A 55859-nucleotide genomic window follows, 5' to 3' on the forward strand; every position below is an offset into this window, starting at 1 on the left:
CGAGTGACGCCTGCGGGGCGATGGCCGCGCATGGACCCTGAAACAAGTTCAGGGTGACGAGCATATGGCCTCATATCGGCGGCAACCCCGCCAGCACCTTGTCGAGCGTCATCGGAAACTCCCGCACCCTGACCCCGCACGCATTGTACACCGCATTGGTCACCGCCGCGCCGGCGCCGGAGATGGTCAGTTCGCCCAGACCTTTCGCCCCGACCGGATTGGCATGATGGTCCAGATCCTCGATGAAATGCACGTCGAGATGCGGCACATCCGCATGTACCGGCACATGATATTCGCCGAGATCATGGTTCACGAAATGGCCATGGCGCCGGTCGAGCTCGGCACCTTCCATCAGCGCATAGCCGATGCCCCAGATCATCCCGCCGATCGCCTGGCTGCGCGCCGTCTTGGCGTTGAGGATTCGTCCCGCCTCGAACACGCCGAGCATTCGCCGCACCCGCACGGCGCCGGTGACGGCATTGACCGCGACTTCGGCGAACTGAGCGCCGTGCGCCGCCTGGCTATAGGTGCGCGCATTCCTGCCCTGGCTGATCTTGCCTGTCGCCACCAGCGGCGTAGTGCCGACCAACTCGTCCAGCGCCACGCGGCGGTTGCCCGCGATAGCGTGGCCGTCCTTCAGCGTCATGTTCTCCGGCGTCGTGCCCATGCGCTCCGCCAGTTCGGCGACCAGATCCTCGCACGCCAGCGCCACCGACGATCCAGCACTGGCCGCGCCGAACGATCCGCCCGATCCGGCGCCCGGCGGCAGATCGGTATCACCCAGCTTCACGTCGACGCACCGGATCGGTAACCCAAGCGACTCTCCCGCGATCTGCGCGAGGATGGTGTAGGTGCCGGTGCCGATATCGGTCATGTCGGTCTCGACCGTCGCGCGCCCGTCGGTGCCGAGCGTCACCCGCGCCTGCGAATCGACCAGCAGGTTGATCCGCACCGCCGACGCCATGCCCATGCCGATCAGCCATTCGCCGTCGCGCACTGATCCGGGCGTCGGCCGCCTGCGTGCCCAGCCGAACATCGCCGCCCCCCGGTCGAGGCATTCGACCAGCCGCCGGGTCGAGAAGGGCTGGCCTGTCGTCGGATCGGCCGCGGGTTCGTTGAGCTTGCGGAAATCGACCGGATCGCGGCCGAGCTGTTCGGCCAGCTCGTCCATTGCCGTTTCCAGCGCGAGCATGCCGACCGCCTCGCCCGGTGCGCGCACCGCGCCGGCCTGGACCATGTCGAGCGTCACGACCTTGTGGCTGAACTGCCTGACGGGCGCAGCGTAAAGCGGGATGGTGCCAAGCGCGACCGGCTCCATGAAGCCGCCGTCCGGGCCCTGGCTCACCACGCTGTCATGCCCGATCGCGGTCAGCCTGCCATTCTCGTCGGCGGCGAGCCGGATGCGCTGGTGCGTGTCGGTGCGGCGATAGACATTGTGGAAGAGTTGCGCCCGCGCCATCGCGATCTTGACCGGACGGCCGATCCGCCGTGCCGCGATTGCCGCCATCACCGCCTCCGGCCCGAGCAGCTTCCCGCCGAACCCGCCGCCGATATAGGGCGAGACGATCCGGACGTTCCGGGCCTCGATGCCCACTGCCGCTGCGAGGATCTGCTTCGCCGCGTGCAGGATCTGCAGGCTTGAATAGAGGGTTAGCTTCTCGCCTTCCCACACCGCGATGGAAGCGTGGGGCTCCATCGCTGCATGCACCTGGTTGGGCGTCGAATAGAGCTGGTCGATGCTCGCGGCCGCTCCTGCCATCGCCGCATCGATGTCGCCGATCGTCAGGTCCTGAAGGCGCGAATCCTTCGGCGGTCCGCTCGCTTCGGCGACATCGGCCATCGTGTCGAACCGTCCCGGCTCGGGCTCGACCGTCACCCGCACCGCGCGCGCCGCATCCCGCGCCGCCTCGAAGCTGGTCGCGACGGCGGCGCCGAGAACCTGGTCCCAATGATCGATCTCGCCATTGCCGCTATGCGCCGGCGAGAAACCCGCCGCCTGGCGCGCGACGCGCTGATCGTCGACGATGATGTCGATCACGCCGGGCAGCGCGCGTGCGGTCTCGATATCGAAGCCGGTCACCTTGCCCTTCGCCGCGGGCGCGGTGATCAGATACCCATAGGCGACATTCTCGATCTGGTGCTCATAGCCATAGGTCGCGGCACCCGTGACCTTGAGCACGCCGTCGACCCGGTCGAGGCCCTTGCCCAGCACATCCTGCACGCCACGATCGAGCGCGAGGCCGGGATGATCGGCGTCCATGCGGTATTCGGTCATGCCGCCTCTCCGGTCAGGTCGCGCAGGCACGCGATCAGCACGCGGCGGGTGAGCGGGATCTTGAAGTCGTTCGACCCGAAGCCCCTGGCATCCGCCAGCAGGGCATCCGCCGCCGCCTCGAATACGGCGGTGGAAGGCGTCTTGCCCACCAGGGCCGCTTCGACCGCCGGGTCGCGCCAGGGCATCGGTGCGAGCCCGCCAAAGGCGAGGGCCGCTGACGCGATCCTGCCGTTTTCGACCGCGACGATCCCGGCGACCGACACCAGGGCGAAGGCATAGGAGGCCCGGTCGCGCACCTTGCGGTAGAGCTGCGTGCCGGCGGGGGGCGGGGGCAGGTCGATATGAGTGATCAGTTCGCCCGGCTCGATCATGGTTTCGATATGCGGGGTGTCGCCGGGCAGGCGGTAGAAATCCCCGATCGCGATCCGCCGCCGGTCACCATCCGGTTTGAGCGTCACGATCGTTGCGTCAAGCGCGCGCATCGCCACCGCCATGTCGCTCGGATGAGTCGCGATGCACTGGTCGCTCGTGCCGAGCACGGCGAGGATACGGTTGAACCCGCCGATCGCCGCGCAGCCCGAACCCGGCACGCGCTTGTTGCACGGCATGGCGGTGTCGTAGAAATAATAGCAGCGCGTCCGCTGGAGCAGGTTGCCCCCGGTCGACGCCTTGTTGCGCAACTGCCCCGATGCGCCGGCGAGAAGGGCGCGGCTCAGCACCGGATAGTCCTTGATGATGCGTGCATCGGCGGCAAGATCGCTGTTCGGCACCAGCGCGCCGATCGTCAGCCCGCCATCGGCCCGCTCCTCGACCCGTGCCAGGTCGAGCCGGCTGATATCGACCAGCCTCTCCGGCGTCTCGATCTGCAATTTCATCAGGTCGAGCAGGTTGGTCCCGCCGGCGATGAAGCGTCCGCCGGCGACGACGGCTGATTCCGGGCTGTCGGCTTTCACATAATCGAACGTTTTCATGCCTCAGCCACTTCACGGGCAGCGGGTGAAAGCGCCGCAACTTCGGCGATTGCGTCCACGATGTTCGGGTAGGCCGAGCAGCGACACAGATTGCCGCTCATCCGCTCCGATATCTCGATGTCGGTCAACTCGATATCGTCGAGCGACCCGCTGACATGGCTTGGCCATCCTTTCGCTACCTCGTCGAGCATGCCGACCGCCGAGCAGATCTGGCCCGGCGTGCAATAGCCGCACTGGAATCCGTCATGCTTCACGAAGGCGGCCTGGAGCGGGTGAAGATTGTCGGCGCTGCCAAGCCCTTCGATCGTCAAGATGTCATCATCCTGATGCATCACCGCCAGCGTGAGGCACGAATTGATCCGCCGCCCGTTCACCAGGACGGTGCATGCGCCGCACTGGCCATGGTCGCATCCCTTCTTGGTGCCGGTCAGGCCGAGATGCTCGCGCAGCAGATCGAGCAGGGATGCGCGGATATCGGGCTCGGCCTCGCGGGGCTCGCCGTTGATTGTGAAGTGCATGGGGTCGCCCCTCCTGGCTGACTGGGGTAACGCGTTTGGGAAGGATCGTTTCCGGTAATGGATAGCATAGTGAAACTTTTTCGTCTGTCGTTGCGCAAGCGAAATCTCGTCGGTGCGTTGCTGGCGCTGGCGCCCGGCGCCGCGATCGGGCAGACCGCACCGGTGACACCGCCTTCGCCTCCGCTGTCCCCCGTGATCGTGATCGCGCACCGCGGCGTCAGCGGCCTGCGTCCGGAACACACGCTTGCCTCGTACGAACTTGCCATCGAGCAGGGCGCTGACTTTATCGAGCCCGATCTGGTGCCGACCAAGGACGGCGTGCTGGTCGCCCGGCACGAGAACGACATCACCGAGACGACCGATGTCGCGAAGCACACTGAATTCGCCGCGCGCAAGACGACCAAGGTGATCGACGGCGAGAAGCACACCGGCTGGTTCACCGAGGATTTCACGCTGGTCGAGCTGAAGACGCTGCGCGCGAAAGAGCGCCTGCCGATGCTCCGCCCCGACAACGCACAATATGACGGCCAGTTCGAGGTGCCGACCCTGGCCGAGATCATCGCGCTGGCGAAGAAGCATTCGGTCGGTGGCCGGATCGTCGGTATCTATCCGGAGACCAAGCACCCGACCTATTTCGCCTCGATCGGCCTGCCGCTCGAGAAAAGGCTCGTTGCGCAACTCAAGGCAGCGGGCTGGCACGACGCGAGCGCGCCGGTCTTCATCCAGTCGTTCGAGGTGAACAACCTGAAGGCGCTGCACAAGCTGACCGGTATCCGCCTGATCCAGCTGATGGACGCGAACGGGGCGCCGGCCGACAATGCCGCGCCAAGCTATGCCGCGATGGCGACGCCGGAGGGGCTGAAAGCGGTCGCCGCCTATGCGTGGGGCATCGGCCCCAACAAGGACATGATCATCAAGGGCGATGCCGCGCCGTCGACGCTGGTGGCCGACGCCCATGCGGCGGCCCTGCGTCTCCACCCCTGGACCTTCCGCGCGGAGAATTTCTTCCTGCCGCCGTCGATGCGCGTCGGCATCAATCCGCGCGCGCATGGCCGTCTTTCGGACGATATTCGCCGCTATCTGGCGCTCGGCATCGATGGCTTCTTCACCGATTTCACGGCGATCGGCGTCGAAGCGCGGGGCACCCGAGTCAATTGAGAAGAGACGATCGATGCGCAAGATCCTGATTCCCGTCGCTCTGGCGCTGCCGCTTCTCGGCGGCGGCTGCCTGGTCAAGACGGCGGCCAATGTCGTCACCCTGCCGGTCAAGGCGGCGGGCCAGACCGTCGACTGGGCGACGACCAGCCAGGACGAGGCGGACCGCAACGCCGGCCGCAAGCTGCGCAAGGAAGACCAGAAGCGCGCGAAGGAAGAGCGCAAGGCGCGACGCGAACAGGCGCGGCAGGAGCAGGCGCAGCAGGACCAGCGCTGAGACCGGCGCCCGCGTTTTCCGGAATAGACGCCTGAGACTTGACCTCGCGCACCACGTGCGCGGCGTATCCGCTTGACTTGCCATCACCGGCAGATACCTTCCCTCCCGGTCGCAGCGGTCGGGAGTACGCGGCGTAACCGGGCCATAATCCGGAAAGTTTGCCGACCGTGTCACATACTCACCCGTGCCGTATCGCGTTCTCCCTCGTCACCGCCCTTGTTGTCGCATCCGGTGCCCATGCCGAGCTTGGCGGCACGGTATCGGGCGTGAAGTCGGACAGCGCGCGCATGGCCGCGCAGATGGCCTCGGTGACGATCGGCAACTATTCCCGTCACGACCTGACCCGCGCCAATGGCGGGGCCGTGCATGAATTCACCAACGCCAATGGCCAGGTTTTCGCGATAACCTGGTCGGGGCCGGGCAAGCCCGATCTGCGTGCGCTGCTCGGCCGCTATTTCACGACATTCCAGGCGGCCGGCGGCGCGACCGGCCGGGCCATGCATTCGCTGCGCCGTCCTCAGCAGGTCAACCAGGCCGACCTGCAAATCCAGACCGGGGGACATATGGGCTGGTTCAGCGGCGTCGCCTTCATCCCCTCGCTCGCGCCGGCAGGTTTCTCGCCCGGCGACCTGCCGCAAGAACCATGATCGCGGCCCGATCTTTCCTTGCGCTGATCGCCGCCCTGGCCCTGACGGGATGTGGCGGTTCCGATTCGTCGACCCCGGTCGCCATGGTGACGCCGGCACCGACCCCAACGCCTGCCCCGACCCCTACACCCACGCCCGCCGCTACCGCGAACATGGCGACCGTCACGCTCGATGCGGGCCCCGCCGCGCTCGGCGTCGGTTCCAACGCATACACCGCGTTCAACGAACCCTATGTGACGGTCACCATCTGCGCGCCGGGGTCGACCAGCAATTGCCAGACGATCGACCATATCATCCTCGACACCGGATCGGTCGGGCTGCGGATCATCAAGCCGGTGCTCAACGCGAGCCTCCTGTCAGCCTTGCCGACCGAAACCGATGGCGCCAGCAATCCGGTCGGTGAATGCTATCAATACGTCAATTCCTATGCCTTCGGTTCGGTGCGCACCGCGGATTTCTCGATCGCGGGGGAGAAGGTCGCCAACATGCCCTTCCAGGCGATCGGAGATTCCGGCAGCTTCGCCGCCGTGCCGTCGACTTGTTCGGCGGGCGGCGGAAGCGCGGTCACGACGGTGCAGGATTTCGGCGCCAACGGGATCATCGGTGTCGGCACGACCACCACTGACTGCGGCGCCTATTGCACAAGCGCGGGGGGATCGTCGGCGGCGATCTATTATGATTGTCCGACCGGCGGATGCAGCACGATCATCGGCCGTGCGTCCAATGCGGCGGCGCCGTTCGAGCAACTGCCCAACCCGGTGGCTGCCTTCCCGGTCGACAATAACGGCACCATTCTCGCCCTGCCGTCGGTGCCGCAGGCCGGGCTGGCGAGGCTGACCGGCACGGTGACCTTCGGCATCGGCACCCAGGCCGACAATATACTGACCGCCGCGACCATCCTGCCGGTGACGACCACGTTGAGCCGGCTCGGGCCGGGCGTGCTCACCGCCACCTACAACGGCAAGCAACTGACCCAGAGTTTCCTCGATAGCGGCAGCAACGACTATTACTTCATCGATACGACGCTCAATCCCTGCACCGACAAAAGCCTGATCGCCTTCTATTGCCCGGCTTCGCCGACGCCACTGTCACCGATGCTGACCGGAACCAACGGAACGACCGCAAGCGGCATGTTCACCCTGTACAGCCCGCTCAGCGTCGCCGGCTCCTCGACCGTGGCGCCTGGGCTTGGAGTGAACCCGACACTCGTCACGCCCCCGCTGCCGTTCGCCAACAGCTTCGACTTCGGCATGCCCTTCTTCTTCGGCCGTACGGTCTATACCGCGATCGAGGGTCGTCCGGCGGGCGGGGTGCAGGGACCTTATTTCGCCTTCTGACGGGTGACGGCCGTTTGGCTGGGATTCCGAGAGGTGCGCAGTCAAATGCGTCATGCCGGACCTGTTCCGGCATCCGTCGGCCCGCAGGAATCGAAACTCGTTGGCACGCGGCACGGTGGACCCCGGAACAGGTCCGAGGTGACGATCTAAGCAAGATGAATCTGCCTCTATTCGCCGCCCAGCACCGCCGCGACCGCCAGCAGCACTTCGGGCCGCACCTGCACGCCGATATGGCTGCTCCGCACGCGGATGTGCCGGCATCCCGGCTCGCGGCAGATCGCGCCGTTGACCAGCCCGTCGCTCGCGCTCCAGATCGCCGTCGCGGGGACGGGCAGGGGTCGCGCCACTTCGGCCGCCAGCGCTTTCACCCGGGGATCGTCGATCCGCTCGCCCGTCAGCCATTCGAACGCGCGCCACACATTGGTCGCGCGCGGGCTGCCGGCGAAGGGCGAGCTGACCGTGATCACCTCGCGCACCAGATCGGGCAGGCGGTGCGCCGCCATCCGCGCCATGATCCCGCCCAGGCTGACCCCGATCAGCGTGACCTTCTCGCCCGTCTCGTCATGGATCTCGCTGATTCGCTCGAACAGCTTCTCGCCCTCTGGCCCGATCGCGCGCGTGCCGAAATTGCGGCCAAGGCCCCAGCCATAGGCGCGGTAGCCAAGCCGGTTGAGATAGCCGCGCATCGCGAAGTTCGACCGATCGGCATTGACCAGCCCGGGCAAGATCAGGATCGGACGCCCGTCGCCCCGCGGTGCGGCGGCGAGCTTGCGCCGGCCCCAGAGGAACTGCCCCAGACCCAGCGCGCCGCGCGGAAGCTCCATCGCCCAGAGCAGCAGGGAAGGGGCCTTCGCCTCGGCCATCATTCGAACCATCCAAGCACCGTCACGGGAAAGGGCGTCCAGGCCCCGACCCGCACGCCGGCATGGCGGAGTGCATCGCCAGTCCAGGCGTTGCAGGTCCGAACCGCGCTGTAACGGCCCCGCGCCTCGTAAAAGGCGTCATAGCTGGCATAGCCGAACTGGTGGCCTGGCCGCTGCCCGTTGTCGGTCCGGAAGCTGGCACGGATGAAGGCTGCAAGGCGGCGATACTCCTCGGGGCGCAGTATCACGCTGCGTATGTCGCCCTCATCATCGGCGTTAACGCGCGGCTCGGGCACATGGTCGACATGCATCACGGTGCGGTCGCTACCCATCGCCGCGCCAAGGATGGTCAGCGGCTTCACATCGGCCCAGGTCGGCGTTTCGAGATAGAAGGTCCGCTCGCCCCAGCCGATCGAGACATGGCTGTACCTGGCATAGCGCGGATCGCGCAGGTCTTCGGCACGAAGCAGGTCGCGCCAGTCCTCGCCCCCGCCGACCATCGGCACGACGATGCCGGTGTGGATGCCGTTGCTCTCGATATAGATTCGCACGCCCGTTTCAGGCTGAGTCCAGCCGGGATTGGACGGGATCGCCCCGCCGACCATGCCCGCCGCGCCATAAGCAAGGAGGATCGCGACCAGCGCGGCGACGGCCGCGCCCAGCAGCCTTGCGCCGTTCCGCAACGGGTGGATTTTCGGCGGCATCGCGAGTGTGATATGGTATTTCAATGACGGACGAAACGCATGTTCTCGACTGCCCGCCCGAGGGCGCGTCTCCCGACTGGACGATTCCGCAGGACTGGTCGCACTATACGCCTGGGGAACATGCGGTGTGGGACACGCTGTTCGACCGCCAGGCAAAGCTGCTCCCGGGCCGTGCGTCGGAGGCCTATCTTCGCGGTCTCGACGTGCTCAAGCTCTCCAAACCGGGCATCCCCGATTTCGAGGAACTGTCCGAGCGATTGATGGGCCTGACCGGCTGGCAGGTGGTCGCGGTGCCCGGCCTGGTGCCCGACGACGTGTTTTTCGACCATATGGCCAACCGGCGTTTCGTCGCGGGCAATTTCATCCGCAGGCCCGACCAGCTCGATTATCTGCAGGAGCCGGACGTCTTTCACGACGTGTTCGGCCATGTGCCGATGCTCGCCGATCCGGTGTTCGCGGATTATCTTGAGGCCTATGGCCGCGGCGGCCAGCGCGCGCTCGAACTCGGGGCGCTCAAGCATCTTGCCCGGCTTTACTGGTACACGGTCGAATTCGGCCTGATCGCCCAGCCCGAGGGACTGCGCATCTATGGTTCGGGGATCGTCTCCAGCTTCGCCGAAAGCCGCTTCGCGCTTGACGATCCAAGCCCCAACCGGATCGCCTTCGACCTGAAGCGGGTGATGCGGACAGACTATCGGATCGACGATTTCCAGCAGAATTATTTCGTGATCCAGAGCTTCGACGACCTGCTTCGGCTGACGGTGGAGACCGATTTCGCGCCGCTCTATGCCGAAATCATGGCGCAGCCGGATGTGCCGGTGGCGGAGATATTGCCCGGGGATGTGGTGCTGACTCATGGCACGCAGGATTACGCGCGGGGGAAGGCGGCCCGCTAAATTCCTCTCTGTTCCGGGGAGGAATAAATTACCAGCTTCCGAAACCCGGGGTCTCAGCTTCCTTGCCGCTGTTCCGCACCGGCCTTCTCCACCCGAGGCGGTGCCGCTTGCGCAGCCTCAGCGTCGGCCAGTCGCCGATCTGCGTGCGTCCGGCGAGGAACAGACCTTCGCGCCGATAGGCCCGGGCTACGGCCGCCGCCTGGGTGTCGAGCAGCCCCGCCAGCACCAGCGCCCCGCCCGGTTCGAGCGCGGCGCCGATCGCCGGGGCCAGGGCGATCAGCGGACCCGCCAGGATATTTGCGACGATCAGGTCATAGGGTGCGCGTCGTGCGATGAGCGGATGGTCAACGCCGGAAGCGACGGCAAGCGCGAGTTGCCCCATGCCGTGCCCGAGCGCGATGTCGTTCAAATCGGCATTGTCTGCCGTCACCTCGATCGAGGCCGGGTCGATGTCGGACGCCGTGGCATAGGCCCGTGGCCAGAGGTGCATCGCGGCGAAAGCGAGCAGCCCCGTTCCCGTGCCCACATCGATGACATTGCGGAACATCGCGCCGCGCTGCTTCAACCCGTCGAGCGTCATCAGGCAGCCGCTGGTCGTCTGGTGCTGCCCGGTGCCGAACGCGCGGCTCGCCTCGATCCGGAACGCACGGGTGCCGGGCGGCACCGTGCCGCGATTGGCCTCGGTATGGATATAGAAGCGGCCGGCACGGACCGGCTCGATGCCGGCCTGGCTCAGCGTGACCCAGTCCTGCTCGACCACGCGCTCGGGCTTCGCCTTGCTCGCCGCGCCGCTTGGCACCAGCGCGCGCACGACCGCAACGGTCGCGGCATCGGGCTTGCCGTCGAAAAAGGCGTCGAGCCGCCAGCTGTCGGGATCGTCCTCCACCTCCTCGCTGGTCAGCAACACCGGCGCGGGATCAAGCGCCGCCAGCGCCGGTGACTCGAAATCGATCGCCTCTGCTTCGTCGCGGGTGCAGGGCAAGGTGAGCTTCCAGCTCTCGGCCATCAGGTTTCTCCGTTCGTACGGAGCGCCAAGCAGAAGAACCGGGTTTCGACAAGCGCCGCCGCCCCGAAGAGCGGCGGCGTGAAGCATCTATGCCCTGAGCGCTTCGGCGATGGTCTCGGCAAGAGGCGTGGTCGGCCGTCCGATCAGTCGTGCCAGCTCGTGCGATTCGTCGAACAGCGCATCATGCGCCGCCGCTGAGTCCGAATCCGCCAGCAGCGCGGCCAGTCCCTCGGGCAGGCCGGCACCGAGAAGCGCCGCGCGATAGTCGGCCTCGGGCATGTCGACATAGGGAATCGTACGCCCGGCCTGGCGGGAGAGTTCGGCGGCGAAGCCGGCCAGCGTGTAGGACGTATCGCCCGCCAGTTCGTGCACGACGCGGGGCCCGGTATCGTCGATCAGCGCGGCCGCCGCCGCCACGGCATAATCGGCGCGGGCCGCGCTCGAGATGCGCCCGTTGCCCGCACTGCCGATCAGGGCACCGTGCTGGAGCGCGGACGGGATCGAGGCGGTGTAATTCTCCGTGTACCAGCCGTTGCGCAACAGGGTGAAGGGCAGGCCGCTCGCCGCGACCAGTGCCTCGGTCCGGCGGTGCTCCTCGGCGAGACCGAGCGCTGAGACATCGGCGTGGAGCACACTGGTATAGGCGATGCGCTCGACGCCAGCGCGCCGCGCCGCGTCGATCACCTTGCCATGCTGGGCGACTCGCGCGCCGAGCGCATTGGACGAGATCAGCAACACGCGTGCCGCGCCCGCCAACGCGGCGTCGAGCGTCTCGGGCCGGTCATAGTCACCCTCGCGGATGGCGACGCCTTCGGGAAAGAGCCTGGCGGCACGGGCGGGGTCACGGACGATCGCCGCCACGGCGGCTGGTCCGGCGCGTTCGGCAAGCGCGGCGACGACATGTCGGCCGAGCTGTCCGCTCGCGCCGGTAACGAAGAAACGGGGGGTGGTGCTCATGATCGGTTCCAGTCTCGGTTTGTTGACTAGGTCTCAGATAGAGACCATAAGCCATGCCCGTAAGACGGCACTTTCCCGTACCCTGGTTACCTGGAGGATACCATGCAAGACCCCGATCCGGCACCGCATGCCGCGCTCGGCGCCAAGTTCGAGAGCTGGGTCGCGATGGGGTTCGACGACACGCGCTGCCCGGTGCGCAACCTGCTCGACCAGATCGGGGATCGCTGGTCGATGCTGCTTCTCTCGGCGCTGGCGGCCGGGCCGAAGCGTTTCAGCGCGCTTGCCCGAGCCGTGCCCGACATCTCGAAGCGGATGCTCACCCAGACGCTGCGCACGCTCGAGACCGACGGCTTCGTCCACCGCGACGTTCAGCCGACGGTGCCGCCGAGCGTCACCTATTCGCTGACGCCGCTCGGTCGGAGCTTCGCCGCGCCACTGCTCGGGCTGGTCGAATGGGCCGAGGCGAATTTCGCGACGGTGCTTGAGGCCCGTGGACGGATGGCACGGGCGGCATAAGCTATTCGGCGTTCAGCGCGCGACGTTGAAGGCCGAATACCGATCGTCAGCGGACGTAGCTTGCCCCGTTCACGTCGATCACGCCGCCGGTCATCGATGGCGGCGCGTCGAGCGCCAGGAAGCGCGCTGCCTCGGCCACTTCCTCCGGCATCGCGACCCGGCCGAGCGGGATGTCGGCGAGCAGCTTGTCGCCGCCCCGGCTTGCCAGATATTCCTCCGCCATGCCGGTCATGGTGAAGCCCGGGCACACCGCGAAGGCGAGGATGCCCTGGGCGGCATAGCCACGCGCGATCGACTTGGTCATCGCGACCATGCCGGCCTTGGAGGCGGCGTAGTGCCAGTGCGCCGGTGAATCGCCGCGATAGGCGGCGCGGCTGGCGATGTTGACGATCCTGCCGCCGGACTCGCGTTCCTGCCAGTGGCGCACCGCGAGCCGGCAGAGCTCGGCCGACGCGGTCAGGTTGATGCGCATCGTGCGCTCCCAGTCGGCGACCCACGCGTCATGCGGTCGGTCGACCGGGTTCGCCTCGAACACGCCGGCATTGTTGATCAGGACGTCGACCCGCCCCTCGAACAGCTCGAGCGCCGAATCCCACAATGCCTGTGGGGCTGCCGGATCGGCGAAGTCGGCGGGAATGCCGCTCGCCGTGCCCTGGCCGATAAGATGGATGCCGGGGCGGGCAAGCGCGACGGCAATCGCCGCCCCGATCCCGCGGCTGCTGCCGGTGAGGAGGATGTTGGTCATGGCGCGCGCCTTAGCCGCCGCCGCCGTGCGCCGTCACCCCTGCTCGCATCGGGGGAAGCAAGAATCGTATCGACTATGCTCGCGGGGGCGTCGGCCGGCCTATTGCTGCCTGCCACGGCGGGCGACCCGCTCGACTGCATCGGCCACGGTTCTGTACAAGGCCGGCGGCAGATCATGACCCATGCCACTGACCAGCATGAATTCGGCCCCCGGAATTGACGATGCCGTATCCGCGCCGCAGGCTGGAAGGATCAGCGGGTCGTCTGCCCCGTGCACCACCAGCGTCGGCGCGGTGATGGTGGCCAGCCGCGTCCGGCGGTCGCCGGTGACGGCGATCGCGGCGATCTGTCGCCCGAAGCCGCCAGGATCATGGGCCCGCCGCAGTTCCTCGAGAACCAGCGCGCGCTGGGTCTCCTCGTCGAACGGATAGCCGCTACCGGCGATGCGCCGCGCAAAAGCCAGGCCGTGGGCCAGGAATCCTGCCTCGTCGGCGAAGGGGTCCGGCGCGCGTGTCGTCATCATCGCCATGACATCCGGCGCGGCCGGCGGAAGGGAGGGGTTGCCCGAACCGGACATGATGGAGGTAAGCGACAGGACCCGATCCGGATGCTCGCTTGCGACGATCTGCGCGATCATGCCGCCCATCGACCTGCCGACGACATGGGCCCGGTCAATCGACAGCGCATCGAGCAGGCCGATGGCGTCGCCGGCCATGTCGTGGAGGGTATAGGGCACGTCAGGCCGCTGACCGGCCATGAGCATGGCGGCGAGCGTGCCGAAATCCGGAATCGACCGATCGGCGAAATGAGTCGAACAGCCCGCGTCGCGATTGTCGAAGCGGATCACGCGATAGCCCCGCGCCGCCAGATCCAGGCAGAACGGGATTGTCCAGCGGATCATCTGAGTCCCGAGCCCGGCGATCAGCAGGATCGCCTCGGCATCGTCGTCACCGAAACTCTCATAGGCCAGATCGATGCCATTGGCCTTCAGCAAGTTCATGGTCGTTTTCCATTTGCGCCGGTTCGCCGCGTGGCGGCTGGAGGCCGGTACACACGAAACCTTGTGCAGCGCCACCTAGATCGGCCTCCTGTGGCCGCGCGTGATCTTCCGGGGCGAAAAACAGGCAGGCGCATATCGGGGCTTTGTGATCGCCCGGCTTTTTTCTAGGGTCCGGCGCATGCGGAGAGGTTGCGCGACGCGGATCATGATCATGGCGGCCGCCGTTCTTGCGCTGTCGGGCTGTGCCGGCGGCAATTTTCGGCCCGTCGCCGATCTGCCGGTCAAGATCGGGCAACCCTATCAGGTGCGGGGGACGACCTATGTGCCGGCTGTCGATCCCTTCTATGACATGCTCGGCTATGCGAGCTGGTACGGACATGAGTCGGGGGATCGCACCGCCAATGGCGAACGCTTCCGCCCCGATTGGGTGACCGCTGCCCATACGACCCTGCCACTGCCCACCTATGTCGAGGTGACGTCGCTCGATACCGGACGGCGGATCGTCGTGCGGGTCAATGATCGCGGGCCGTTCGTGCCGGGGCCGCGCATCATCGATCTGTCGCGCGGCGCGGCGGAACTGCTCGGCATGAAAGTGCAGGGCCGGGCGCCGGTGCGGGTCCGCCGGGTCGAGCCGGTGGAGAAGGATCGCGAACGCCTCCGCCACGGCAAGCCCGCGCGCGGCCTGCCGCCCGTATCGGAACAGGTGCTGCAGAATCTGCGCGGACAAATGACGGCTGCGGACCAGTAAGGAACGCACCGCGCCGCATCATCGGCTATGGGTTGCGACCGCCCGGGTTGGCAGGCAGACGGGGGGCCGGGGGGAAAGATGCAGGCACTCTTGATACTCTTGGCGGCGGTCGGGCTTGCGCCGCTTGTCCTCGGCATGGCGCGTCTTGGGCGTCCGGCGCCGGGAACCTCGCTCTGGCCGGGCCTGAGCTCGATCCTCCTGTGCGTGCTTGCCTTCAACCTGACCTTCTTCTGGCAGGAACTCTGGCTGGTCGTCCCGAAGGCCCTAACGCCGGGTCTCGCGCCGGTGCTGTATCACAACGACCATTCCTGGACGGGCGATGCGCCGGTCGCCGAATTGCTCCAGGGAACCGGCGCGCTCGCCACGCTGGCAAGCGGCCTTGCCTCGCTGGTCATCCTGCTTGTCCGCCCCCGCCTTTCCGCCACCTGGCGGCTTTTCCTGTTCTGGATGGCGTTCCAGGGGCTGTTCCAGTCGCTGAGCCAGTTCGCGATCGGGACGGTCCTGCCCGGCAACGACATGGGACGCGCGCTCGCTTTTCTCGGGGTGAGCGAGGCGGGGAAGGGCGTTCTCCTACTGGCGGTGACTCTTGCGATGGGCCTGGCGGGCACTGTCCTCGCGACCCTCGCGCCTGCGGGCCTGGCGAGATCTGAAGTGTTTCGAACGCGGGCGTTCGGCGTGGCGATGCTCCTCACCGCAATCGCCTGCGTCCTGCTCGTCGCGCCCTATCGCATGCCGCGGAATCCGGTCGAAGTGGCGCTGGTTCCGGCAATCGTGAACCTGATCGGCATTGGCTGGCTGGTTCTCGGCGCGTCTTTCTCGCGTCGACGCCGCAGAATAGACGGCGACAGGAAAACGAGCCTCGCGGGACCGGGCATTGCCCTGATCGCGCTGCTGCTTTTTTTCCAGATCGTCCTGCGGCCCGGCGTCGCTTTCTGACGGCCGGTCCGCTGGCGTTTCCGGTCAGCCGGGCTCGGAAAAGGGTGCCAGCCGCTCGACGATCCGGTCGAGCACCGTCGCGCCGGCCAGGTCGGGCTCGAATGTCTGTCCGACGATTGTTTCGAACGCTTCGACATAGATCGCCGAGGTCTTCAGCACGAGGTCCTGCGGGATGGCGGGGATGACGTCCTTGTAGGGATCGCAGCGCGCCGCCACCCAGGAACGGATGAAATCCTTGTCGAAGCTTTCGGGCCGCTCGCCGGCCTCGAAGCGCCCGGCATAGCTTGCCTGCTTCCAGTAGCGGCTGCTGTCCGGCGTGTGGATCTCGTCCGCCAGGATGATCCTGCCCTCCGCATCGACACCGAATTCATACTTGGTGTCCGCCAGGATCAGGCCGCGCTCGGCGGCCAGCTTTTGCCCGCGCGCGAACAGCGCGAGCGCGGTGGCGTTCAGCTCCTCCCATTGCGCCGGCGTGACGAGGTTGCGATCGAGGATCTCGGCCGGGGTCAGCGGCTCGTCATGCCCGCCGTCGAATTCCTTGCTGGTGGGGGTGATAACCGGTGTTGGCAGCCGTTCATTGTCCCGCATCCCGTCCGGCAGCGTCATGCCGTACATGCTGCGGTGCCCGGCCTTGTAGAGCGTCAGGATCGAGGTGCCCGTCGTCCCCGCGAGATAGCCGCGCACCACGATCTCGACCGGCAGGATGTCGAGCCGCCGGCAGAGCAGGACATTGGGGTCCGGATAGCCGAGCACATGGTTGGCGCAGATATCGGCCGTCTGCTCGAACCAGAAGCGCGCGGTCTGGGTCAGGATCTGCCCCTTGAACGGCACCGTGCAGAGAATCCGGTCGAAGGCGCTGAGGCGATCGCTCGCGATGATGATCCGCCGTCCGTCGGCGAGATCATAATTGTCGCGCACCTTGCCGCGATAATGCCGGGGAAGCTGCGGGATCGTGGCATCGTCCAATGTTCGCGAGGCGTGGTCGGCGAGATCCTTGGGCGACATGGACGTTCCTTATTCCGGGGCAGGCGACCCCCTAGCTCAGGCCTCCCGCTCGTGCCAGCGGCAGGACAGGCTTCAGGCGCCGTTGATACGATCGATCAGCGCCGGAAGCTCGGCCAGGCGGCCGAGCCGGGCGTACCGAGCAGCGTCGTCGGGCGGGGGCGCGCTCTCGTGCTTCCAGGCACCGTCCTGCGGAATGTACGCGGCCCAGGCACCGGCCTGCAGTGCGGGCAGCACGTCGGATCGCATCGAATCGCCGGCCATGATCGTTTCGCCGGCCTCCACCTCATATCGGCCGAAGAGCCGGGCGAACGTGCCGGCGGTCTTGTCGCTCACGATTTCCACGCCGGTGAAGCGGTCGCCGAGACCGGACGCGGCCAGCTTCGCCTCCTGATGGAGCAGGTCGCCCTTGGTGACGAGGACGAGCCGACCGCGATCCTCCAGGTCCTCAAGCGTCTGGGCAATGTCGTCGAACAATTCGACGGGGTGGGCAAGCAGCGACCGGCCGGCGGCCAGGATGTCAGCGACCATTCCCGGTTTCAGGTCGTTTCCGCATAGTTTGACGGCGGTTTCGATCATGGACAGCGTGAAGCCCTTGGCACCGTAGCCGTAGAGCGGAAGGTTTCGTGCCTCGCACGTCTCCAGCATGGGGCGCGCCACGCTTGCGTCGGCGAAGGGTTGGAGCATCTCGAGCAGCGCCTCTTCGGTCGCGTTGAAATGGCGCATGTTGTGCCAGAGCGTGTCGTCGGCATCGAGGCAGATAAGGCGTATCGTCATGGCGCGCGTTTAACGCGCGGGCCATTGGCGAGCCATGAATATGTTATGCACAGTGAGTCCGTCGACCGCCATGTCGGTGGCGGGTGCCGAGGAGATCGGGATGCGGATCGTTCAGGAACGTCCCGGCGACGAAGCGGCCATCCGCGCCGTGACGCAGGCTGCCTTTATCGGCCAGCCGTACAGCGAGCAGACCGAAGCGGCGATCGTCGATGCCCTTCGGGCCGCTGGCGCGCTGACGGTGTCGCTGGTCGCCATCGATGACGACATGCTGGTCGGGCATGTCGCCTTCTCGCCTGTCACGATCGATGGCGCAGATCGGGGATGGTTCGGACTGGGGCCGGTTTCCGTTGCCCCCGGGCGCCAGCGCGAGGGCATCGGCTCCCGGCTCATCGCCGGGGGGCTGGACGACCTGAAGGCGCGGGACGCGCGCGGCTGTGTCGTCCTTGGCGATCCCGGATATTATCGGCGTTTCGGTTTCGAACCTCGTGTCGGCCTGACCTATGCCGACCTACCGCCTGAATATTTTCAGGCCCTCGCATTCGGTGGCGAAAGCGCCGGGGGCAAGGTCGAGTACCATGCGGGATTCAAGGCCCGATAAAACCCAGTCACCGGGCCGGGCGCGCGCGATCCCCCGGCGCCAGGCTGGATTGTCGTGATGGTGTGAAGGGGGAGGGCTGTTTCCTGGCGCGAGGGGCGCTAAGCGGAGGCCCTCAACGTGGTCGCGATCCAGGAACAGGCTGATGGAAGAAAATCAAGCGGGCGTAAGGATCGATCACCATATGGTGCCCTTCCCGCGGTCGATCAGCGCGGAGGCTCAGGCTGCCCTCAGGCGTCTCGTGCGCGAAGACGGGGTCCCGCTCAATTCCCTGCACGTCATGCCGCCGCCTGACGATCATGAGGCGTGGCTGAGCATGAAGGCTGCAGTCGATCTTCACTACGCAACGGCCGTCAAGGAACTGGCAGGCAGCTTGCGGTCGAGCGTCGAGACGATCGGGCTTGGCGACGCGACCGTTCATGTCGCCACGCCGGAGGCGGTGACCTTCGCCGATGGCGCGTATATCGATCTTCATGGCGGGGCGCTGATCTTCGGGGGAGGCGAGGCGTGTCGTGCGGGCGCGCGCATGCAGGCCGACCAGCACGGCGTGGTTTGTTACGGTGTCGATTACCGGACGCCGCCCGAACACCCATATCCTGCCGCGCTGGACGACTGCATGGTCACCTATCGGCACGTCCTGGATCATCACCGCCCGGAGGATATCGTCATCGGCGGCAGGTCGGCCGGCGGCAACCTTGCCGTCGCTGCCGTGCTCCGCGCGCGGGACGAGGGGCTTCCCCTGCCGGCGGCGCTGGTCCTGCTGTCGCCCGAGGTCGACCTGACTGAATCGGGCGACAGCTTCAACGTCAACCGGACCGTGGACGTGGTCCTGCCCGGGTCGCTCATGTCGAGCAATCTGCTCTACGCCGGTGGCGCCGATCTGGCGCATCCCTATCTCTCGCCGCTCTTCGGCGACTTCCAGGGCTTTCCTCCCACCTTCATTCAGAGCGGCACGAGGGACCTCTTCCTGTCCAACGCGGTCAGGATGCATCGCCTCTTGCGCCGGGCGCGCGTGTCGACCGAACTCCATATCTTCGAGGCGATGCCGCATGGCGGTTTCATGGGAGCGCCGGAGGATAAGGAATTGGCGGAGGAGGTCGCCCGCTTCGTCAAGGAACAGTGGCGGCGGTCAGCTTAGCCTGTAACTGGGTCCGCAACTGGTGAGCCAGCCCAAGGCCGTTACCCTCGCCGAGAAGGTATCCGCTACCGATGCCGTCTTTGATATCATGGGAGGGCCGGGTGCGCCTCTCCCTCTCGTTGGAGCAGGCCGATGCAAACGACCGAGCGGACCTCATGCTGGCACGGCCTTCGCGAAGAATTGAAGAAGGCGAAGGCCGCTGAGACTATCGACGCGCGCGACTTTCATATCGACAAGGCCGGAGCATATGCGGAGCTTCTTGCAGACGGGGCCAGCGATAGTCCGGGGGAACCGTCTTATGCGGCTTTCTATCTCGACTGCGCGTTGACCGATATCGGTTCCGAAGAACCGTGGCAGGTTCCGTTGTAGCAGCGCCTGCGAAGCGGATCGATTGGGAACGGCGCTGAGCACGACTCAGGCCACACCTTCACACTATGTCTAGGCCGCGACGCTCGCCGAAAACGTATCCGCTGCCCCCTTTAACCCGCTCAGCCGGTCGTCGACCTCGCCGAACTCGCGGCCCAGCGCGTCGATCTCGGTTGCAACGCTTTCCGTATCCTCGCGGATCGTCGCGATGGTGTTGGACATGGAATCCGCCGCCAATGCCGTCTCGTCCACCGCCGCGGTGATCGCGGTCACGGTCTGCGCCTGTGCCTCCATCGCGAAGCGGATTCGGTTGGCGCTGTCCTGCACGTCGGAGACGGTCGACCTGATCGACGCGTTGGTGTCGACGGTGGAGCGAGTCGCCGACTGGATCGCCGCGATCTTGGCGGCGATATCATCGGTGGCGCGGGCCGTCTGGTTCGCCAATGATTTCACTTCCTGTGCGACGACCGCGAAACCGCGCCCGGCGTCGCCGGCACGCGCGGCCTCGATCGTCGCGTTGAGGGCGAGAAGGTTGGTCTGGCCGGCAATGTCACGGATCAGGCCGAGGATCGATTCGATCGATTGCGCATGGACGCTCAGCGTCTCGGACATGCCGACGGCGTCGCCCGCCTGGCTTGAGGCGCGGGTCGCAATCTCGGCCGCCGCTTCCACTTCGCCGCGGGCATCCTCGATCGCGCGGATCAGGCCGGCGGCGGTCCGCGCCGCCTCGCGCATCGCGATCGCCGATTGTTCCGCGGCGGCGGCGACTTCGGAGGTCTTGCCAAGCATGCCGCGTGCCGAAGCCGAGGCGCGCTGCGCCTGCACCCGGATTCGGTTGCCGAGCGTCGCCGTGCCCTCGATCGACTGGGCGATGCTCTCGCTGAACTGGGCTGATCGGGTCCGCCGCTCCTCGCGCGCGCGCTCGACATCGCGCGCGCCGAGGTGCGACGCCATCACATCCGCCTCGACCAGGCCGAGCCGCTGGACCACATCGGAAAGCTCACGCAGCCGGCTTGTGTCGCCGCCCATCTTCCTTTCGATCACCTCGAGCGTGCGGCTGTGCGAGAAGCTCAGGGACGACAGCAATGCCTGGAGCGGGATGTTCAGCCGGTGCGATCCGTCGGCGTGGCGGAATGCCATCAGCATCCACGCGTCGTCGAACGGCCGCTGATATTTGGCGCGGGTATATTCGGCGCTGCGGGCGACTCGCCTGGCGATCTGGTCAGGCCCGAGATGCTTGCGCAGGTGCGAGACCACCGGCAGCGCCAGATATTGTTCCCAGAATGCCGCCGCGATATCCGCCTCGCTGCCCTGGATCAGGCGCGCGATTTCAGCCGAGGCGGGGGCGATCGCTCCGTCCCAGTCGTAATTCGCGACATGTTCCGCGATGGAGCGCGAATCGCCGCTCCAGCCCCCTATGCTGCCCGCGCTATCCTGCGCCATTCAGTCATCCTCCCCATGCCCACGAGTCTTGGGCTCATGCAGCGACTTTGGCGACGAACTCGCCCGCGCTGTTCTTGAGCGTACCAAGCCTACCATCAAGTGAATCGAATCCCTGGCCGACGCGCTCGATATCCGAGGCCACGGTTTCGGTATCCTCGCGGATGGCGGCGATCGTGTTGGACATTGAATCGGCGGCAAGGGCTGTCTCGTCGACCGCGGCGGTGATCGCCGTCACGGTCTGTGCCTGCGCTTCCATGGCGAAGCGGATTCGGTTGGCGCTTTCCTGCACTTCGGAAACGGTCGCCTTGATCGAGGCATTGGTGTCGACGGTGGATCGCGTCGCTGATTGGATCGCGGCGATCTTCGCGGCGATATCGTCGGTCGCGCGGGCAGTCTGGTTGGCGAGGCTCTTCACTTCCTGGGCGACGACGGCGAAACCGCGCCCGGCGTCGCCGGCACGCGCCGCCTCGATGGTGGCGTTGAGGGCGAGCAGGTTGGTCTGCCCGGCGATATCGCGGATCAGGCCGAGGATCGATTCGATCGATTGAGCATGGTCGGACAGGGTTTCGGACATGCCGACCGCAAGGCCGGCCTGGCTCGACGCTCGGGTGGCGATCTCCGCGGCTGCCTCGACTTCGGTACGGGCATCCTCGATCGCGCGGATCAGGCCTGCGGCGGTCTGCGCCGCCTCGCGCATCGCGACGGCTGATTGCTCCGCGGCGGCGGCGACTTCGGAGGTCTTGCCGAGCATGCCGCGCGCCGAGGTGGAGGTACGCACCGACTGGCCGCGCAGGGCACTGGATTCCTGGGTAGCACTCTCGACCATCTGGGCGATTCCGTCACGAAACTCGGCGGCGAGCCTGTCGCGACCGGCCTGGGCGAGATGCTCGCGATAGGCGTTGTAGATGGCGACGGTGATTTCGCCCTCGAGCGCGGATAGGCGCATGAGCGTATCGACCAGCACCGGCAGGCGCGCGTCGTCGCGGTCGACCTTGCGGGTAATGACGCCAAGCGCGACCCGGTCGCTGGCATTGATCATCGACAGCAGCGCGAGCGGCGAGACGTCGCCGACATAGGCGGCGGCGACGGAGCGTTCGATCGATTCGATCCAGGCCCGGCCGGTCGTGTCGAGGAAGCGGTTGCGCAGGAAGGTGCAGCCGACCTCGATCATCTTCGCGGTTTCGTGCGGCGCCCAGATACGTTCGTCGGCGAAACAGCGCAGCCATTGCTGCCAATAGCCCTCCGAGATCGCCCGGATTTCAGGCTCGATCACGTTCCACGCATCGCGGCTGGCGCCCGCCAGCGATCCGTCGACATCGAAGACGCGAAGCCTGGCCGCGATATCCACCTTGGCGGCAATCGTGCCGGGGGTGGGCAAGTCACTGGGGGTCAAGGGCGGAACTCCGTAGCTGGCGACCATCCGCGTCCAAGCGGTTCTGCAGAGGAGCTATCGGGATAAGGTTAAAGGCGAGTTAGGAAGTGGTGCCGATTTATGCGCAAAACGGTGCCAGTCGGCGCCTGGGGGCTTGCGAATCAGATAAGTGAGTGCTTATGTGTCGGCATGATCCAGAACGACATCTTCAAGGCGCTGGCTGACCCGACCCGCTGTGCGATCTTCGAGAAGCTGGCGAGCGGGAGCATGAACGCCAGCGCCTTGCGCGAGGGGATGACGATCAGCCAGCCGGCGATGTCCCAGCATCTTTCGGTCCTGCGCAACGCAAGGCTGGTGCGGGAGGAGCGGCAGGGCCGCTTCGTGAACTATCAGGTCGATCCGGATGGTCTGGCGCTCATCGCCGGATGGCTGACGAAGTATCGCGCCTATTGGCCGGCCCGTGTCGATGCCCTCAAGGCCTTGCTGAAGGATATGGACCAATGAACGACACGAAGGGCGAGAGCCCGGCGCAGGACCTGGTGCTCGACTACGACCTCGATGCGCCGCCCGAAAAGGTGTGGCGGGCGATCAGCATCCCCGCTTTTCGCGAGACCTGGTTGCCGAAAGGAGATCTGGCCGACATGGAGCCGGTCTCCACCGCGCCGGGCGAGGAAATCCGCTACAGGATGCAGGACGGAGAACCGCCCTTCCTCGAAAGCATGGTGACGTTCCGGGTCGAGCCCAATGCGGCGGGGGGCACTAGGCTGAGAATCATCCACGGACTGGCGGACCCACGGCTGGGCCGCCGGCCGCCAAGGGCGGCGAACAACAACTGGTCCTGCCTCCTCCGCGCTGCCTGACGCCGCCGACCGAAGAAATACCGGAAGAAAAGGAATTCGCCCGTGCGCGAAGCGATGCAACTCGTCCCCATGGTCGTCGAGCAATCAAGCCGGGGGGAACGGTCCTTCGACATCTATTCCCGCCTTCTTCGTGAAAGGATCATCTTCCTCAACGGCGAGGTCAACGATACGATCTCCGCGCTTGTCTGCGCGCAACTGCTTTTTCTGGAAGGCGAGAATCCGAAAAAGCCGATCCAGCTTTACATCAACTCTCCCGGCGGCGTCATCACCAGCGGCCTCGCGATGTACGATACCATGCGATACATCAGGGCGCCGGTGCATACCCTGTGCATGGGGACGGCTCGCTCGATGGGGTCGTTCCTGCTGATGGCGGGTCAGCCCGGCGAGCGCGCCGCGCTGCCCAATGCAAGCCTGCACGTTCATCAGCCCCTGGGCGGATTCCAGGGGCAGGCGTCGGATATCCTCATCCATGCCGCGGAAGTGGAGAAGACCAAGCACCGTATCACGAGGCTGTATGCCGAGCATTGCGGGCGCACCTATGAAGAGGTCGAACAGGCCCTGGATCGCGACAAGTTCATGACGTCCGAGGAGGCGCTTGAATGGGGTCTCATCGATCATATCCTGACCGAGCGGAAGGCAGCGCCGGAAATAGCGGATGACTCGTCGCGCGCGATTACGGACTCGTAGAAACCGGGATGCGGCCAACGGGCGGACGGGACCGAACGCGGTCACCCGCATCGCCTCCTGTGTCCAATCCACCTTGCATCGCGGGACGTCGGGACTAATACGGCGCCACTGACCGTCCGAGAGGATTTCCCGCCTTGGCTAGCCCACGCAACCCCGCCCGACCGATCTCGCCGCACCTGACGGCGTGGAAATGGGGCGTCCATATGACCGTTTCGATCCTTCACCGCGTGACCGGTGACGGGCTGGCGACGGTCGGCACGATCCTGCTCGTGTGGTGGCTTGCTGCCCTGGCGGGCGGCAAGGAAACCTATGCTGCCTTCACCGACATCTTCACGCTGGCGGACGGCCGGCTGAACATCGTCGGCTATGTCTTCGGCATCGGGCTTACCCTGTCGCTGTTCCAGCACATCGCCACCGGCATCCGCCATTTCATCATGGATGCGGGCGCCGGCTTCGAGCTCAAGACCAACCGCGCCGGCTCCTGGCTGACCTTCGTCTTTTCGATCACCTTCACCGCCCTGTTCTGGGCCTATCTGCTCGTGGGGAAATAAGATGGGCAACGGTACCGAACTCGGCCGCGTCCGCGGCCTCGGCTCCGCCAAGGAGGGCGCGCATCACTGGTGGAACCAGCGGGTGACCGCCGCGGCGAACCTGTTCCTGATGCTCTGGCTGCTCGCGTCGATCGCGCGCCTGCCCAATTATGATTTCGCGACCGTGCACGACTGGATGGCCTCGGCCTGGGCGGCGATCCCGATGATCCTGCTGATCGCGTCGGTCTTCTATCATTTCCGCATGGGCCTTCAGGTCGCGATCGAGGATTACCTCCATGACGAGGGCCGCGTCGCCGCCATGCTCGCCCTCAACTTCTTCACCGTCGCGTCTGCCGCGATCGCCATCTTCTCGATCCTCAGGATCGCCTTTGCCGCCGGAGCGCCAGTCTGATGCCGGAAGCCTATAAGATCATCGACCACACTTATGATGCGGTGGTCGTGGGTGCGGGCGGATCTGGCCTGCGAGCGACCATGGGCATCGCCGAGTCGGGCCTGAAGACCGCGTGCATCACCAAGGTGTTTCCGACGCGCAGCCACACCGTGGCGGCGCAGGGCGGCATCGCGGCGAGCCTGGGCAACAACTCGCCGGATCACTGGACCTGGCACATGTTCGACACCGTCAAGGGTTCGGACTGGCTCGGCGACCAGGACGCGATCGAATATATGGTCCGCGAGGCGCCTGCGGCGGTCTATGAGCTCGAGCATGCCGGCGTGCCGTTCAGCCGCAACGAGAGCGGGACGATCTACCAGCGCCCGTTCGGTGGCCATATGCAGAATATGGGCGAGGGTCCTCCCGTGCAGCGCACCTGTGCCGCTGCCGACCGCACCGGCCATGCCATGCTCCACGCGCTTTACCAGCAGAGCCTGAAGTACGACGCCGACTTCTATGTCGAGTATTTCGCGCTCGATCTCATCATGGAGAACGGCCAGTGCCGCGGCGTGATCGCGCTGTGCATGGAGGACGGCTCGATCCATCGCTTCCGCAGCCATGCGGTGGTGCTGGCGACGGGCGGCGGCGGGCGTGTCTATCAGTCGGCGACCTCGGCGCACACCTGCACCGGTGACGGCAACGGCATGGCGCTGCGCGCCGGCATCGCGCTGCAGGACATGGAGTTCGTCCAGTTCCATCCGACCGGCATCTACGGTGCGGGCGTGCTCATTACCGAGGGCGCGCGGGGCGAGGGCGGCTACCTGACCAATTCCGAGGGCGAACGCTTCATGGAGCGGTACGCGCCGTCGGCGAAGGACCTTGCCAGCCGCGACGTGGTCGCGCGCTCGATGGCGATGGAGATGCGCGAAGGGCGCGGCGTCGGCGAGCATGGCGATTATATCTACCTGCACCTCGACCATATCGATCCCAAGGTGCTGCACGAGCGCCTGCCGGGCATCACCGAGACGGGCAAGATCTTCGCCGGTGTCGACCTGACGCGCCAGCCGCTGCCCGTCACGCCGACGGTGCATTACAACATGGGGGGCATCCCGACCAATTATCACGGCGAGGTCGTGCATAACAAGGACGGCAACCCGGACACGATCATCCCCGGCCTGTTCGCGGTGGGCGAGGCGGCCTGCGTCTCGGTGCACGGCGCCAACCGGCTCGGCTCCAACTCGCTGATCGATCTGGTCGTGTTCGGCCGTGCGACCGGCCTGCGCCTCAAGGACCAACTCAAGCCGAACACGCCGCACAATGCGCTGCCCAAGGGTTCGGAGGAGTTCGCGCTCACCCGGCTCGATCATTTCCGCAACGCCAAGGGGGCAGCGCCGACCGCGAAGGTCCGCGCCGAGATGCAGCGCACGATGCAGAAGCATTGCGCCGTGTTCCGTGACACCGCGCTGCTGGCGGAGGGCGTCACCAAGATGGACGCGATCTATTCAAGCTTCGCCGATGTCGGCATCAGCGACCGCTCGCTGATCTGGAATACCGATCTGGTCGAAACGATGGAGCTCGACAATCTGATCGGCCAGGCGGTGGTCACGATCAAGGGCGCCGCCAATCGCCAGGAAAGCCGCGGCGCGCACATGCACGAGGATTTCCCCGACCGCGACGACGCGAACTGGATGAAGCACACCGTCGCGACCTTTGAAGGCTGGGGCGGCAAGGGCGGCACCACCGAGATCGATTACCGCCCGGTGCATGACTACACGCTCACCGACGATATCGATTATATCAAGCCGAAGAAGCGGGTTTATTGAGGTGACGGCGGTGGGCTGGATCGGCCTGCCGCTGCTCCTTCTCGTCGGGCTGGCCGGTGGCTCGACGGGCGTGGTGGCGCAGGTCGCCGCGCCGCCCGTGTCGCTCGACGCGGACCCCTTCCACGTCAAATATGTCGATGCAGACGGTATCCCAGTCCTGTCCTCGGCCAAGGTCCCCGATCGTGCGCTGCTGGTGGCGAAGGCGATCGTCGAGGGCATGCTTGCCCACCGTCCCGATCTGGCCAGCGCGCTGGCGGCGTCCGGCTACCGCGTCGCGATCATGGCCGAGGACGAGAGCACGCTCGACCTGCCCGAACAGCGCGACTGGAAGAAACCGACGCGCGACGATCCCCGGCTGACCCGATGCGAACGCAAACATTATGACGAGCGCATCGGCCGCCTGACCGACCGTGCCTATTGGAACTTCCGGGCCCGCGGCATGGCCGGGCGGCTGACCAGCGGGGCGGTGGAAGACCTGCTCGGCCAGCGCAATTCGCGCTATTACGGCCAGACGATCTTCCTCCACGAATTCTCGCACGACATCCTCCAGGCGATCCGTGCCGCCGACCCGACCCTCTACTCGGAGGTCGACCGCGCCTATCGCGCCGCGCTCAGGGCCGGCCGGTGGAAGGGCGAATATGCCTCCACCACGATCGACGAATATTGGGCGGTGGGCAGCCAGTTCTGGTTCAACTCGGGGCGGATGGTGATCTTCGATGGGCGCCGCATCCTCTCGGACGCCGACCTGAAGGCCTATGATCCCGCGCTCCATGCGGTTCTCGGCAAGGCGTATGGCCCGGTCCACCATATCGACGGCGACCCCTTCTATCTGAGCGACGCCCGTGTCCCGCCGGGGCCGTTGCCGGCCAACACTGCTGAGGTCTGCTAGCTGGAAGAAATGCAGGACCTCCCGATCGTGCCGGACATGGTCTCCCCTGCTTCGTCACCCCGGACTTGTTCCGGGGGCCACCGTTCCGCGAGAAAGGCCGATGCGGTGCTTGCGGGTCGGTGGATGCCGGAACACGTCCGGCAGGTGCCTGCACCCGATCTGCACTGGCTTTCCTCCCGATGCACGTTGGCCTCCGGGTCCGCCTGCCTCTAACTGGATATCTCCTTAAAAGGAGGCAAATCATGTCCGCACGCCGTGCGTCAGAACACTCGCCCGGGGCCAAATTGCTGCTGCCGTTCCTGATCGGTGCGCTGCTCGCGATCCCACTCTCGCCATCTATCTCCTCGTCTATGATCGCCAGAACCAGTCGGAGACCGCCCAGGCCTCGATCGCGCAGGGCTGGGGCGGTGCGCAGGTCATTGCCGGGCCGGTGCTTGTCATCCCCTATTCGAAGCAGACCACTGAAACCGTCACCGAGAATGGCAAGCAGACCAGCAAGACCAGCACGAGCTGGCACGAGATGACGCTGTCGCCCGACAGGACGGTCGTGAAGACCGATCTGAAGCCCGATCTGCGCCACCGCTCGATCTACGACGTGGTGGTGTTCGAGGCGCGCAATCATGGCGGCGCGCGCTTCTCGCTACCCGTCGATCTCCAGCGTTTCGGCGTCGCGCCGGAAGCGCTCGCGCTCGACCGCGCGCAGATCCGTTTCGGGATCAGCGACGCGCGCGGCCTGTTCGGCTCGCCGCCGGCGGTGGCGATCAACGGCAGGGCCGTCTCGCTCCAGCCGGGTAACGGCATGCGCGAAACGGGTGGATCGGGCTTCTACGCCTGGTTCGATGCGGGCAAGTTGCGCGAGCATCCACTTGGCGTGACGTTCGACTATGCGGTGCGCGGCAACGGCTCGCTGGCGCTGGTGCCGAACGGTGGCGATACCGCATGGCAGGTCGTCTCGCCCTGGCCCAATCCGAGCTATCAGGGCGGTTTCCTGCCGGTCCGCAAGGCGCCGGTGGCCAGGGGCTTCGACGCCACCTGGCGCGTCGGCAACCTGGCATTGGGCAGTGCGCTCGTCGCCTTCGATCAGGCCGGCGGCGGCTCGTCGGAGGCGGTCGACGGGGACAATGGCAAGCGCCCGAATGTCGCCGCTGACCAGCATCAGGCGCGGGTCGATCTGCTCACCCCGGTCGATCTCTACAGCCAGGTCAACCGCTCTGTGAAATACGGTTTCCTGTTCATCGGCTTCACCTTCCTCGCCTTCCTGATGTTCGACGTGATCGGCGGGGTACGGGTGTCGGCGATCGAATATGGCCTGGTCGGGTCGGGGCTGGTGCTGTTCTTCGTGATGCTGCTCGCGTTCGCCGAGGTGATCGGCTTCGCCCCCGCCTACGGGGTGGCGGGCGGCGCGATCGTCTCGTTGCTGACCGCCTATTCGGCCGCGGTGCTGGGGAGCTGGCGGCGCAGCCTGTTCATCGGGGCGCTGATCGCCGCGCTTTACGGCGTGCTGTATGTCCTGCTCAGCCTTGAGGACATGTCGCTGCTGGTCGGCTCGGTGATGCTGTTCGTGGCGCTGGCGGCGGTGATGTACCTGACGCGGGGAATCGACTGGGGCGCAAAGCCGGAGCCGCGCGAGGCGGAAGCCTGATCTCCCTCTCCCCGCTTGCGGGGAGAGGGCAGGGGAGAGGGGCAGTGGGAAACGGTGATGTTCCCACTGCCCCTGTGCTGCATTCGAACACCGCCTCAAAACCACCGTTGCAACAAAATGAGCAATAGGGTTGCAGGCATAAATTTCGACAGGTGTCGCCGCACCCTCGACCAATGCCTATCGCACAGCCCACATTTTCGTCAGTGTGCAATCCGATTGCGGACTAGCGCAGCGCAAAGTGAAGGAAAATAGTCCATAAAAAATAATTTATATATCAATTAGATAGCATTTCATTGGACTATGTACGTCATTTGTTCTGGATTTTAGTCCACATGTGTGGTATGAATCGCACATCAGATAAGAGGGCGTCGTGGCTGAACCAAAAACATTCCGGGGAACTGATGAATTTATCGCGCTGGCGCGGCTTGCGCTTGGTGAGCGTCAGCAGGATGTACCCCTCTATCTTGGCAAGATAGCACGCCGTTACCGAACGAGCGCGCCGGAGTTGGCGGATGAGATCGGCGCACTTTTGAAGAATGCCTCGGGCCGTAGTTCGGCCCTGCGCCGTGAGATGGCAATGCCTCTGCCCGTCGATAGCGATTCCAGACTTCATCTGGTTCGAATGGAACGGCCAACCCGCGAAATGCCCGAACCGGTGTATGCGCCGGAAGTTGCGCGAGAGATTGAGACGATCATTCGCGAACGACAACAAGTCGAACGGCTGGCGGACGCTGGACTAGAGCCAACTAGGTCGGCTCTTTTCGTCGGTCCGCCGGGTGTGGGCAAGACGATGTCGGCTCGGTGGATCGCCTCTCAGCTCGATCTGCCTCTATTTATCCTCGACCTCTCAGCTGTGATGAGCAGCTTCTTGGGTCGTACGGGAAACAACGTGCGAGCGGTGCTTGATTACGCGAAGCGGCAAAGCTGCATCCTTTTGCTGGATGAATTGGACGCGATCGCCAAGCGGCGCGACGACGCAACCGAAATCGGCGAGCTAAAGCGGCTCGTCACGGTGCTGTTGCAAGAGATTGACGAGTGGCCGGCGGATGGCCTGCTCCTCGCCGCGACTAATCACCCCGAGCTTCTTGACCCTGCCGTATGGCGAAGATTTGACTCCATCGTGGCGTTCCCGGCTCCACAGCGGAGCGAGATCGAGCGGGCGATCCATGAGTATCTTGGCGACGAAATTCAAATAGGCAGGGAATGGATCGACATCATGTCGATCATCTTCGGCTCGATGAATTTCAGCGATATCAAGAAGCGCGTAATGGGGCTTCGCCGGGATTCGATGATGAACAATCGCAATATCGGCGAAGAGGTGGAAGATTACATCCACCGCTTCGTGAAGTCCTTGCCTCACGCCGATCAAATCTCTCTAGCGACCAAATTGTACGCGATCGAGGGCGTTTCGCAACGGCGCGCGGCGGAGATCACCGGCGTAAGCCGCGATACGCTGCGCAAGCGAGAAATCGTAAAGGAAACGAAGACTGACGCCCGGGAGACGACACATGGCTGAGAGAAAGAACTTTTTCCTAGGCAAGGGCGAGAGGCTGACTGAGCCGGTGACGCCCTCGGGTCGCAAGCTCGATAAGGAGCCGCCCTACACGTATGAGCAAGCGCGCGCGCGTCTCGCGCCGATGCTGGATCAGACGATGCGCGCTTTCGCCGAACTGCCCGAAGCGGCCAAGCCTAAAAGTGAAGTGGTCGGCGGGATCGTGCTGAACCCGGAATATATCGCCAAGAGCTACTATCCCGAGCGGGTCCTGAAGTTCTACGGGCTCAAAGCGGTCGGCAGCAAGCCGACGCTGGTCACGCCGGAAAGGCGCAGCCGCGACCGCGTTCCCGAAGAGAAGCCTACTACGAAGCTTTTCGTCGCCGGCGCGACGAGCAACTTCCGGCGTCTGCTGGCCGATATCGAGCGCGGCTCGATTGAGGAAGCGGTGCAAGGCGATCTGACTGCGTTGGAGCAGATCGATCCCATCGATGCGCAGGCCAAGATCAAGGGGCGGTTTTCCGAGCTTGAGGTTAGCCCGCTCGAAGCCGTACTCCACGCCAGCGAATTTCGCGGCGATCTGTACATCATCGAGGCGTTTCAAGAATACGTCGCCTCCTTTGGGCTAGAAGCGGACCTAGATCATCGTTTCCACGCGGGCGGGTTGTGCTTCATCCGCATGATGGCTCCGCGCGAGCTGCTAAGCGAGATTGCCCAGTTCTCATATCTCCGTGCGCTTCGCGAAATGCCGAGATTGCGGGATCTGTTTCCGCTGCGCAGTCTCAAGGCCAAGGCGACCGGTCACGTGACGCTTCCCGCCGCGCCTGCCGTCGATCCAAACGTCCGGGTCGCGATTTTCGACGGCGGGATGCCGGAAGGCACTATTCTGGAGCCGTGGGTGACGCGCTTCGATCCGCCGGGAATCGGCGCTCCGGTGCAAGAAGCTCTCGATCACGGTTACGCCGTGACCAGCGCGGTTCTCTTTGGTTCGCACAAACCGGGCGAGGCCCAGCCGCCGTTCGCGAACGTCGATCATATTCGGGTGTGGGATGTGGACTCGGGCGCCGATCCGCTGGAGCTCTATGACGTTCTGGAGCGGATCAAGAACACGCTCGATAGTTCGCCCAAGTATGATTTTATCAATCTGAGCCTCGGGCCGTCGCTTCCGATCGAAGATGACGATGTGCATGCATGGACGGCTGTGCTCGACGAATATCTCGCCGATGGTTCGTGCGTGGCGACCGTCGCGGTGGGCAACGATGGTGAGGCGGATGCGGATGAAAAGCTCAACCGGGTTCAGGTGCCGGCCGATACGGTGAATGGTCTTGCGATCGGCGCCAGCGATTGCGAGGAAAAGGCTTGGAAGCGGGCGAGCTATAGCTCCGTCGGACCTGGGCGCAGTCCCGGTGTCATGAAGCCGGACGTGGTCGCATTCGGCGGATGCCAGGACAAGCCTTACATGGTGCTGGGCCAGAATTCCGGTACTGCGCTCGTCCCGCAATGCGGGACGAGCTTTGCCTCGCCGCATGCGCTTCGTATCGGCACGGGCGTAAAAGCGAACTTCGGCGGCTCGCTTGACGCTTTGGCGGTCAAGGCGCTGCTGATCCATACGGCGGAGGAGGGGCAAGAGCCGCAGTCGGATATCGGCTGGGGTCGCGTTCGCGATGATATCGACGAAATCGCGGTCTGTCCGGACGGGGCGGTGCGCGTCGTTTATCAGGGCGAACTGACGGCTTCCAAATATCTGCGCGCTGCCATCCCGCTTCCCGACGAGGATTTGAAGGGCAAGGTCAGGATAAAGGCGACCCTTTGTTACACGACCGAGATCGATTCCGCGCATCCGGGCACATATACGAAGAGCGGGCTGGAGGTGTTCTTCCGCCCGCATGATGAGCGTTTTGAGGCCAACGCCTTGCACGCGAAGACCGAGCGGTTCTTCTCGCAGTCTAACCTCTACGACCACACCGAAGAGTCGATGCGCCGGGACGCGCATAAGTGGGAGACGTGCCTGAACGGCGAGGCCCGGAAGCTAGGAAAGAGCTACAAGAACCCGGTTTTTGATATTCACTACGTTGCGCGGGACGAAGGCCATGTAGAGAGGCAGAGTCTGAAGATCAAATACGCGCTGGTAATCACAATCGAGGCGCCGCGTCATGCCGACCTATATGACATGATAGTCCGCAAATACCGCAATATCCTCGAACCAATGGTGCCGCTCCAGGTCCCGATCCAGATTCAAGGTTAGCTTGGTATTGTGAATTCAAAGCTGATGCATTGTTATCGCCGCTAAGTAGCTGATTATAAATAAGTCCGCATGCAAACCTATTGCTCATTTTGTTGTCGTCGCGGGTCCGCTCATCCGATATGGACGCGCGAAGCAGTCAGGCGGCGAAGTCCCACTCCTTGCCCCTCGCGGTTTCGTCCCGTCGCCCACCAGACGTCGTACTTCAACAGCTAGCTACGCCACCTCAAATTACCCCGGTTCAGTTCAGCGACCGACTTCACCCCCATCAGCTTCATGTCCCGCTCGATTTCCGCCTGCAGCCGGGCGAGCACGCGCTCGACCCCCGGCTGCCCCGCCGCCGCCAGCGCATAGAGATATAGCCGGCCGCCCGAACAGGCCTTGGCGCCCACGCTCAGCGCCTTCAGCACATGGCTGCCGCGCCTGATGCCGCCGTCGCAGATCACGTCGATCTTGTCGCCGACCGCATCGACGATCTCGGCAAGCTGGTCGAAGGGCGACCGGCTGCCGTCGAGTTGCCGTCCGCCATGGTTCGACACCATGATCGCCGTCGCGCCGATATCGACCGCGCGCTTCGCGTCCTCGACCGACATGATGCCCTTCAGGCAGAATTCGCCGCCCCATTGGGCGCGGACACCCTCGGCCGTCTTCCAGTCCATCGACGGGTCGAGCATCTTGTTGAAATAATCGGCGACCGACAGCGCGACATTGGTTCCTTCGGACACATGGTCCTTCAGGTTCGACAGCTCGAACTTTTCGCGGAACAGATAATCGAGCGTCCAGCCGGGATGAGTCGCGAAGCTGATCGCGGAGGCGGGCGTCAGCCGCGGCGGCGAGGTGAAGCCGGTGCGCAGGCAGCGTTCGCGATTGCCCGACACGATCGTGTCGACGGTCAGCGCGATGCAGTCGAACTTCGCCTCCTTGCACCGCTCGACCAGCGCGTGGTTCAGCCCCTTGTCCTTGTGGATATAGAGCTGGAACATCTTGGGCGTGCTGATCGTCCGGCCGATTTCCTCGATGCTGACGGTCGCGAGACTCGAAATGCCGAACCAGGTCCCGAACTTTTCCGCCGCGCGCGCGACGCCGCGCTCGCCATGCCAGTGGAACAGTCGCTGCAAGGCAGTGGGCGACAGGAATAGCGGCATGTCGATCTTGCGGCCCATCACCGTGGTGCTCATGTCGATCGTCTCGACCCCCGCGAGCACGCTCGGCACCAGGTCGCACGACTCGAACGCCTCGGTGTTCCGCTTCTTCGTCGCCTCGTCGTCGGCCGCGCCGTCGATATAGTGATAGACGGGGCCGGGCAGGCGCTTGCGGGCGAGGGTGCGGAAATCCTCGACATTGTGGCAATCGCTCAGTCTCATATTTTGCCCCATTCGTTCATATGTTGGACTTCGTCCTACGATTCTTGCTCGACCCCCGCAATGTCGGCGATGATGCCTGCGTCGTTCCGGAATCTGCAATCATGCGGTGATCCGACGCCGCGGAGCACGCCAAAGGGTTGCACGCGCGCGCCGAAAGGCATAGCCGCGTCCGCGACGCACCATTTCGTTTCCGCCGGAGACTTTCAGGCATGGCCGAATTCAGACTGCCCCCGAACAGCCGACCGAAAAAGGGCGGCAAGGTCCATAAGGCAGCCGCCGACGCGAAGCGGGTCAAGAATTTCAAGATCTACCGCTACGATCCCGATGCGAACGAGAACCCGCATTACGACACGTTCGAGATCGATCTCGACTCGTGCGGCCCGATGGTGCTCGATGCGCTGATCAAGATGAAGTCGGAGCAGGACAGCTCGCTCACCTTCCGCCGCTCCTGCCGCGAGGGGATTTGCGGTTCCTGTTCGATGAACATCGACGGGAAGAACGGCCTGGCCTGCACCACCGCGATCGACGACGTGAAGGGCGACATCCGCATCACGCCGCTGCCGCACATGGAGGTGATCAAGGACCTGGTCCCCGACTTCACCCACTTCTACGCGCAATATTCCTCGATCAAGCCGTGGCTTCAAACCGTCACGCCGCCACCCTCGGGCAAGGAACGGCTCCAGTCGCCGGCCGATCGCGAGAAGCTCGACGGCCTGTACGAGTGCATCCTGTGCGCCTGCTGCTCGACCTCCTGCCCGAGCTATTGGTGGAACAGCGACAAGTTCCTCGGCCCGGCGATCCTGTTGCAGGCCTATCGCTGGCTGGCCGACAGCCGCGACGAGATGACCGGCGAGCGACTCGACGATCTTGAGGATCCGTTCCGCCTCTATCGTTGTCACACGATCATGAACTGCGCGAACGTCTGCCCCAAGGGTCTCAGCCCGGCCAAGGCGATCGCCGAGATAAAGAAGATGGAAGCAGAGCGGGTCGTCTGAGGCCCGTTGCGATGACTGACACCAACCCGCCCGCCACCTTCCTCTATGAGGAAGACCCGGATCATCCCGGTTGGATGCGGTGGGGCTTCACCGATCCGTCGCGCTACAACAGCTTTCTCGGCCCGATGCTGGTGCGGGTCGACGAGGGTATCGCGCGTGTCCGCATGACGCCTGAGCGGCGCCATTCCAATTTGCGCGACAGCGTGCACGGCGGGGCGATGCTCGGCTTCATCGATGTTTCCCTGTTCGCCGCCTCGCGCAGCTTCGGGCTGATCACGGCGGGGTCGGCGGTGACCCTCGATCTGTCGACCCAGTTCATCGGCGGCGGCCGCATCGGCGAGCCGCTTGAGGCACAGGTCGAGCTGCTGCGCGAGACTGGGCGCCTGCTGTTCCTGCGCGGGCTGGTCGTGCAGGGCGAGGACAAGGTCGCGAGTTTCTCCGCGACGATCCGCAAATCGGCGAAGACGGCTGCAACGACAGCGCAATGACGAACGCCCATCCTTCCTTCCCCGGCAAAGGCCGGGGTCCAGTCGGGAAGGCGGATGTAACTACCCACGACGCCCAATTTCTTCCGTCCCCCCGCTGGACCCCGGCCTTCGCCGGGGAAGAGGGGAGAGGGGCGGGGAACACTAGAACATCGAAGAATAGAGAATAATGCCCAACGTCTTCGCCCGTTACGAAGCCCTGATCGCCGCGGGCGAGTTGCGGCCCGATCCCGAACAGGCCGAGGCGGCCCGGCGCCTCAATGCGCTGGCCACCGAGCTTGAAGCGGCGCCGAAGCGTGGTTCCGTGCTGTGGCGCGCGCTGGGCAGGCGGCCCGACGCGCCGGCCGGCATCTATCTCTGGGGCGGGGTCGGGCGCGGCAAGTCAATGCTGATGGACCTCTTCTACGGCTGCATCAACATGCGGCGGAAGCGGCGAATCCATTTCCTTGAATTCATGCTCGACGTGCATGCGCGCCTGCGGGTCGAGCGCGAGAAGGAGGTGGGAGATCCGATCCTGCCGGTCGCCGCCGCGATCGCCGAGGAAGTGAAGGTCCTTTGCTTCGACGAGATCATGGTCACGAACAGCCCCGACGCGATGATCCTGTCGCGGCTGTTCACCGAGTTGCTGCGCCACGGGGTGACGGTGGTGATGACCTCGAATCGTCCGCCGCGCGACCTCTACAAGGACGGGCTCAACCGCGAGCATTTCCTGCCCTTCATCGAGCTGATCAAGGGGCGCATGCAGGTGCTCGCGCTCAACGGCCCGGTCGACTATCGCCGCGACCGGCTCGGCCATGTCGAGACCTGGCTGGTGCCCAATGGCGCGGAGGCGACCGCGCAGCTTTCCGCCGCCTTTTTCCGCCTGACCGACTATCCCCCCGAGGATCGCGACCATGTGCCGTCCGAGGAACTGCCGGTCGGCGGCGCGCGTACTCTGCACGTGCCGAAGAGCCTGAAGGGCGTCGCCGTCTTCTCGTTCAAGCGGCTGTGCGGCGAGGCGCGGGGTTCGGCCGATTACCTTGCGGTCGCGCGGCGCTTCCACACCGTGATCCTGGTCGGCATCCCGAAGCTTGGCCCGGAGAACCGCAACGAGGCGGCGCGCTTCGTCCAGCTGATCGACGCGCTGTACGAGCACAAGGTGAAGTTGCTCGCCGCCGCCGACGCCGCGCCGGGCGAGCTCTATGAGAAGGGCGACGGCCGCTTCGAATTCGAGCGCACGATCAGCCGGCTGGAGGAGATGCGCTCCGACGACTATCTTGAACAGGGCCACGGCGCGAACTGAGTCCCCTTCGACATCGCGCCGCACCCTGTTATCATGCCGTGTCCGGTCATGGAGGGAATGCGATGCTCGTCACCACCACCGAGAATGTCCCAGGCCACGCTGTCCGGGCGACGCTCGGCCAGGTCTTCGGCGTCGTCGTCCGCAGCCGCGGCATCGGCGGCAATATCACCGCCAGCCTGCGTTCGATCGTTGGCGGCGAGATCCCCGAATATACGCGGCTGGTCGAGGAAACGCGGCGCCATGCGATCGACCGGATGGTCGCCAACGCCGCGCTGATGGGCGCGAACGCGGTCGTGATGATGCGCTTCGACTCGGGCGAGATCGCCCAGGCGATGAACGAGGTGGTCGCCTATGGCACTGCCGTCATTCTCGATCCCGCGCCCGAATGATGCTGCGCACCTTTGTCCTGGTGGTCGCGATGCTGTTCTTCACGGCGGCGTTGATTGGCGCGGTGGTCGATCCGGCGGTGTGGCCGAGTGTGATCGGGGCGATATTGCTACTCGCCGGCATCCTGTTCGAGCGCCGTCGCTACGGCGCTTCTCAGGCGAAGCCGACCGGCAGCGCCTGGCGCGAAACCACTGAACGTTTTGTCGACGATGCGAGCGGCAGGCCGGTGACCGTCTGGTACAATGATGCCACGGGCGAGCGCCGATATGTCGACCCCGAAAGCAATCATCCGCTCTAAATGCACTTGCGAAGCACTTGCAATAAGTAAGAGAAAATACTGGTCTTTAGCGGTTGCCCCTAGGGCAAAACGCGCCTAAGCCGCCGCGCAGTTTCGCCGCATATGCGGCTTTATCACTGCGGAAAGGACGACGAATGGCCCGCAAGAAGATCGCGCTGATCGGCGCTGGCAACATCGGCGGGACGCTCGCCCATCTTGCTGCCCTCAAGGGTCTGGGCGACATCGTCCTGTTCGACGTGGTCGAGGGCGTGCCCCAGGGCAAGGCGCTCGATCTCAGCCAGTGCAGCCCGGTCGAGGGCTTCGACGCGAAGATCACCGGCACCAACGACTATGCCGATATCGCCGGCGCCGACGTCATCATCGTCACCGCAGGCGTCGCCCGCAAGCCGGGCATGAGCCGTGACGACCTTCTCGGCATCAACCTCAAGGTCATGAAGGCCGTGGGCGAGGGCATCGCCGCCAACGCACCCGGCGCGTTCGTCATCTGCATCACCAACCCACTCGACGCGATGGTCTGGGCGCTGCGCGAATTCTCGGGGCTGCCGCACCAGAAGGTCGTCGGTATGGCCGGCGTGCTCGACAGCTCGCGCTTCAGCCACTTCCTCGCCGAGGAATTCAAGGTCTCGGTCAAGGACGTCACCTCCTTCGTGCTCGGCGGGCACGGCGACACCATGGTCCCCGTCATCAGCTATTCGACGGTGTCGGGTATCCCCGTCCCCGATCTGATCGAAATGGGCTTCTCGACTCAGGAGCGGATCGACGCGATCGTCGCGCGCACCCGCTCGGGCGGCGGCGAGATCGTCGCGCTGCTCAAGACCGGCTCGGCCTATTACGCGCCCGCCACCTCGGCGATCTCGATGGCGGAAGCCTATCTCTACGACCAGAAGCGCCTGCTGCCCGCGGCCGTTCACCTGACCGGCCAGTACGGCGTCGACAATCTCTATGTCGGCGTGCCGGTGGTCATCGGCGCCGGCGGCGTCGAGAAGGTCGTCGAGATCAAGCTCGATGCCGAGGCCAAGAAGAATCTCGACGTATCGGTCGAGGCGGTCAAGGAACTGCTGGTCGCGTGCAAGGCTATCGACGGCAGCCTCGCCTGACCTCATTGTGCTCCCGCGAAGGCGGGAGCCCAGTCTGGGTCCCCGCCTTCGCGGGGGCCCAAGGAGGCGGGCGGTGCATGAGGATAAACCAGGCTTCGTCTACATCATGGCGAAGCAGAGAAATGGAACGATCTATATCGGTGTAACCAGCGACCTGCCTGCCCGAGCGTATCAGCATCGCAACGGCTTGGTCGAGGGCTTCACCAAGAAATACGACTGCAAATTGCTCGTCTGGTACGAGGCGCACGATACGATCGACGGTGCCAGATACCGTGAGTTGCAGCTGAAGAAGTGGCGCCGGCAGTGGAAGCTGCGAGAGATTGAAGCGATGAATCCGGACTGGGACGATCTGTTCGAGTCTTTGTTTTAGGTCTGGGCTCCCGCCTCCGCGGGAGCACTACGAAGCGGGAACGAGAAGAATATGGCAATCCTCGTCGACAAGAACACCAGGGTCATCACCCAGGGCATGACCGGTGAGACCGGCACGTTCCACACCAGGGCGGCGCTGGCCTATGGCACGCAGATGGTCGGCGGCGTCACGCCGGGCAAGGGTGGCACCACCCATATCGACCTGCCGGTGTTCGATACCGTTGCCGAGGCCGTCGCCAAGACCGGCGCGACCGCATCCGTCATCTATGTGCCGCCGCCCTTCGCCGCCGATTCGATCCTCGAGGCGATCGACGCCGAGGTGCCGCTGATCGTGACCATCACCGAGGGCATCCCGGTGCTCGACATGGTCAAGGTGAAGCGCGCGCTCAGCGGCTCCAGGTCACGCCTCATCGGCCCGAACTGCCCCGGCGTGCTGACGCCGGGCGAGTGCAAGATCGGCATCATGCCGGGCAACATCTTCAAGAAGGGCTCGGTCGGCGTTGTAAGCCGTTCAGGCACGCTTACCTATGAAGCTGTCTTCCAGACGTCGAATGCTGGCCTTGGTCAGACGACCGCGGTCGGCATCGGCGGCGATCCTGTCAACGGTACGAACTTCATCGACGTGCTCGAACTTTTCCTCGCGGACCCCGAGACTCAGTCGATCATCATGATCGGCGAGATCGGCGGCTCCGCGGAGGAAGAAGCGGCGCAGTTCCTGCGTGACGAGGCGAAGCGCGGTCGCTCGAAGCCGATGGCCGGCTTCATCGCCGGTCGCACGGCGCCTCCGGGTCGCCGCATGGGCCATGCCGGCGCGATCGTGTCGGGCGGCCAGGGCGGCGCCGAGGACAAGATCGCCGCGATGGAAGCGGCAGGGATCAAGGTAGCGGACAGCCCGTCCGAACTGGGCACGACGCTGCTGTCGGTGTTGAAGGGTTAACCAGGCCCCGCGTGCGGGGCCAAAGCGGCATCACCTCCCCAGGGATGCGCCGAGGAACAGCCAATGGGCTATGAAGGCCAGGATTTCGCTGACATCGCCGGGGGCGTAAGCCCGGCGTTCATCGACGCGCTGTACGCGCGGTACAAGGTGTCCCCGGACAGCGTCGAGCCGGGCTGGCGCGGTTTCTTCGAGGGGCTCGAAGGCAACGCAAGCGGCCCGAGCTGGGGGCAACCCAACTGGCCGCTGAGCTCGACCGACGATCTGACGGCGGCGCTCGACCCGACCCAGATGGAGCCTGCGCCCAAGCCCGCCAAGGGGGGCGCCAAGCCCGCCCCGGCTGCCGCCGCGCCGTCACAGGAAGATATCGTCCGGGCCGCCGCGGATTCGATCCGCGCGATGCTGCTGATCCGTACCTATCGGGTGCGCGGGCATCTCGCCGCCAATCTCGATCCGCTCGGCCTCTCCAAGCGCGAGATGCCGGCTGATCTCACGACCGAGTATCACGGCTTTTCCGACACTGATCTCGATCGCCCGATCTATCTCGGCGGCACGATGGGCCTGCAATGGGCGACGGTGCGCGAACTGGTCGGCATCCTGCGCGCGAATTACTGCGGCAATGTCGGCCTCGAATATATGCACATCTCCGACGTGGAGGAGCGCCGCTTCCTCCAGGAACGGATGGAGGGCAAGGACAAGGCGATCGAGTTCAGCCCGCTCGGCAAGAAGGCGATCCTCAACAAGGTGATCGAGGCCGAGCAGTGGGAGAAATTCTGCGGCCGGAAATATGTCGGGACGAAACGGTTCGGTCTCGACGGCGGCGAAAGCATGATTCCCGCGCTGGAAAGCGTCATCAAATATGGCGGCCAGTTCGGCGTGCGCGAGATCGTGTTCGGCATGGCGCATCGCGGCCGCCTGAACGTGCTGACCAACGTGATGGCCAAGCCGTTCCGCATCATCTTCCACGAATTCGGCGGCGGCTCCGACAATCCTGACGACGTTGCCGGTTCGGGCGACGTGAAATACCATCTCGGCACCTCCACCGACCGCGAGTTCGACGGGATCAGCGTCCATATGTCGCTGGTCGCCAACCCCTCGCATCTTGAGGCCGAAGACCCGGTCGTGCTGGGCAAGGTTCGCGCGATCCAGACGATCGCCGGCGACCTGAAGGAACACAAGGCTTCGCTGCCGGTGCTGATCCATGGCGATGCGGCGTTCGCCGGCCAGGGCATCGTGTGGGAATGCCTCGGCTTCTCCGGCATCCGCGGCTACAATACCGGCGGCTGCATTCACTTTGTCATCAACAACCAGATCGGCTTCACGACGAGCCCGCAATTCGCGCGTTCCTCGCCCTATCCGTCGGATGTGGCGAAGGGTGTCCAGGCGCCGATCTTCCACGTCAATGGCGACGATCCCGAGGCGGTGACCTTCGCCACCAAGATGGCGATCGAGTTCCGCCAGCGCTTCCACCGCGACATCGTGATCGACATGTGGTGCTATCGCCGCTTCGGCCACAACGAGGGCGACGAGCCGAGCTTCACCCAGCCGCTGATGTACGATCGAATCCGCGCGCATCCGCCGGTCAGCGAAGTCTATGGCGCGAAGCTGATCGAGCAGGGCGTGATCGACCGCGCCTGGATCGACGACAATATCGCTGCCTTCACCACCCTGCTCGAAGGCGAGTTCGAGGCGGGCGCGAGCTACAAGCCAAACAAGGCGGACTGGTTCGCCGGCCGCTGGTCGGGCCTGCACGCCCCGGCCGATGCCGAGAGCGCGCGGCGCAACGTCGAGACCGGGATCGAGACCAAGCTGTTCGATTCGCTCGGCCGCACGCTGACCACGGTTCCCGATGACCTGACCATCCACAAGACGCTCGGCCGCGTGATCGATGCCAAGCGCGAGATGTTCAAATCCGGCACCGGCTTCGACTGGGCGACGGGCGAAGCGCTCGCCTTCGGGTCGCTGATGTCCGAAGGCTATGGCGTCCGCCTGTCGGGCCAGGATTCGGGTCGCGGTACCTTCTCGCAGCGTCACGCGGTGTGGATCGACCAGAAGGACGAGCATAAATATCTGCCGCTCGCCCAGGTCGAGCATGGCCGCTTCGAGGTGCTGGATTCGCCGCTCAGCGAATATGGCGTGCTCGGCTTCGAGTACGGTTATGCGCTGGCCGATCCGAAGACGCTGGTGCTGTGGGAGGCGCAGTTCGGCGACTTCATGAACGGCGCGCAGATCATGATCGACCAGTTCATCGCCAGCGGAGAGGCCAAGTGGCTTCGCGCCAACGGCCTCGTGATGCTGCTGCCGCATGGTTATGAAGGCCAGGGCCCCGAACATAGCTCAGCGCGTGTCGAGCGTTTCCTGCAGCTCTGCGCTCAGGACAATATGCAGGTCGCCAACTGCACCACGCCGGCCAATTATTTCCACCTGCTGCGCCGGCAGATGCACCGCAGCTTCCGCAAGCCGCTGATCATCTTCACGCCAAAGTCGCTGCTGCGCCACAAGCTGGCGGTGTCCAAGGCGTCGGACTTCCAGGGCGACAGCCACTTCATGCGGCTGTTGTCCGATCCGTCGGGCATTGCGGATAACGAAGTGAAGCGCCTCGTGCTGTGCACCGGCAAGGTCGCCTATGACCTGATGGAGGCGCGCGACGCGGCGGGCGACAAGAACACCGCGATCGTCCGTGTCGAGCAGCTCTATCCTTTCCCGGGCGAGCCGCTGGTCGCCCGCCTGAAGAAGATGACCAATCTCGAAGAGGTCATCTGGGCGCAGGAAGAGCCAAAGAACAACGGCGCGTGGAGCTTCGCCGAGCCCTATCTCGAGGAATGCCTCATCCAGGCCGGCGGCAAGCCGCAGCGCGCGCGCTATGCCGGCCGCGCGGCATCGGCGTCGCCAGCGACTGGCCTGATGAAGCGCCACCAGATGGAACAGGCCGCGCTCGTCGCTGACGCGCTCGGCCACAATGTCCGCGAAGAAATCCGCCGCACGCGCAAATCATAAGCCCGCATCGGCGGCACGAGGAAAAGAAGATGGCAACCGAAGTCAATGTCCCCACCCTGGGCGAATCGATCACCGAGGCGACGCTTGGCGAATGGCTGAAGCAGCCCGGCGACCCGGTCGCCGTCGACGAGCCGATCGCCAGCCTGGAGACCGACAAGGTCTCGGTCGAGGTGCCCTCGCCCGTCGCCGGTGTGATGGGCCAGCAGGCGGTGAAGGTCGGCGACACCGTCCAGGTCGGCGCGATGATCGCGACGATCGAGGCTGGCTCGGGCGCGCCAGCGGCAACGGCGCAGCCCCCCGCGGCTGCCCCTGCTCCCGCCGCTGCAGCTGCCGCACCCGCACCCGCTGGTGATGGTCCCGCCGCGCTGTCCCCGTCGGTCCGCCGCGCGGTGCTTGAGCACGGCGTCGATCCAGCGACGGTCGTGGGCACCGGCAAGGACGGGCGCATCACCAAGGACGATGTGATCGCCGCCGCCGCGACGCCTGCGCCGGTTGCTGCGCCATCGCCCGAACCGCAGGTCGCCCCGTCGGTCGCCGCGTCGACCGGTCGCAAGGAAGAGCGCGTCCGCATGACGCGCCTGCGCCAGACCATAGCGAAGCGGTTGAAGGAAGCGCAGAACACCGCGGCCATGCTCACCACCTTCAACGACGTCGACATGACGGCGGTGATCGAGGCGCGCGCCAAGTACAAGGATCTGTTCGAGAAGAAGCATGGCGTCCGTCTCGGTTTCATGGGTTTCTTCGCCAAGGCCGCCTGCCTCGCGCTGAAGGACGTGCCCAGCGTCAACGCCTCGATCGAGGGCGATGAGATCGTCTATCACGACTATGTCGACATCTCGGTCGCCGTGTCGGGTCCGGGTGGCCTGGTCGTTCCCGTGGTGCGCGATGCCGACCAGCTTTCGGTCGCGGGGATCGAGCGCACGATCGGCGATTTCGGCAAGCGCGCCAAGGACGGCACCCTGAAGATGGAGGAGATGAAGGGCGGAACCTTCACCATCTCCAATGGCGGCGTGTTCGGATCGCTGATGTCGACCCCGATCATCAACCCGCCCCAGGCGGCGGTGCTCGGCCTTCATCGTATCGAGGATCGCCCGGTCGTTCGCGACGGCCAGGTCGTGGTCCGCCCGATGATGTACCTCGCGCTCAGCTACGATCATCGCCTGATCGACGGCCGAGAGGCGGTGACGTTCCTCGTCGCGTTGAAGAACGCGATCGAGGATCCGACCCGGATTTTGATTGATCTTTGAACCGGCCTCCGTTCGTCCCGAGCAGCCATCGAGCTTGTCGAAATGGCGTATCGAAGGACAGGTCTCACGCCATGTCCTTCGATACGGGTCTTCGACAAGCTCAGCCCCTACTCAGGATGAACGGAAGTCCTTATTTGCCATCACGCCCTTTGCGATCGAGATAGACAATGGCTGACTATGATTTCGACGTCCTGGTAATCGGCTCAGGTCCGGGCGGCTATGTCGCCGCGATCCGCGCGGCGCAGCTCGGACTCAGGACCGGCTGTGTCGAGGGCCGCGAGACGCTTGGCGGCACCTGCCTCAATGTCGGCTGCATCCCGTCCAAGGCGATGCTGCACGCGTCGGAACTGTATGACGAGGCGGTCTCGGGCCGGCTCGCCAAGCTCGGCGTGAAGGTCGAGACCAGCCTCGATCTCGACACCATGCACGGCCAGCGCAAGGACGCGGTCAAGCAACTCACCGGCGGCATCGAGTTCCTGTTCAAGAAGAACAAGGTCGAATGGCTCAAGGGCTATGCGGCGTTCACCGGCAAGGACAGCGTCAAGGTCGGCGACCGCGAGGTTCGCGCGAAGAACATCATCATCGCGACCGGCTCCTCGGTCACCCCGCTGCCGGGCGTGACCATCGACCAGAAGGTCGTGGTGGATTCGACCGGCGCGCTTGAGCTGCCGTCAGTACCGAAGCATCTGGTGGTGATCGGCGGCGGCGTGATCGGGCTCGAGCTCGGCTCGGTCTGGCGGCGTCTTGGGGCGAAGGTCACGGTCGTCGAGTTCCTCGACCAGATCCTGCCCGGCTTCGACGGCGATGTCCGCAAGGAAGCCAACAAGATCATGAAGAAGCAGGGGCTTGAATTCCGCCTCTCGACCAAGGTCACCGGCGTGGTCGTCGATGGCGACACCGCGACGCTCACTCTCGAGCCCGCGGCTGGCGGTGACGCCACGACGCTTGAGGCCGATGCGGTGCTCGTGTCGATCGGGCGCCGGCCCAACACCGAAGGCCTCGGCCTCGACAAGGCAGGTCTCGCGACCAACCAGCGCGGCCAGGTCGAGACCGACCACCGCTTCCTCACCTCGGTTCCCGGCATCTGGGCGATCGGTGACGTGATCCCCGGCCCGATGCTCGCGCACAAGGCCGAGGATGAGGGTATCGCGGTGGCAGAGAACATCGCCGGCCTCACCGGTATCGTGAACCATGATGTGATCCCGAGCGTCGTCTATACCAGCCCGGAGATCGCCGGCGTCGGCCTGACCGAGGAAGCGGCGAAGGAGCGTGGCGAGGTCAAGGTCGGCAAGTTCCCGATGGTCGCGAACTCGCGCGCCAAGACCAATCATGAGCCGGACGGCTTCGTGAAGGTGATCGCCGATGCGAAGACCGACCGCGTGCTCGGCGTATGGATCATCGCCTCGGTTGCCGGCACGATGATCGCACAGGCGGCGCAGGCGATGGAGTTCGGCGGCACTTCCGAAGACATCGCCTATACCTGCCACGCTCACCCGACTCATTCGGAAGCGATCAAGGAAGCCGCGATGGCGGTGCTCGGCAAGCCGATCCACATCTGATCGCGTCATTCCCCTGGCTGTTTCCCCGGCGAAGGCCGGGGTCCAGTTCGGGGACGCCGAACGCAACTCGTCGCGCGTCGTTACCACGTTCTTCGCGACTGGACCCTGGCCTCCGCCGGGGATTGCTTATCTCCGGCCGCCAGCCCCTTCTTCGCTCGAAACGAACGGAGGGCGAAGTTCCGGCTCAGGCCTACAGATGGCGTCAGACCGCTCGCACGCCCCAGGGTCCGGCTGGCTCCTTGCCCCGCGTGACGATCGCGACCACTGCCGTCAGCGCCGCCGCGGCGCCTGTCGCGAGCCACAGCGCGCCCGTATCGAACGCCGCGTAGCAGCGCGCGCCGATCACCACGCCGCAGACGAAGCCGAGCCACAGCAGCAGATAACGCACCCAGGTCCAGCGATCGGCGTCACCCATCAGCGCACCTGCCAGCCGCTGCGCCATCCGTACCAGCGACCCGGTCATATAGGTCAGGCCGATGCTCACCTCGCCGTCGCGCAGGAACAGGCCGTTCTCCGCGCCCATCGCGGCGGCGAGCAGCAGCAGCGCCTTGGTGTTGGGCTGCACCTGCATGATCGTCGCGGCCGTGCCGAGCAGTATCGTGACGGCGATCATCACCGCCGCCTGCGCATGCTTCGCCCAGCGTCGCGCGATCACCGTCGCGATCATCACCCCGCTGATGAAGCTCAGCAGCAGCGCACCGGCCATGCGTACTTCGTCATGGCGTTCGGTGGCGAACGCGACGCCAAGCCGGGTCGAGTTGCCGCTCATGAACGAGGCGAAGAATCCGCCTAGGCTTGAATAGGCCAGCGCGTCGACGAATCCGGCAAGAGCGGCGAGGCAGGTGGCAAGGGCGATCATCGACGGGCGATAGCGTTGCATGGCACCGCTATGTCGCACTGCGCCGCGACTTTCCATAGCCTGGGCAGGTCAATCGCAGCCACGCCATTCGTCCCGACGTGTCACCGAGCTTGTGGAAAGGGCATATCGACAGGCAGATGTATCTCGATACGGATTCTCGACACGTTCGACCCCTACTCGATACGGGCGGCAGGGAGTAAGGCACGATCAATGCTTCCTCACGCTCCCTGGCAATTCGGCTCGATCCTTCCCTGGCTCGACCTGTTCGGTATCGCGATGTTCGCCACCACCGGTGCGCTCGCCGCGACCCGGCGCGGGCAGACATTCGTCACGGCTGCCTTCTTCGCTCTGATCACTGGCGTCGGGGGCGGATCGGTCCGCGACCTGCTGATCGGCGCGCCGGTTTTCTGGGTGCATGATCCGCTGGTCGCCGCGGTCTGCCTCGCGGTCGCCGGGCTGGTGTGGATCACGCCTCAGGCCTGGTGGAAGGACAAGGCGCTCGACTGGCTCGATGCGGTGGGCCTAGCCGCCTATGCCGTGTTCGGCGCGGCCAAGGCGCTCGCCTTCGGCGTTCCCCCCGTGCCGGCCGCGCTGATGGGGGTCATGACCGCCTGTGTCGGCGGCATCATCCGCGACGTACTGGCCGGGGAGCCGTCGATCCTGATGCGCCCCGAACTCTATGTGACGGCGGCCGCGCTCGCCGCCGGGCTGCATGTCCTTCTCGTTCTGATCGGCGTTCCTGCCTTCGGGGCGGCGGTGGCGGCGGCGGCGGCCGGCTTCAGCCTGCGCGCCGCGGCGATCCACTGGAACCTTGCATTGCCGAGCTATCGCGGGCGTCGATAGGGACTCGTCGCTTCAGCCTCAGCGTTCCCTGTCGCGGCCGGGTCCAGGTTGCTGGCGCTGGGCTGCGCGTTGCTGTTGCTCGGCCGCGCGTTGCTGAGCCGCCTGTTGTTGTGCCTGCTGGCGTTGTTGCATCTGCTGCGTCCGTTGCTGCTCCATCTGCTGGTGTTGCGCGTCACGTTGCTGCCGCATCTGCTCGCCGCGCTGTTCGGCGGTCCGCTGCTGGGCCTGTTGTGCGGCGCGTTGTTGATCTGCCTGCTGGCGTTGCGCCTCGCGCTGCTGCTGCATCTGCTGGCCACGCTGCTCGTTGGTGCGCTGGCGGACTTGTTGTTGTTGCGCGGCGCGTTGCTGTTCGGCCTGCTGGCGTTGCACCTCACGCTGCTGGCGTGCCAGTTGGCCGCGCTGCTCGACGGCCTGCTGCTGCGCCTCTTGTTGCTGCACGGCGCGGTGCTGTTCGACCTGCTGGCGCTGCGCGTCGCGCTGCTGGCGTATCCGTTGCCCGCGCTGGTCGACGGCTGCCTGCCGTTCCTGGAGCGCGCGCTGCTGGTCGATCTCGGCATGCTGACGGGCGGCGTCGCGTTGCGCATTGGCCTGGATGCGTTGCGCCTGCTGCTGCTCGGCCGCCTGCTGCCGCTGCCGGTCTTGCACAAGGCGCTGCTGCTCGGCAACGGCGCGCTGCTGCGCCATGTCGCGCTGGGCTTGTCGCTGGAGATCGGCGGCACGCTGGTCCTGCTGTCGTGCCTGATCGATCTGGCGGGCGCCATCACGACGGTCGGCGCGGCCCGTGTCCGGCGCGTAGAGGTGCGGCGGTCGGCCCGGCTGGCCCTCGCGCTGCCAGGCGGCGAAGCGCTCCGCCGCCTGAGCGCGCGCGATCCTTTCAGGCTGGAGGCGCTGGCTTTCCTCGGTCGCATGGCGCTGGCGATAGGCTTGCCAGTCCGGCACGCGCTGGCGCGCTTCGCTCCAGTCTGCGCGGGCCGCGGCCAGCACCGCCCGGCGTTCCGCCCACTGCGCCGCCGCCACGCCCCGCTGCTCGCGCTCCCGCGCGGCAATACGCAACGCGCGCGCGCGGGCATAATAGCGTGATGCCGCTTCCGCCTGGCGCTGCGCCTCGATCGCCTCGATGAACCTGCCGTCGCGACCATAGACGGTGACGATCCGTCCGTCGCGATAGCCATAGCTGTAATAGGGGTCGCGAACGAGATAGGGCTCGTCGGCGCCCGGCTCATAATAATAATAGCGATAGCCGTCGTCGATCGGCTCGGCATAGGTCACATAATCCCCACTGGTCTGCCACACCCAGGGTTCGACGCCATCATAGTCGAAAGAATAATCGGGCGGGGCATCGCCGATCGTGTCGCTGATCCAGTCGGCGCGATCGATCCACGCATAGCGATCATCACGGGGCGCATCGGCATAGCCAAGCCGCTGGACCGCGGGCAGTGCGGCTGTCGGCGGGGCACGGCGGATCGGTGTCGCCGGCCCCGCGACCAGCGGCTGGACCTGGGGCAAAGGCGGCAGCGTCGCCGCCGTCGTCGCCTGATTGTCGACACTGGCCTGCCGCTGCTGCGGCCCGCAGGCGGCAAGCGCCAGGGCGAGCGCGGCCGCGCTCGCTGCGCTCAGTAAAATGCGTGTCTTTCCAGCCATGGCGAATGTTCCTCTGGCAGTGAAGCTGCTTGAGTGGTGGCACAACGCGTCTGAACCTGTTCTGGACCCGTGGTTCATCGGAGGTTTCGGGTGCCGGCGCACAGGACCTGACGGGAATCGTGTCTATCCAGCGGCGCGACGCTCGGGCATGATCGCGTCGATCGCCATGCGCAGGGGACAGACTCTCATCCGGCTCGCCGGCATCTGGGCCATCTGGCTCGTCGTCGCGCTGATCACGTCAGTGCAGACCTATGTCGCCGGCCTCACCACGGGAACGCCGCAGCCATGGCTGACGGCGTTCGGCAACGGCATCCCCTGGTATTCGGTATGGGCGTTGCTGACGCCGCTGGTGGTGGCCGTAGCGCGCCGTTTCGCAGACGAGCGGCGCGTGGCGGTGCTGCTGGCCGTCCATCTCGGCGCCGGTCTCGCGGTCGTGCTGCTTCATTCGGTGCTCTACGTCTCGCTCAACGCGATGATCTACGGGAACGCGCCTTGGGCGCCGTGGAGCAAGGACCTGTTGCTGCTCAAGCTCACCGGCAGCATCCATGTGCAGCTGATGATCTACGCGATCATCGTCGGGATCGTGCTGGGCGCGCGCGCCTATCGCACGCTGCGCGACCGCGAGATTGTCGCCGCCCGCCTTGAGACCCGGCTGGCCGAGGCGGAGACAGCGGCGTTGCGGGCGCAGCTTCAGCCGCATTTCCTGTTCAACACGCTCAACGCGATTTCCGCTTTGGTGCCTGACGATCCGGTGACGGCGCAGAGGCTGATCGCGCGTCTCGGCGATCTGTTGCGGCTGTCGATCGATCGGCACCGCTCGCAGCGAAGCCCGCTTGCTGACGAACTGGATTTTACCGACACCTATCTCGCGATCGAGGAAGCGCGGCTGGGGGAGAGGCTCCGTATCGTCCGTCGCATTGCGGACGAAGCGCTGACAGTCGCCGTACCCGCGCTGCTGCTCCAGCCATTGGTGGAGAATGCGGTGCGCCATGGTATCGCGCCGCTCGTATCGGGTGGCACGCTGACGATCGAGGCCGGCCTTGCCGGCGGCAGGCTGCGCCTCGTGGTAGCGGATGATGGCAAGGGTGCCGGGGAGATTGTCGAGGGGGTCGGGCTGGGCAATGCGCGCCTGCGCCTGCAACAGCTTTACGGCGCGGGTTCGTCGCTCGAGATCGAGACGGCGCCCGGGCGCGGATTCCGCGTCACGATCATGGTGCCGCGATGATCCGCACGCTGATCGTCGACGATGAGCCGCTCGCCCGTCGTGCGGTGCGCGCGCCGCTTGAGGCGCATGGCGGGTTCGCAGTGGTGGCGGAGGCAGAGCATGGCCGGGCAGCGGTCGAGTCGATCGCGATGCTGCGCCCCGATCTCGTGTTCCTCGACGTCCAGATGCCGGAAATGAACGGTTTCGACGTGATCGAGGCAGTTGGTGTCGAGGCGATGCCGCTGACCGTGTTCGTCACCGCGTTCGATGCGCACGCGGTGCGCGCGTTCGAGGTGCAGGCGCTCGACTATCTGCTCAAGCCGTTCGACGACCTGCGGTTCGGCCGGGTGCTCGACCGCGTGCGCCGGCAGCTTGCCGAGGGTGGGGAACGGAGTGATAGGCTTCGATCGATCGTCGCCACGCTCGGCGACCCGCCCCGGCTGGTGGCGCGGTCGCATGGCAGCATCAGGCTGATCCCGCTCGACCAGGTCGACTGGATCGCGGCGGCGGGCGACTATGCGGAGGTCAATGCCGGCGGGCGGGCATCCCTGCTCAACGAATCCCTGGCGTCGCTCGAGGCGCGGCTTCCCGCCGATGCGTTCGCCCGGATCCATCGCTCGGCGATCGTCCGCCTCGACCGGCTGACGGAGGTCCGTCCCGGCGCACACGGGGATGCTCTGGTGCGACTGTCCTGCGGTGCGGAGCTGCGCCTCAGTCGCCGGTACCGCGAGGCGATCGACCGCTACCTGGCTGGCTGATCCCGCCCGGCGATCCCATGATCCCGCTTGGCGACGGCGCCTTGCCGCGGCGCCTTCCGTTCCGGCCATTGCGGCATGTCGGAAACCGGGAGGAACCTCATGCGTCGTGCGTTGTCGCTCTGCCTCGCCCTGGCGCTGTTCGTCGCCCCACAAGTCGTGCAGGCCGGTAGCCGGCTGGTCAGCACGCAGCTTAACTCGGCCAGCCTCGCCGGGAACAGGATCGGTATCTCCCCGCTCCGCAACGTGACTGTCTATCTGCCGCCGCGTTACGGGGACAGCGACCGGCGCTTCCCCGTGCTCTATTTCCTCAACAGCTTCTTCGAGAACCAGGCGGAGCCTTTTGCCAGCCACGATGCGCAGGGACTGCTCGACCGGGCGATCGGCGCGGGCGTGATCGGCGACGTGATCATGGTGACGGCCGACTTCACGACGCCGACCGGCAGCTCCTGGTATGTGAACTCGCCGGTCACCGGGAAGTGGGACGACTTCATGGTGCGCGAGCTGGTTCCCTATATCGACTCGACCTACCGGACGCTTGCCGCGCGGGAGTCGCGCGGCGTGGTGGGGGACGGCGTCGGCGGTTACGGCGCGGTCCGGTTCGGCATGCTCCATCCCGATCTGTTCGGTTCGGTCTACGCGATGCAGCCGGTGGGCGCCGGGTCGGGCGTGCAGCCGTCCTGGAGCCGGCCGGATTTCGACCTGCTCGCCCGTGCCCGGTCGATCGACGATCTCGGCAATGACGGCTTTTCGCGGATCTTCACCTCGATCTACCAGGCCTTTTCGCCCGACCCGGACCGGCCGCCGCTGTATATCGATCCGCCCGCGCGCCGGGTGGACGGACATGTGGTGGTCGACAGTGCGGTCATGGCCCGGTTCCAGCAGCGCTTCGGCCTGATCGACCTGCTCCCGGCCAATGCCGACAATCTGAAGGCGCTGCGCGGCTTCAAGCTCGACTGGGGCCGCGCCGACCCGATCTTCGACCATATCCATGCCAACCAGGCATTCGCCCACCGGCTCGACGAATTCGGCGTGCCGCATGAGGCGGAGGAACATGCCGGCGGTTTCCGCGACCGGCACTGGGGCGAGCAGGGACGTGTCCGTACCGACGTGCTGCCCTTCTTCGCGCGGCATCTGTTGTTCGCGCCGGTGGGGGAGCAAGACCATGCGGAATGACGGCGTCGCGCGCATCCTGCTCGGTCTGGCGGCATCGTTCCTGCTGAACGGTCAGGTGAGCGCATGGGCAACAGAGCCTCGCGCCATGGTCAGGCTCCAGGCGCAGGGACAGGCCTCGCCACCGGCCGGCATCGCCGATCTTGCCTGGATCGAGGGACACTGGCTCGGCGAGATGCCCGACGGGCCGGTCGAGCATGTCATCCTGGGTGCCGCGTTCGGCCATATGCCCAGCTTCGTGCGGGCGCTGAGTCCGCAGGGCCCGGTCTTTTACGAGATCAGCGTCTTCGTCGAGGTCGCCGGCTCGCTCTCGGTCCGGGTCAAGCATTTCACCCCGTCGCTAGCCGGCTGGGAAGCGCGGGAGGCCTATATCGACAGGCCGCTCGTCGGGCGGGACGGCGACACCTTCTATTTCGACGGCATCACCTTCGCCCGGACGGGACCGGACAGCTTCACCGTCTATTTTCTCGACCGCGTCGGCGACAGGGAGCGTGCGACGCTGGTGATCCCGTTCCGGCGCAAGGTATGAGCCGGCGAGCGGAGCGGTCCCGGCCGTTGCTGACCTTCCCGGGATCGGGTGCCCCCCGTAATATGGGCCGCCGGAATTCTTCCTCCGACGGCCCTCCCGGGGGCGGGACTAGCGCAGCTCGATCCGTGCCGAGCTGAAGCGGACATTGGCGCGCGGGCTGATCTGGCGCGCCGCAAGGGCAGGGGTGGTGCCGGTGACGCCGGTGCTCGGCTCGATCACCAGTGAGGTATTGCCGCCGAGCGTCTTCAGGGCGTCGGTCGCGTCGAAGGTCTTCTCGTCGGACGCGCCCGCCATGTCCCCCATGCCCGGCATATCGCCATGGTCGCCATGCGGGGCCGTGAGATTGAAGAAGTTGATGACGCCAAGCAGTACGCGTTTCCCGCCCGCGCCCTGGACATAAACCTCATAAAGCACGCCGGGCGCCTCATCGAAGGTGAAGCCGTCGATCACCACCACGGATCGGGGCGTCTCGCCGCCCTTTTCGGGCGCCGCCTGGAGCATCGCCTTGCGCGCATCGGGCGCGATCTTCAGCGGTAGCACGGTCGTGCCACGCTGCAGCGGGGTCGGGCCGGCCAGCGGATAGACGCGCAACGGTGTCTCCTGCAGGATCGAGACCGGCAGGCGAACCTTGAGCGTCGCGGGGCATCCGCCACCGCCCGCATAGCTGTAGCCGAGCTGCGCGGTGGTGAGCATGTCCTTCACCGTGCGCGTCACCAGCGCGCCGGTCCCGTCGATGAAGTTGAAGGTCGCGTTGAGCTGGCCCTGGTTATTGGGCAGCCGGGCTGCCTGGTTCACCTTCAGCCAGCATTCGTACAGCCGGTCGATATTGGTGTGGTGAGTATAGAAGATCGGGTCGTTCCCCGCTGCTGGCACCGCGCCCATATACCCAGTCGGGCAGTTCGCCACGCCCACCGCGCAATGCACCGCGCCGTGCGGCGTCGATTCGAGCGCGCTGTTGAACGGGTTGTAGCTGGTCTGCTGCATCGCATTCGCCGTCGACACCACGGACGGGGCTAGGTTGCTCGTCCCGGCGTTCAGCTGTGCCTGGCGATTGGGGATGTAGAGCGGATTGGGCACGGTCTGGCCATTCGCATTGACATAAGTCTGGTCGCGATAGGCGGCCGGCATCTGGGCATTGCTCTCATAATCCCAATAGGGGAGCCGCAAATTGGCGTCGCCTGAGGCGGCCTGAAGCACTTTCTCGAAATAATAGAGGTACATGCGGTGCCAGGTGAGGAACTGGACGGTACCGTGCTGGCAGGTGCACCAGGTCGCGTTCTCGTCGGCATTGCTCTTCGCCTGCGCGGTAAGGCCACTCATGCCCGCGGCGTTCAGGCCGCTGGGGTTGGCGCAGCCCGTGCCGAAATAGGCGTGCATGTTCGCCCAGTAGATCCAGCTTCGGCGATAGTTCGCGCTGCCGCGCGGCTCGCTGCTCCACGCCTTCATCTGCGCGACGCCGCGGCGCAGGCTGGCCAGTTCCGTTGCGTTGAGCTGGAGGATCGACTTGCGCTGGGTCGCGACGCGCCCCGGCGTGAGGCGCACGCTCTGGAACTTGTTCCCCGGAGGTGCGCCGGCAGGGTACATGTCGAAGGTCAGCGTCGCGCCGGCGCTAGCCTTGAAGCCGAACGTGCCGTTGCCGGCGCCGCTTGCGTCGGTGCGGACCTGGCCCAGGCCGCGCTGGCACTTCCAGTAGAAATCATAGGAAGTGTTGGGCGTCCCCTTGCTGATCTGCACGACCGCGCTGGTATCGCCCGCGTCGTTCTGCGTGATGGTCACCAGGCCGCCGTTGCGCGCCGGATCGGATCCGTTGACATTGTTGTTGCCGCAATCGGAGGAATCCTGGCGGACCAGCGGTCCGGACGCCTGAAGGTCGCCTGATTGCGCGGAAGCCGGCTGGACAAACCCACCGATGATGAGCAACGTCGCGGCACTTCCATGGAGAGCCGTAAGCCTTGCCTTTACCATATAAGACATTTGCAGCCACTCCTGCTATATATCTCTTGATGAACGCGGGCACAGATCATGTCGTCCACTACAGGGTTGCACGTGGTTTGAGCATAAAAGGTGCATGCCCCATGGCTATTCTTGAAATCTATGCCATGTGATGAGGAAAGTCTTCAGGAACTGTCCCCATATCGACGGCATAGTCTAGGGGGCTATGATTTAGACCAGTCCTGCACATTCATATCGACGGCGATATCCCGGCGCAGGTGCCGAAACGATGAAGCGAGGCCTCCTATCTGTCCCAATAGGGCGGATCGCCGAAGCTGCGCCGCAGGCTGGCGGTCAGCGCGGCGATCTTGGCGGAGGCGCTTCGGTCGCGCGGATAGGCGATGAACAGCTCCGCGCCCTCTGCCGCCATGCCGATATCGACCTCGACCAGCGCGCCGCTCGCCAGTTGATCATGTATGAAGAAGGTCGGCAGCAGGGTAATACCGAGACCCGCCAGTGCCGCATCGCGCATGACCAGCCCATTGTTGACGCGCAGCGCGGCGCGTGGCCGCAGTACCATCCAGCCCTCGGCCCCGGCGAAGCGCCAGTCGGCATCGCGATTGGCGTAGAGGATGCCGCGATGGCCCGCTAGGTCGGCCAGGGTCGCGGGCCGACCCTTCTCCGCCAGATAGCCGGGCGAGGCGACCAGCAGGCGTCGCGTCGTCGCGAGCCGCTTAGCGACCAGCCGCGTATCGCCGATCGGACCGTGGCGGATCACCGCGTCGAACCCGCTCGCCGCCGCGTCGACAAAGCCGTCGTCCAGTTCAAGGGTCAGGTCGATTTCCGGATGTGTCCGCAGGAAATCGTTCAGCGCGGGGCCAAGATGCAGGACGCCGAACCCGACCGGACCTGACACCCGCAATGGCCCGGCGAGCGTCCCGTGCCGCTGCGCCATTTCCGCCGCTGCCTCGCGCGCCTGGTACAGGATCTGCTGCGCGCGCGGCAGGAAGCTGTGGCCGTCCTCGGTCAGCGTCAGCTTGCGCGTCGTGCGCTGGATCAGCCGCGTGCCGAGTGTGCGCTCAAGCTCGGCCAGCCGCTCGCTCACCACAG

Annotated in this window: 55 protein-coding genes (1 of these 55 only partly in view); 37 read left to right on the top strand and 18 right to left on the bottom strand. The window is 65.5% G+C overall.

Translation table 11 applies throughout. The features are described 5' to 3' along the window. Window positions 1-70: 70 nt before the first annotated feature. From NDN01_RS00575 to NDN01_RS00585, 3 genes are read right to left on the bottom strand one after another with little or no spacing between them, the layout of a single operon-like run. The gene (locus tag NDN01_RS00575; RefSeq protein ID WP_272625201.1) at window positions 71-2275 is read right to left on the bottom strand and encodes a xanthine dehydrogenase family protein molybdopterin-binding subunit; all 2205 of its coding nucleotides are present in this window, start codon (window positions 2273-2275) and stop codon (window positions 71-73) included. Beyond that, on the bottom strand, window positions 2272-3246 hold the full coding sequence (locus tag NDN01_RS00580) for an FAD binding domain-containing protein (RefSeq protein ID WP_272625202.1): 975 nt from the start codon (window positions 3244-3246) through the stop codon (window positions 2272-2274). The genes NDN01_RS00575 and NDN01_RS00580 overlap by 4 nt, the downstream gene beginning before the upstream one ends. Further along, window positions 3243-3764 carry a 2Fe-2S iron-sulfur cluster-binding protein gene (locus NDN01_RS00585; RefSeq protein WP_272625203.1) on the bottom strand — a complete coding sequence of 174 codons (522 nt, stop codon included), beginning with the start codon at window positions 3762-3764 and terminating at the stop codon, window positions 3243-3245. Before NDN01_RS00585 ends, NDN01_RS00580 begins: the two co-directional genes overlap by 4 nt. 144 nt (window positions 3765-3908) lie before the next feature. On the opposite strand from NDN01_RS00585, the gene NDN01_RS00590 reads away from it, so the two are divergent. The 4 genes from NDN01_RS00590 (at window position 3909) to NDN01_RS00605 (ending at window position 7180) form a co-directional block, all read left to right on the top strand. Continuing rightward, on the top strand, window positions 3909-4922 hold the full coding sequence (locus NDN01_RS00590) for a glycerophosphodiester phosphodiesterase (RefSeq protein ID WP_272628433.1): 1014 nt from the start codon (window positions 3909-3911) through the stop codon (window positions 4920-4922). 13 nt (window positions 4923-4935) lie between these two features. Beyond that, window positions 4936-5196 (top strand): hypothetical protein, encoded by a 261-nt coding sequence (locus NDN01_RS00595; protein ID WP_272625204.1) that lies wholly within the window; start codon window positions 4936-4938, stop codon window positions 5194-5196. A gap of 167 nt (window positions 5197-5363) precedes the next feature. Beyond that, window positions 5364-5843, top strand: coding sequence for a DUF2844 domain-containing protein (locus NDN01_RS00600; protein ID WP_272625205.1), 480 nt, complete (start codon window positions 5364-5366; stop codon window positions 5841-5843). Continuing rightward, complete coding sequence (locus tag NDN01_RS00605; RefSeq protein ID WP_272625206.1) at window positions 5840-7180, top strand: DUF3443 family protein; 1341 nt, start codon at window positions 5840-5842, stop codon at window positions 7178-7180. Before NDN01_RS00600 ends, NDN01_RS00605 begins: the two co-directional genes overlap by 4 nt. A gap of 167 nt (window positions 7181-7347) precedes the next feature. On the opposite strand, the gene NDN01_RS00610 is transcribed toward NDN01_RS00605, so the two are convergent. Together NDN01_RS00610 and NDN01_RS00615 are read right to left on the bottom strand one after the other, a co-directional pair. Further along, complete coding sequence (locus NDN01_RS00610) at window positions 7348-8046, bottom strand: alpha/beta fold hydrolase (RefSeq protein ID WP_272625207.1); 699 nt, start codon at window positions 8044-8046, stop codon at window positions 7348-7350. Next, complete coding sequence (locus NDN01_RS00615; RefSeq protein WP_272625208.1) at window positions 8043-8747, bottom strand: TIGR02117 family protein; 705 nt, start codon at window positions 8745-8747, stop codon at window positions 8043-8045. The genes NDN01_RS00610 and NDN01_RS00615 overlap by 4 nt, the downstream gene beginning before the upstream one ends. 23 nt (window positions 8748-8770) lie before the next feature. On the opposite strand from NDN01_RS00615, the gene phhA reads away from it, so the two are divergent. Next, window positions 8771-9643 (top strand): phenylalanine 4-monooxygenase, encoded by an 873-nt coding sequence (gene phhA / locus NDN01_RS00620; protein WP_272625209.1) that lies wholly within the window; start codon window positions 8771-8773, stop codon window positions 9641-9643. Between the two features lie 28 nt (window positions 9644-9671). Here phhA and NDN01_RS00625 read toward each other — a convergent pair whose 3' ends face one another. Then, window positions 9672-10649, bottom strand: a complete 978-nt coding sequence (locus NDN01_RS00625) for a 50S ribosomal protein L11 methyltransferase (protein ID WP_272625210.1) — start codon at window positions 10647-10649, stop codon at window positions 9672-9674. Window positions 10650-10736: 87 nt separating this feature from the next. Continuing rightward, on the bottom strand, window positions 10737-11606 hold the full coding sequence (locus NDN01_RS00630) for an SDR family oxidoreductase (RefSeq protein WP_272625211.1): 870 nt from the start codon (window positions 11604-11606) through the stop codon (window positions 10737-10739). A 102-nt stretch (window positions 11607-11708) separates the two neighbouring features. Here NDN01_RS00630 and NDN01_RS00635 point away from each other — a divergent pair, with 102 nt between their 5' ends. Next, a complete protein-coding gene (locus tag NDN01_RS00635; protein ID WP_272625212.1) occupies window positions 11709-12122 on the top strand; it encodes a winged helix-turn-helix transcriptional regulator in 414 nt (137 codons plus the stop codon). Window positions 12123-12168: 46 nt separating this feature from the next. On the opposite strand, the gene NDN01_RS00640 is transcribed toward NDN01_RS00635, so the two are convergent. Next, complete coding sequence (locus tag NDN01_RS00640; protein ID WP_272625213.1) at window positions 12169-12867, bottom strand: SDR family NAD(P)-dependent oxidoreductase; 699 nt, start codon at window positions 12865-12867, stop codon at window positions 12169-12171. 99 nt (window positions 12868-12966) lie between these two features. Further along, complete coding sequence (locus NDN01_RS00645; RefSeq protein WP_272625214.1) at window positions 12967-13866, bottom strand: alpha/beta fold hydrolase; 900 nt, start codon at window positions 13864-13866, stop codon at window positions 12967-12969. 211 nt (window positions 13867-14077) lie between these two features. Here NDN01_RS00645 and NDN01_RS00650 point away from each other — a divergent pair, with 211 nt between their 5' ends. Both NDN01_RS00650 and NDN01_RS00655 read left to right on the top strand, forming a co-directional pair. After that, a complete protein-coding gene (locus NDN01_RS00650; protein WP_443025183.1) occupies window positions 14078-14614 on the top strand; it encodes a septal ring lytic transglycosylase RlpA family protein in 537 nt (178 codons plus the stop codon). A 78-nt stretch (window positions 14615-14692) separates the two neighbouring features. Then, complete coding sequence (locus NDN01_RS00655; protein WP_272625216.1) at window positions 14693-15550, top strand: hypothetical protein; 858 nt, start codon at window positions 14693-14695, stop codon at window positions 15548-15550. A 24-nt stretch (window positions 15551-15574) separates the two neighbouring features. On the opposite strand, the gene NDN01_RS00660 is transcribed toward NDN01_RS00655, so the two are convergent. Both NDN01_RS00660 and NDN01_RS00665 read right to left on the bottom strand, forming a co-directional pair. Further along, window positions 15575-16555 carry a phosphoribosylaminoimidazolesuccinocarboxamide synthase gene (locus NDN01_RS00660; protein ID WP_272625217.1) on the bottom strand — a complete coding sequence of 327 codons (981 nt, stop codon included), beginning with the start codon at window positions 16553-16555 and terminating at the stop codon, window positions 15575-15577. Window positions 16556-16627: 72 nt separating this feature from the next. After that, on the bottom strand, window positions 16628-17329 hold the full coding sequence (locus NDN01_RS00665; protein ID WP_272625218.1) for an HAD family hydrolase: 702 nt from the start codon (window positions 17327-17329) through the stop codon (window positions 16628-16630). A 52-nt stretch (window positions 17330-17381) separates the two neighbouring features. On the opposite strand from NDN01_RS00665, the gene NDN01_RS00670 reads away from it, so the two are divergent. From NDN01_RS00670 to NDN01_RS00680, 3 genes are all read left to right on the top strand, one after another. Beyond that, window positions 17382-17927, top strand: a complete 546-nt coding sequence (locus tag NDN01_RS00670; protein WP_272625219.1) for a GNAT family N-acetyltransferase — start codon at window positions 17382-17384, stop codon at window positions 17925-17927. A gap of 142 nt (window positions 17928-18069) precedes the next feature. Beyond that, window positions 18070-19062, top strand: a complete 993-nt coding sequence (locus tag NDN01_RS00675; RefSeq protein WP_272625220.1) for an alpha/beta hydrolase — start codon at window positions 18070-18072, stop codon at window positions 19060-19062. Window positions 19063-19194: 132 nt separating this feature from the next. Further along, on the top strand, window positions 19195-19431 hold the full coding sequence (locus NDN01_RS00680) for a hypothetical protein (protein WP_272625221.1): 237 nt from the start codon (window positions 19195-19197) through the stop codon (window positions 19429-19431). A gap of 69 nt (window positions 19432-19500) precedes the next feature. On the opposite strand, the gene NDN01_RS00685 is transcribed toward NDN01_RS00680, so the two are convergent. Next, window positions 19501-20871 (bottom strand): methyl-accepting chemotaxis protein, encoded by a 1371-nt coding sequence (locus NDN01_RS00685; RefSeq protein ID WP_272625222.1) that lies wholly within the window; start codon window positions 20869-20871, stop codon window positions 19501-19503. A 34-nt stretch (window positions 20872-20905) separates the two neighbouring features. Beyond that, the gene (locus NDN01_RS00690; RefSeq protein WP_272628435.1) at window positions 20906-22249 is read right to left on the bottom strand and encodes a methyl-accepting chemotaxis protein; all 1344 of its coding nucleotides are present in this window, start codon (window positions 22247-22249) and stop codon (window positions 20906-20908) included. A gap of 183 nt (window positions 22250-22432) precedes the next feature. Between NDN01_RS00690 and NDN01_RS00695 the strand changes: the two genes are divergently transcribed. From NDN01_RS00695 to NDN01_RS00740, 10 genes are all read left to right on the top strand, one after another. Beyond that, complete coding sequence (locus NDN01_RS00695) at window positions 22433-22747, top strand: ArsR/SmtB family transcription factor (RefSeq protein WP_272625223.1); 315 nt, start codon at window positions 22433-22435, stop codon at window positions 22745-22747. After that, window positions 22744-23103: an SRPBCC family protein gene (locus tag NDN01_RS00700; protein WP_272625224.1), complete on the top strand. Its 360-nt coding sequence runs from the start codon at window positions 22744-22746 to the stop codon at window positions 23101-23103. Before NDN01_RS00695 ends, NDN01_RS00700 begins: the two co-directional genes overlap by 4 nt. Before the next feature lie 54 nt (window positions 23104-23157). Next, the gene (locus NDN01_RS00705; RefSeq protein WP_272628436.1) at window positions 23158-23790 is read left to right on the top strand and encodes an ATP-dependent Clp protease proteolytic subunit; all 633 of its coding nucleotides are present in this window, start codon (window positions 23158-23160) and stop codon (window positions 23788-23790) included. Between the two features lie 134 nt (window positions 23791-23924). Further along, window positions 23925-24341, top strand: coding sequence for a succinate dehydrogenase, cytochrome b556 subunit (gene sdhC / locus NDN01_RS00710; protein WP_272625225.1), 417 nt, complete (start codon window positions 23925-23927; stop codon window positions 24339-24341). Window position 24342: 1 nt separating this feature from the next. Continuing rightward, entirely contained in the window at window positions 24343-24732 is a 390-nt protein-coding gene (gene sdhD / locus NDN01_RS00715) for a succinate dehydrogenase, hydrophobic membrane anchor protein (protein ID WP_272625226.1), read from the top strand. Next, window positions 24732-26534: a succinate dehydrogenase flavoprotein subunit gene (gene sdhA, locus NDN01_RS00720; RefSeq protein ID WP_272625227.1), complete on the top strand. Its 1803-nt coding sequence runs from the start codon at window positions 24732-24734 to the stop codon at window positions 26532-26534. The genes sdhD and sdhA overlap by 1 nt, the downstream gene beginning before the upstream one ends. 1 nt (window position 26535) lies before the next feature. Then, a complete protein-coding gene (locus NDN01_RS00725) occupies window positions 26536-27423 on the top strand; it encodes a glycoside hydrolase (RefSeq protein ID WP_272625228.1) in 888 nt (295 codons plus the stop codon). Window positions 27424-27757: 334 nt separating this feature from the next. Next, a complete protein-coding gene (creD, locus tag NDN01_RS00730; RefSeq protein WP_272628438.1) occupies window positions 27758-29065 on the top strand; it encodes a cell envelope integrity protein CreD in 1308 nt (435 codons plus the stop codon). Window positions 29066-29435: 370 nt separating this feature from the next. Then, window positions 29436-30581 (top strand): ATP-binding protein, encoded by a 1146-nt coding sequence (locus NDN01_RS00735; RefSeq protein ID WP_272625229.1) that lies wholly within the window; start codon window positions 29436-29438, stop codon window positions 30579-30581. Next, the gene (locus tag NDN01_RS00740) at window positions 30574-32802 is read left to right on the top strand and encodes a S8 family peptidase (RefSeq protein ID WP_272625230.1); all 2229 of its coding nucleotides are present in this window, start codon (window positions 30574-30576) and stop codon (window positions 32800-32802) included. Before NDN01_RS00735 ends, NDN01_RS00740 begins: the two co-directional genes overlap by 8 nt. A 209-nt stretch (window positions 32803-33011) precedes the next feature. Here NDN01_RS00740 and NDN01_RS00745 read toward each other — a convergent pair whose 3' ends face one another. Further along, window positions 33012-34163, bottom strand: a complete 1152-nt coding sequence (locus tag NDN01_RS00745) for an alpha-hydroxy acid oxidase (protein ID WP_272625231.1) — start codon at window positions 34161-34163, stop codon at window positions 33012-33014. 209 nt (window positions 34164-34372) lie between these two features. Here NDN01_RS00745 and NDN01_RS00750 point away from each other — a divergent pair, with 209 nt between their 5' ends. From NDN01_RS00750 to lpdA, 11 genes are all read left to right on the top strand, one after another. Beyond that, window positions 34373-35158 (top strand): succinate dehydrogenase iron-sulfur subunit, encoded by a 786-nt coding sequence (locus tag NDN01_RS00750; protein WP_272625232.1) that lies wholly within the window; start codon window positions 34373-34375, stop codon window positions 35156-35158. A gap of 11 nt (window positions 35159-35169) precedes the next feature. Then, a complete protein-coding gene (locus NDN01_RS00755; RefSeq protein WP_272625233.1) occupies window positions 35170-35646 on the top strand; it encodes a PaaI family thioesterase in 477 nt (158 codons plus the stop codon). 166 nt (window positions 35647-35812) lie between these two features. Next, window positions 35813-36925, top strand: a complete 1113-nt coding sequence (gene zapE, locus NDN01_RS00760; protein ID WP_272625234.1) for a cell division protein ZapE — start codon at window positions 35813-35815, stop codon at window positions 36923-36925. A gap of 62 nt (window positions 36926-36987) precedes the next feature. Further along, window positions 36988-37314: a YbjQ family protein gene (locus NDN01_RS00765; RefSeq protein WP_272625235.1), complete on the top strand. Its 327-nt coding sequence runs from the start codon at window positions 36988-36990 to the stop codon at window positions 37312-37314. Beyond that, a complete protein-coding gene (locus NDN01_RS00770; protein WP_272625236.1) occupies window positions 37311-37610 on the top strand; it encodes a hypothetical protein in 300 nt (99 codons plus the stop codon). Before NDN01_RS00765 ends, NDN01_RS00770 begins: the two co-directional genes overlap by 4 nt. A gap of 134 nt (window positions 37611-37744) precedes the next feature. Continuing rightward, a complete protein-coding gene (gene mdh / locus NDN01_RS00775) occupies window positions 37745-38707 on the top strand; it encodes a malate dehydrogenase (RefSeq protein WP_272625237.1) in 963 nt (320 codons plus the stop codon). Between the two features lie 106 nt (window positions 38708-38813). Further along, window positions 38814-39077, top strand: a complete 264-nt coding sequence (locus tag NDN01_RS00780; protein ID WP_443025272.1) for a GIY-YIG nuclease family protein — start codon at window positions 38814-38816, stop codon at window positions 39075-39077. Between the two features lie 51 nt (window positions 39078-39128). Further along, the gene (gene sucD, locus NDN01_RS00785) at window positions 39129-40013 is read left to right on the top strand and encodes a succinate--CoA ligase subunit alpha (protein WP_272625239.1); all 885 of its coding nucleotides are present in this window, start codon (window positions 39129-39131) and stop codon (window positions 40011-40013) included. Between the two features lie 63 nt (window positions 40014-40076). Beyond that, window positions 40077-43007 (top strand): 2-oxoglutarate dehydrogenase E1 component, encoded by a 2931-nt coding sequence (locus NDN01_RS00790; protein WP_272625240.1) that lies wholly within the window; start codon window positions 40077-40079, stop codon window positions 43005-43007. Window positions 43008-43036: 29 nt separating this feature from the next. Then, window positions 43037-44254, top strand: a complete 1218-nt coding sequence (gene odhB, locus NDN01_RS00795) for a 2-oxoglutarate dehydrogenase complex dihydrolipoyllysine-residue succinyltransferase (RefSeq protein ID WP_272625241.1) — start codon at window positions 43037-43039, stop codon at window positions 44252-44254. A 167-nt stretch (window positions 44255-44421) separates the two neighbouring features. Beyond that, window positions 44422-45813, top strand: coding sequence for a dihydrolipoyl dehydrogenase (gene lpdA, locus NDN01_RS00800; RefSeq protein WP_272625242.1), 1392 nt, complete (start codon window positions 44422-44424; stop codon window positions 45811-45813). A gap of 202 nt (window positions 45814-46015) precedes the next feature. Here the strand turns inward: lpdA and NDN01_RS00805 are convergent, their stop codons facing one another. Continuing rightward, a complete protein-coding gene (locus tag NDN01_RS00805) occupies window positions 46016-46693 on the bottom strand; it encodes a YoaK family protein (RefSeq protein ID WP_272625243.1) in 678 nt (225 codons plus the stop codon). Between the two features lie 189 nt (window positions 46694-46882). On the opposite strand from NDN01_RS00805, the gene NDN01_RS00810 reads away from it, so the two are divergent. Continuing rightward, window positions 46883-47515 (top strand): trimeric intracellular cation channel family protein, encoded by a 633-nt coding sequence (locus NDN01_RS00810; RefSeq protein ID WP_272625244.1) that lies wholly within the window; start codon window positions 46883-46885, stop codon window positions 47513-47515. 18 nt (window positions 47516-47533) lie between these two features. Here the strand turns inward: NDN01_RS00810 and NDN01_RS00815 are convergent, their stop codons facing one another. Next, window positions 47534-49156, bottom strand: a complete 1623-nt coding sequence (locus NDN01_RS00815) for a hypothetical protein (RefSeq protein ID WP_272625245.1) — start codon at window positions 49154-49156, stop codon at window positions 47534-47536. Between the two features lie 148 nt (window positions 49157-49304). Between NDN01_RS00815 and NDN01_RS00820 the strand changes: the two genes are divergently transcribed. From NDN01_RS00820 to NDN01_RS00835, 4 genes are all read left to right on the top strand, one after another. Beyond that, window positions 49305-50381 (top strand): sensor histidine kinase, encoded by a 1077-nt coding sequence (locus tag NDN01_RS00820; RefSeq protein ID WP_272625246.1) that lies wholly within the window; start codon window positions 49305-49307, stop codon window positions 50379-50381. After that, window positions 50378-51118, top strand: a complete 741-nt coding sequence (locus NDN01_RS00825) for a LytR/AlgR family response regulator transcription factor (RefSeq protein ID WP_272625247.1) — start codon at window positions 50378-50380, stop codon at window positions 51116-51118. Before NDN01_RS00820 ends, NDN01_RS00825 begins: the two co-directional genes overlap by 4 nt. A 99-nt stretch (window positions 51119-51217) precedes the next feature. Beyond that, window positions 51218-52291 (top strand): alpha/beta hydrolase-fold protein, encoded by a 1074-nt coding sequence (locus NDN01_RS00830; RefSeq protein WP_272625248.1) that lies wholly within the window; start codon window positions 51218-51220, stop codon window positions 52289-52291. Beyond that, a complete protein-coding gene (locus NDN01_RS00835) occupies window positions 52281-52817 on the top strand; it encodes a DUF6265 family protein (protein WP_272625249.1) in 537 nt (178 codons plus the stop codon). Before NDN01_RS00830 ends, NDN01_RS00835 begins: the two co-directional genes overlap by 11 nt. A gap of 108 nt (window positions 52818-52925) precedes the next feature. Here the strand turns inward: NDN01_RS00835 and NDN01_RS00840 are convergent, their stop codons facing one another. Then, on the bottom strand, window positions 52926-54791 hold the full coding sequence (locus NDN01_RS00840; RefSeq protein ID WP_272625250.1) for a tyrosinase family protein: 1866 nt from the start codon (window positions 54789-54791) through the stop codon (window positions 52926-52928). A gap of 262 nt (window positions 54792-55053) precedes the next feature. Beyond that, a protein-coding gene (locus tag NDN01_RS00845) for a LysR family transcriptional regulator (protein ID WP_272625251.1) crosses the window boundary here: on the bottom strand, window positions 55054-55859 show its 3' portion. It continues 91 nt past the right edge of the window; the window shows 806 of its 897 coding nt (coding positions 92-897); its start codon lies off the right edge, out of view — the gene reads right to left on this strand; the stop codon is at window positions 55054-55056.

Origin of the sequence: Sphingomonas sp. QA11, assembly GCF_028473665.1 — a bacterium.
GTDB classification, from domain to species: domain Bacteria; phylum Pseudomonadota; class Alphaproteobacteria; order Sphingomonadales; family Sphingomonadaceae; genus Sphingomonas; species Sphingomonas phytovorans.

Coding starts and splice junctions, on each gene's coding strand:
- NDN01_RS00660 (WP_272625217.1), bottom strand. CDS start 16,555: ATGTCGCCCAAGGATCTCGCCGACCACGCCTCGCGAACATTGGACGAT.
- NDN01_RS00770 (WP_272625236.1), top strand. CDS start 37,311: ATGATGCTGCGCACCTTTGTCCTGGTGGTCGCGATGCTGTTCTTCACG.
- NDN01_RS00830 (WP_272625248.1), top strand. CDS start 51,218: ATGCGTCGTGCGTTGTCGCTCTGCCTCGCCCTGGCGCTGTTCGTCGCC.
- lpdA (WP_272625242.1), top strand. CDS start 44,422: ATGGCTGACTATGATTTCGACGTCCTGGTAATCGGCTCAGGTCCGGGC.
- NDN01_RS00825 (WP_272625247.1), top strand. CDS start 50,378: ATGATCCGCACGCTGATCGTCGACGATGAGCCGCTCGCCCGTCGTGCG.
- phhA (WP_272625209.1), top strand. CDS start 8,771: ATGACGGACGAAACGCATGTTCTCGACTGCCCGCCCGAGGGCGCGTCT.
- NDN01_RS00820 (WP_272625246.1), top strand. CDS start 49,305: ATGATCGCGTCGATCGCCATGCGCAGGGGACAGACTCTCATCCGGCTC.
- NDN01_RS00750 (WP_272625232.1), top strand. CDS start 34,373: ATGGCCGAATTCAGACTGCCCCCGAACAGCCGACCGAAAAAGGGCGGC.
- sdhA (WP_272625227.1), top strand. CDS start 24,732: ATGCCGGAAGCCTATAAGATCATCGACCACACTTATGATGCGGTGGTC.
- NDN01_RS00680 (WP_272625221.1), top strand. CDS start 19,195: ATGCAAACGACCGAGCGGACCTCATGCTGGCACGGCCTTCGCGAAGAA.
- NDN01_RS00685 (WP_272625222.1), bottom strand. CDS start 20,871: ATGGCGCAGGATAGCGCGGGCAGCATAGGGGGCTGGAGCGGCGATTCG.
- NDN01_RS00815 (WP_272625245.1), bottom strand. CDS start 49,156: ATGGCTGGAAAGACACGCATTTTACTGAGCGCAGCGAGCGCGGCCGCG.
- NDN01_RS00580 (WP_272625202.1), bottom strand. CDS start 3,246: ATGAAAACGTTCGATTATGTGAAAGCCGACAGCCCGGAATCAGCCGTC.
- sucD (WP_272625239.1), top strand. CDS start 39,129: ATGGCAATCCTCGTCGACAAGAACACCAGGGTCATCACCCAGGGCATG.
- NDN01_RS00840 (WP_272625250.1), bottom strand. CDS start 54,791: ATGTCTTATATGGTAAAGGCAAGGCTTACGGCTCTCCATGGAAGTGCC.
- NDN01_RS00605 (WP_272625206.1), top strand. CDS start 5,840: ATGATCGCGGCCCGATCTTTCCTTGCGCTGATCGCCGCCCTGGCCCTG.
- NDN01_RS00630 (WP_272625211.1), bottom strand. CDS start 11,606: ATGAGCACCACCCCCCGTTTCTTCGTTACCGGCGCGAGCGGACAGCTC.
- NDN01_RS00700 (WP_272625224.1), top strand. CDS start 22,744: ATGAACGACACGAAGGGCGAGAGCCCGGCGCAGGACCTGGTGCTCGAC.
- odhB (WP_272625241.1), top strand. CDS start 43,037: ATGGCAACCGAAGTCAATGTCCCCACCCTGGGCGAATCGATCACCGAG.
- NDN01_RS00645 (WP_272625214.1), bottom strand. CDS start 13,866: ATGAACTTGCTGAAGGCCAATGGCATCGATCTGGCCTATGAGAGTTTC.
- NDN01_RS00705 (WP_272628436.1), top strand. CDS start 23,158: ATGCAACTCGTCCCCATGGTCGTCGAGCAATCAAGCCGGGGGGAACGG.
- NDN01_RS00765 (WP_272625235.1), top strand. CDS start 36,988: ATGCTCGTCACCACCACCGAGAATGTCCCAGGCCACGCTGTCCGGGCG.
- NDN01_RS00675 (WP_272625220.1), top strand. CDS start 18,070: ATGGAAGAAAATCAAGCGGGCGTAAGGATCGATCACCATATGGTGCCC.
- NDN01_RS00575 (WP_272625201.1), bottom strand. CDS start 2,275: ATGACCGAATACCGCATGGACGCCGATCATCCCGGCCTCGCGCTCGAT.
- NDN01_RS00740 (WP_272625230.1), top strand. CDS start 30,574: ATGGCTGAGAGAAAGAACTTTTTCCTAGGCAAGGGCGAGAGGCTGACT.
- NDN01_RS00780 (WP_443025272.1), top strand. CDS start 38,814: ATGGCGAAGCAGAGAAATGGAACGATCTATATCGGTGTAACCAGCGAC.
- NDN01_RS00745 (WP_272625231.1), bottom strand. CDS start 34,163: ATGAGACTGAGCGATTGCCACAATGTCGAGGATTTCCGCACCCTCGCC.
- NDN01_RS00595 (WP_272625204.1), top strand. CDS start 4,936: ATGCGCAAGATCCTGATTCCCGTCGCTCTGGCGCTGCCGCTTCTCGGC.
- NDN01_RS00805 (WP_272625243.1), bottom strand. CDS start 46,693: ATGCAACGCTATCGCCCGTCGATGATCGCCCTTGCCACCTGCCTCGCC.
- NDN01_RS00810 (WP_272625244.1), top strand. CDS start 46,883: ATGCTTCCTCACGCTCCCTGGCAATTCGGCTCGATCCTTCCCTGGCTC.
- NDN01_RS00665 (WP_272625218.1), bottom strand. CDS start 17,329: ATGACGATACGCCTTATCTGCCTCGATGCCGACGACACGCTCTGGCAC.
- NDN01_RS00695 (WP_272625223.1), top strand. CDS start 22,433: ATGATCCAGAACGACATCTTCAAGGCGCTGGCTGACCCGACCCGCTGT.
- NDN01_RS00835 (WP_272625249.1), top strand. CDS start 52,281: ATGCGGAATGACGGCGTCGCGCGCATCCTGCTCGGTCTGGCGGCATCG.
- zapE (WP_272625234.1), top strand. CDS start 35,813: ATGCCCAACGTCTTCGCCCGTTACGAAGCCCTGATCGCCGCGGGCGAG.
- NDN01_RS00650 (WP_443025183.1), top strand. CDS start 14,078: ATGGCGGCCGCCGTTCTTGCGCTGTCGGGCTGTGCCGGCGGCAATTTT.
- NDN01_RS00755 (WP_272625233.1), top strand. CDS start 35,170: ATGACTGACACCAACCCGCCCGCCACCTTCCTCTATGAGGAAGACCCG.
- NDN01_RS00615 (WP_272625208.1), bottom strand. CDS start 8,747: ATGCCGCCGAAAATCCACCCGTTGCGGAACGGCGCAAGGCTGCTGGGC.
- NDN01_RS00585 (WP_272625203.1), bottom strand. CDS start 3,764: ATGCACTTCACAATCAACGGCGAGCCCCGCGAGGCCGAGCCCGATATC.
- NDN01_RS00610 (WP_272625207.1), bottom strand. CDS start 8,046: ATGATGGCCGAGGCGAAGGCCCCTTCCCTGCTGCTCTGGGCGATGGAG.
- NDN01_RS00625 (WP_272625210.1), bottom strand. CDS start 10,649: ATGGCCGAGAGCTGGAAGCTCACCTTGCCCTGCACCCGCGACGAAGCA.
- NDN01_RS00640 (WP_272625213.1), bottom strand. CDS start 12,867: ATGACCAACATCCTCCTCACCGGCAGCAGCCGCGGGATCGGGGCGGCG.
- NDN01_RS00790 (WP_272625240.1), top strand. CDS start 40,077: ATGGGCTATGAAGGCCAGGATTTCGCTGACATCGCCGGGGGCGTAAGC.
- sdhD (WP_272625226.1), top strand. CDS start 24,343: ATGGGCAACGGTACCGAACTCGGCCGCGTCCGCGGCCTCGGCTCCGCC.
- NDN01_RS00655 (WP_272625216.1), top strand. CDS start 14,693: ATGCAGGCACTCTTGATACTCTTGGCGGCGGTCGGGCTTGCGCCGCTT.
- mdh (WP_272625237.1), top strand. CDS start 37,745: ATGGCCCGCAAGAAGATCGCGCTGATCGGCGCTGGCAACATCGGCGGG.
- NDN01_RS00635 (WP_272625212.1), top strand. CDS start 11,709: ATGCAAGACCCCGATCCGGCACCGCATGCCGCGCTCGGCGCCAAGTTC.